We start from the raw sequence: 52,165 nt of genomic DNA on the forward strand, positions 1-52,165 counted from the left end.
TAATCGAAAAATTTTATTAGCTTGGTAACTAACTGATTATTAATTAATAATAGCTGTTTTGGCGAATTTTCTCCGGACAGCAATGATTTTACACCTCCAAATGAGTTTCAATTCCATAAGGTACGATTAAAAGGTAAAGGACGAGTTCAAGAATCTTTGGTACTTGCGTTTCAATTCCATAAGGTACGATTAAAAGATTTGAGAAAAGGTCAGAAATGCGCTGTAATTAAGTTTCAATTCCATAAGGTACGATTAAAAGATTAACATGAACTTCCGTATCAAAATTTCAGGAGGTTTCAATTCCATAAGGTACGATTAATTTGTAACCTCATTAATATCCAGTTTCAATTCCATAAGGTACGATTAAAAGAATATAACAATGATATTAATAAAAGTATGTTCTACGTTTCAATTCCATAAGGTACGATTAAAAGAGGGAGGAATTAAATCTCTTATGTCTGTGAAAGGGTTTCAATTCCATAAGGTACGATTAAAAGGTATATAACAATCCTGAAACAAAAGCAATTGCCTCAGTTTCAATTCCATAAGGTACGATTAAAAGTTTGCCTTATCTTGTCGATATCTTCCAAATCATAGTTTCAATTCCATAAGGTACGATTAAAAGTTCTGAAAACTTATATGAGTGACCTATTCAACAACGTTTCAATTCCATAAGGTACGATTAAAAGACCAGAATCAGCATAAATCTTCTGATATGTAAGTAAGTTTCAATTCCATAAGGTACGATTAAAAGAGAACTGAGAGCGGAACAACAGCAACCAACTTATGTTTCAATTCCATAAGGTACGATTAAAAGTGTTAATACCGATTCCATACATTGAATCAGACGTTGTTTCAATTCCATAAGGTACGATTAAAAGATGAGACTTCTCAAGGGCTTGAGGTATCTCATCAGTTTCAATTCCATAAGGTACGATTAAAAGGCAAACGTCTAAACCTTCAGGACCTCTTCTTTCAGGTTTCAATTCCATAAGGTACGATTAAAAGTATGCAACACCAGCAACATAATCAGTGTCAAAACTAGTTTCAATTCCATAAGGTACGATTAAAAGATCAATCATTCTTGATTATTTTTACAAACTATACCGGTTTCAATTCCATAAGGTACGATTAAAAGACCAAATAGTTTGCACGCGGAGAAGTAATAATTCTGTTTCAATTCCATAAGGTACGATTAAAAGCCAAAAGGGGTGGTGGGTTGTATCCGTTCCTTTTGGAGTTTCAATTCCATAAGGTACGATTAAAAGGCAGGAAGACAAGAAGGTGTCGCGATGGGAGAAAGTTTCAATTCCATAAGGTACGATTAAAAGCTGGACACACAGATAAACGGATATGCCTACCAACGTTTCAATTCCATAAGGTACGATTAAAAGTCTCTTTCCTTGCTCCTGATAGTATTCCAACAGTGTTTCAATTCCATAAGGTACGATTAAAAGCTGGCATATACCTTCGACTTCGACCCCGAAAAAGGTTTCAATTCCATAAGGTACGATTAAAAGATCACGCCTCGAGTCGACTACTGTCAGGGAAACCGAGTTTCAATTCCATAAGGTACGATTAAAAGACCAAGACTGGGTAGAAACAGTGTATACGAGCAAAGTTTCAATTCCATAAGGTACGATTAAAAGAGTATCGGTTTTGCATATTGTGTCCCGTGTAATAAGTTTCAATTCCATAAGGTACGATTAAAAGATATGAAAAAGTTTGCAGTTATTTATTCGGACCCTTGTTTCAATTCCATAAGGTACGATTAAAAGTTTGATAGCATAGATTCTTCATTTGACATAAGATAGTTTCAATTCCATAAGGTACGATTAAAAGTTCATCGTCGTGATGATCGTGGCCGACTTCGTCCTGTTTCAATTCCATAAGGTACGATTAAAAGAATTTAGAGAAACAGATTGATGAGCAGTGGAAGATGGTTTCAATTCCATAAGGTACGATTAAAAGTCAGTAAGTCCGTCAACTGTTACGGAAATTTTACTAAGTTTCAATTCCATAAGGTACGATTAAAAGTTTCTTGATAAGCTGCATTTCATCCTCAAACAACAAGTTTCAATTCCATAAGGTACGATTAAAAGTGCCGAATCTGTGCCACTTCATCAACTAACTTGCGTTTCAATTCCATAAGGTACGATTAAAAGCGGGCACGGGAGAAATGTATGCCAAACCGATTACGAGTTTCAATTCCATAAGGTACGATTAAAAGATTTGACAAGCCAAAAAGTCCTATCATGCCGTTGGATGTTTCAATTCCATAAGGTACGATTAAAAGAGTCGAAACAACAACCAAATCTTTCATCAATGTTGTTTCAATTCCATAAGGTACGATTAAAAGCGTCGGCAAACCAAGATAATCATACAATGAACAAGTCTGGTTTCAATTCCATAAGGTACGATTAAAAGCGGTAGTGAACAGCAGGATGCTCAGAATGAACACAGTTTCAATTCCATAAGGTACGATTAAAAGATAGCCTTTGCTGGGGATGTTAAGCGTACAACAAGTTTCAATTCCATAAGGTACGATTAAAAGTCGTAGTAGTAAGTACCTACAGGAATGTTCAGCATGTTTCAATTCCATAAGGTACGATTAAAAGCCGAACCCGCCGTTTCGGAATAAGGCAAGGAACATAGTTTCAATTCCATAAGGTACGATTAAAAGATGTAGCAAAATTTATTTTGATTATCATTAAGATGTTTCAATTCCATAAGGTACGATTAAAAGAAAAAGCGAATCAGACACAAGCAATGCGGAAATGCGTTTCAATTCCATAAGGTACGATTAAAAGAATAGAGAAAATCTTGAACGGCAGATTGATGAGCAAGTTTCAATTCCATAAGGTACGATTAAAAGCTTGTGTTAATGCCATTTCTTTTCCCTTTTAAAAAGTTTCAATTCCATAAGGTACGATTAAAAGCTCTCACTTATAACGATGTTCATAAGCCTCGTTGGTTTCAATTCCATAAGGTACGATTAAAAGCAAGACTGTTCTTCGTACGGCCTTGGTCGATGAGAAGTTTCAATTCCATAAGGTACGATTAAAAGATTTGACAAGCCAAAAAGTCCTATCATGCCGTTGGATGTTTCAATTCCATAAGGTACGATTAAAAGCCGATGTAAAGAAAAGCCCGTTATCACCTCAACTGTTTCAATTCCATAAGGTACGATTAAAAGTTTTTTTCAAACCATCTGCGATGTAACCTGCGTAGTTTCAATTCCATAAGGTACGATTAAAAGTATTTGTTGCTCCAAGTACAGCTGTTTACTTTAATAGTTTCAATTCCATAAGGTACGATTAAAAGACCATTACTGAGTGTTTGCATTTTATAGAGGATGCTGTTTCAATTCCATAAGGTACGATTAAAAGTCAGCAGAGTTCTGTTTATCTGACCACTTCTTAGATGTTTCAATTCCATAAGGTACGATTAAAAGTCTTTCCTCCGATAGAGGTAGCAAAACCGTATTCCTGTTTCAATTCCATAAGGTACGATTAAAAGGCGGCCTTCGTAAGGGAGCACACCGTCCTGACCTGGTTTCAATTCCATAAGGTACGATTAAAAGGAATGGAAACCTATTACTACCAGTTTGGAAAAGACGTTTCAATTCCATAAGGTACGATTAAAAGTGTGAGCATCATTGTATGTAAGGGTTAAAAACAAGTTTCAATTCCATAAGGTACGATTAAAAGTCTACTTAGAGCAATTCGCGACATGCCTAAATCAGTTTCAATTCCATAAGGTACGATTAAAAGCCCGAGGTCTCCGAGTGCCCGAGTGGGCATGATGGTGTTTCAATTCCATAAGGTACGATTAAAAGTATCAACATCTGTTGCTTATTATTCGTATCAGATGTTTCAATTCCATAAGGTACGATTAAAAGTTGAGTTGATGAACGAAGGCCAAGGAACAATATATCACGTTTCAATTCCATAAGGTACGATTAAAAGCAAAGCTGATTGATATCAGCTCCGCGTTTAAACAGTTTCAATTCCATAAGGTACGATTAAAAGTCTTCATTTTCATTTTTATTATATACTGAAAATAAAGTCATTATAAAATGCAAATATAGAAAAAAATTACAAGAAAAAATGTCGATGCCTAATTCTAAAAAAATCCCAAGGTATCGACATTTTCATAAGTATCTGTATTTCAATAAGTCAAAGAACTATTAGGCATATAAATTTCCTGAAAACAGAAACATAAGCCTCATCGACAAAATTTATTTAGAGAAAGACATCTATATTAGACCGTTCTTTTCCTACAATTCGCTTATCCATCGTATATTGGGAAGAACCACTAAATATAATTATACTATCTTCTTCTTTTTTCATAAAAGCATCACATAACATCAACAGTTCCTTTAAACGAACCTCCGATATTTCACCTTCAAAAACAGAATTCTGAATCCAGTTCAGATACCTTCGGCACAATTTCAACATTTTTCCTACCCTCCGCTCTCCAAAATCATACACTAAAATTACATACATATCACCAATACATCTTAAAAGGTTTATATTCTTCCATACCCAACAAATGTTTGGCCAATTTATAGCACTCCAATTTTACAAGATGCTTGTAACTGACTGAACGCTTTAAAGAGCGATGTTGAATGGTTTCCTGCAACCGATCCTCCAAAGCTTTTACAAATATCTTCTTTCCCATGGAATTAAGCAAACATTTGTTCAACTTCCAATCAAAATGTTTTCCCTGAATTTCCTTTCGGTTTAAAACCTTAAAAATCACTCGGTCTACGATAATGGGTTTGAAGATTTCCGCAATATCCAATGCCAAGGAGTAACGACGCTCACCAGGTGTATGCAAATAACTGATAGTAGGGTTCAGCTGGGTTTGATGAATGGCACGCAAGCAAAGCGTATAGCACACCATATTACCAAAGGAAATCAGTGCATTTACCTCATTCTGTGGAGGACGTTTGGTACGAGTACCCATTTCAAAGTCATTCAGTATCAAATTAAATGCCGTGTAGTAATATTGCCTTATCTGACCTTCCACTCCCATCAGTTCTTCCGTACTACCAGTCTGAGGTATTTGAGAAGAAAGTTTTTTCATCAGAGCTATTAATTCTTCCATATCCTTCCCTCTCCGATTATAATACTGAAGGTTCTTAATCATATTATAAGCCGCTCCTTCAATAAATTTCTGAGCGATACACATTCTTTTTTTGAGATTCTGATAATGGGCAGTCTGTGCCAACAGCATCCTACCGGAAAGCAAACAATCTCTCGGCATGAAGGAACCCGTGTAATTCTCATAATAATCAAAAAAGTGAACAGCAATGTCTTTCTGGCCTAGAAAATTAAACAACGAACTATTCGCACGCAATGAGCCAAACACATAAAACTCACTGATATCTTCCACTGGCAAATAACGGGGCTGAGAAGAAACAGGAGTATCTTCTCCCTCTTCCGTGCAAGGAGTAAACTTTAATGTGTTATCTTTTCTCTCTAAAATACCCGGATTAAACAAATAAAAAGTTTTCTTCATTCTTCCATCTCCTTACAATAACAAAATTCATAATAACTGCAATTACGACACCATGATTTTTGAACCAAAGGTGGACATTGCTCATCAGAAACAATAGTCTCGATATTTTCCTTCATTTCTTCTATCTCTCCGCGGTCGGAATCCGTTAGATTGACTGGTTGAGTTTTTCTTAAAACAGGATATTCAAGCAAACCAGTCACCCCTTCAATCCCATTCTTCTCAAACACATATAGGTAATACTTTACCTGCCATTCATGGGCCTTCTCTACCTTGTTTGATTTTTTGATTTCATGAATCACTTTATTCTTGGTGTCATAATAATCAACCTTTATTCCATCCAACTCAATCTCTTCATATTTCGCTGAACGCTGCGGATAAGAATCCTCATGAATCAGTTTACCCTCAAACACAAGGTCAGAGGTATGTTCAAAATTAATGCCATTTGCAAATAGCCAAAGCTTGCGTTTGCATACTTGATAATAATTAAAGTGTGTACCAGTAATTTGCATGTTTATTCATTATATTATCTCATAACAATCAGGCTTTCTTTCTATACAACCTTGTTTCTCATCATAGAATAATTCCTCTGCAATCCATACATCTATATCCTTTGATCGATTTTTTCTATTCAAATGATAAGGATATACAGAAACCAACAGTTCATTTGCTTCGATATAACGTTTCTGTTCCACCAAGCCACAATATTCTTCTTTCAGATTATAGCACAACACATCTACTTTCTGATTATTCTGATCCAATATTTCATCAGCCCAGTCTTCACATATCCCAGCAATCCACTTCTTTTCAAAATTAGAAACAGAATTCAATCCCTGTTCAAAATCCTTCCTTTGTTGTTCAGAATATCCATCTTTGTACACGTCATTGCAAGCCCTGATCAAATCATCCTCCGACAAGTTTTTACCATCCAACTCTAACATTACAATCCAGGTATCTCGCAATAACTGCTCATCATAAAAAGGAGTTTTACCTATTATTTCCTCAAAGAGATGTACATCGGCCATTTTCTTATGACCAGAAACATCCACCAGTTTTCCAGTGCGATTTACACGGCCTAAACGTTGGATCAGGGAATCTATAGGAGCATTTTCGATATAAGCAGTATCGTAGTCTATATCCAAACTTACTTCAACCGCTTGTGTGGCTACCAGTAGTTGAGGACGTTTGCTCCTATCTGCATGCGTCACAAAATGCTCTATCTCTCTCCTTGATTTTTGGTTGAATCCGCCATGCAACATCATCTTCTTTGAATCATCAAAATCTATTTCCTGATAAATCTGCTGACAAGTTTTTACATTATTGACCACAACCAGCACAGAAAGGCCACTTTCCAAATCAGCTTCAATCTGACCAATATACTGACCTATATTTTCTTGTGCATGACAAATCAAATGATGACGTTGTCTTCCCATCACACAGGCATCTGATGAAAATGTAGAATCCGGACGAACGATTCGGGAATAATCTCCCTCATAAATCTGTTCTACAATTTCCTTCAACAAAAAATTTGGGATAGTAGCAGACATAAACAAGAACTTGGCTCCAAAAATATTCCTGAAAATCTTAACCGTTCCCAACATTTTTCCGGTCAAAAAAGCATTGTACGCATGAAATTCATCAATGACAAACAGAGCATTCTGACATTCCAACATAGAGAACTCCCATCCTTTTCCATGACAAGGTACCCGTAATAGTTGGTGTAAAGTCATAATTTTTACCGGATAATAGACCTCACGCGACAGGGTATTCAAACTCCGGGCATTTTGTTCAAGTTCTATATAATCGGGAATTACATTCGAAGATTCCTCACACAATTCGTTATAGATAAAATTCAAAGATTTAGAATGTTGTATCATTACTTCCGAACGATTATATACATCGCACAGACGTTTCATCATCGCATTGATAGAGGCCGTATAAGGCAACAGATAAAACAAACGATTGCCTTCCAACTGATTGGCATATACCCAGCTTAAAGCAGCTTCCGTCTTGCCTGATCCTGTAGGTGCATGCAGAACTGCATCCCCTTTCCATTGTTGTAACTTCTCTTGGAAATGGCGAAACGGGAATTTAGTGGATTTGTCGTGTGGCTGGAAATCATTCAAAGATATCAACTGGTAATCGGGAATTTCTGCCCGACCTCCAGAGGCCAAATGATCTGCCGCTTGCAAGAAAGCTCTCAACAGAGAGAAATGCTGCCGGTCTTCCAAACAAGGCACTGCCTTTACTTGCTTACTTTTTCTGAACATATAACAGAAAGTCGACGGAATTTTTTCTAATACCTCTTGTCTGTAAACAAATTCTTCTGCAAATAAAGAGAGCCATGACTGTAAGGTTTCCAAGCACATGGTTCCTTCAGAGAATGGTAAATAAATTCCTTCATCCACTGAAATACTGATGTCATTCAAATCTTGCATTTCCAAAGACCTTTCACAAGAATTTGACTCTACGCTTTTATGATGTGTTCCAACAGCGAACAGCACTGCATCGTTTACCTCCAAAAAAGTTTTTGCAAACCAGACAGAGACCAATTCGTGACGGATACTGGCATATTTGTCACCATTCAACCTTTTCTGAAAGGTCGGATGCACCTTTCCCAAGTCATGCAGAATCGCAGCTGGCACAAAATTTTGTGTTAAGAAAGTTCTTTCAGTATCCGATAAAGACAGTGACTGAAGTAACTTCAGTCCTGTCTCTATTACCATACAAGTATGCTCATACAAAGTGATTCCATCACTTTTAGCTCTTACTTTCTTTATATCCTCTATATTCATATCGTAAACGTATGCATATAAAAATCTGTAAATTGCTCATCCAAAGTTCGATATAAGTTAGTACATTTCACATGTACCCCCTCACCATGAATAGCCACAAACATCATCGGATTTACAGGGATTCTTCCACTCCCAATATTCTCTCCTTCGGCATAAGACTCTGCAATCTGCACAAGCTGCCCGGGTATAATCTGATTTGCATCAAAAGGAATCATACAACCTTTCAAAGTTCCTTCCGATATAGGTATCACCTCTTTGACACATACTTTTTTAATTTGGAGCAAGTCTTGCGAACGCCCTAATGCCGGAGTTCCTATAGGAGACTCAAAATACTCCTTCCAGTCTATACGGTCAATCCAGACGGTTAAATCAGGATTCGTATGAAATTCACGCGTATATGCATCACTCCCTTTGTCATGGTTCTTTATTTTCTTCCCATCAAACTGCAACCTTCTTCGGGTTTCTATATCCAAAGAGACTGTATCATAAAGATACCGGAAACCGACCTTCACTTCATTGCAGGACACAAAGCGCCCTAGACAGCAACCTAGTATTCCTAAAATAGTAGAATAAGGAGGTACTGGCATACATAGGGCATTTCCGGAAAGAACAAACGGAAGACGAGGAGTAGCAGTCCAGCCTGCAAACTGTATTTCCAGTACTTTATCCATTACTTCAAATATTTATCTACAAACATTTCGACTATTTTGATAGGGCTATCCACTATAAAGGTATCCCCGTTCAACGCTTTTACTTCTGCTTCATTCTCCAAATATCCTGTTCGGATTCCAATGCAAACGGGAGTCTGAAGTTTGTCTTTATAATCTTCAGCTAATTCCTTCAACAAGTCCACATTTAACTTCGGACGCTCGCCGTCTCCTATATATAAGTTATTAAAGCAAGGATTTGCAGACGACATTCCCGCAAATACAATCACTTTAGGAGAGACATCGGCTCCAAATGCTGCCATCTTTGCGCCTCCACGGAGATGTACCAGCCCTCTCAGCAAACCTGCAGCACGTTCGTTTCTCAGTTGTTCCGCATTCTGAAGCGTATAGACTTGTACATTTTTCTGTGAAGAATCCTCCACGAGAAATTCTTTATACTTTTCTACCAGCTCTTTTGACAACTCCACACGAGACGGCGTATTCACGAAACAACCCAAACGGTAACATTCCAAATTAAAGAATCCTTCCAAATGGGTAGCATAAAAGCGAGTTGAATAAGGTAAAGGGGTTCCGTCTTTCGGAAAAACAAAAGCATTATCTATTGTTAAAGCACGCATCTTGGGGATTCCTTTCAAAATGGAAGTTTTGAAGGGAGACGTACGCTGAATGCTCTCCTCACCTTTAGAACCACTTTTCATATATCCAAACAAGTCATCCTCCGGATAAATAACAGGGTCTAATTCTGTGGCAATTTTTGAGGTAGAACCTTTCGTATTTGTATCAATGGCATGTAGTTCGCTGGGTTGCCAACCATTTTCTTCATTTGCGGTATTCCTAAGCCAACGACGCCATGCTTGTGCCGACACGTAAGGAACTTCTTCCTTGCGTCCATTCACTGTTTCCTTGAAAGTCTTTGGGATTACTGTATTCTGATCTTCTCCAGTTGCCAATCCGGCACCATTCAAAAAAGTAGCGGTTGCATCACACAACACATTTCCTGTAATGTTTTTAATTTGTTCTGACATAACTTTCTATTTTTAAGGTTACTAGTTATTTTCAATATTATTTGAAGAAATTTCATTCAGTTTGAGTCTGAAGGCAAACAAGAATGTCTTGAACGCATAATTACCCCAAGGATCATAAATCAAATCGTATTCATTCCATTCTTTGCCACTTTCATTCAGACGTTGCAAGATAGAATAAAACCATATCATCTGTAATCGTAAATCGCTACGAGGGATTGAACGTTTAATCTTATTACATAGCGTTACATATTTTGATTTATCCACCGCATCCTGAAATCTATACGATACATATTGACAAGTAAATTCATTGATACGGTCTAACCATTTCTTTATATCTGCATCCAACGGCTGAACAGGAAATTCTATGTCTTCTTCCTCTAAGGATAAATCTTCTCTATTTCCATTATACAATCTCAACAAAGCACAGACTCCGTATATGTTTTTCTTGCCATTCGTGGTATAAAATAAGGAATACAGACGATAAATTCCGTCTTTCCAAGCATTCTCTATCAATTGTTTATCAAATACAGAAGAATCTACATCATTAGCTTGCTCCCCATATCGAAATTCCGGGATACGATCTTTTTCCCTCGGATAATCAGAAGAACTTTCCATCAGATGAATCATCTTCGCACAAAACCGGAATGCCATCGTGTCCTTGACGTTCAGTGAAGGACAATCAGAAAGGGATACCCCTTTTTGATAGTAAAAATGCACCAATTTATAAATCTGAAAACAACGATATGAAATGGGCAAGGACTCAGGATCATCCAAGATCGCTATCTGACAACTCATTGACCAGTCTCCTTTTTCTGTTGCCCGCCATAGTATTCTGCTCAGCAACGATGTATAATCATTTTTTGCATCATAAGCATCAGTTTTGCCCAACACAGCGTCATCTTTTGCATCTTTATATTTCATTATCAGGCCAGAAATATACTGGGCCATTGCAGTCTTTTTCTCTTGATGAATGGCTTTCCAATAAGACTCGAAAAACCCCACACTAACCCCTTCATATTTTTTAGCCGGATAAAGGCCCGACCATTCCCTGTTATCAGACAAACATTCCAAAAAACTTGAACTTAATGCAGGAGTATTTAATATACGTGCCAGTTCTCCCTTATGACGCTTACGCAATAAAGCCAACCGCCTAAGTAATTCATTAGGTACCCTGTCTATAGAACAACTGGCACCTGCACCCGAATTCGAAAAACTCCACAAGTTCACATCTGCATATTCACAATCGGCCTTGCATTTTTCCATGACTTCCAAGGCTTCCAAAATATAATTCCCTTTTGTAGCCCCCTTCATGTTTTCAATCGGCTCATTCGTCATGACTACGTTTGCTACTTTTTCGACTAAACTATTTACTTTCTCTTCCACAAACTCCTCACAAAACTCCAAAGCCGTAGAATCAACAAGCAGAATACCTTTCTTATAAATGTAAGCACAAAAAGGCAGGAACTGCAACAATACCACGCAAATGGGATGTACATTATACGTCTCCCTCGCCATAGGTAGAGACTGTGCATCGGAACCTAATCCCCCCAATAAAGGAAACCAGCATCTGTTTAAAGTCAAATCCTTTTTCTTCGCTTCTTTCTCTGGAACTCCTAGATCAACCAATGTTTCCAGCATAAAATCAGAGAACGTTTTAGTATAATGTAATCCTGTCAAGTTACATTGTTTGTCGCCTTCTGCTTCAAAACCGTCCACAATCTTACACAACAGCATTTCATATATCTTCTCACCAAGTTTCTTATCGTTATACAATGGCCCATTTTTCGTAAAAAGCATCGTATAACTTTTGAAACGCAGATTCAGACTCATCAAAGAATAAGGGAGTTCATCGCACACTCTTTTCATCATGGTATTCAAAACATCTGTAGTAATGTCCCGCACATCATCCAATCCAGCCAATGCTTTAATTGTCATCAAAGCATTGTTGACCATCGGATTTCCTGTATAATGACTAATTATGTTCATAACTAAATTAAATAAGGTTTCAATATCAAGGTAATTAATTCCATATTATATCTTCATTCGAAATCGGTTTTATTTTCATAGTAGTTCTAATGTTATTTTTCCATTAGTATGTTTTGTTTGAAAGCTACTTGCAAATATAAGTTATTTTTCCAAAAACAAAGAAGAACTCCTTAAGAATTGGTTTCAAATATTTTATTTTTGCATTTAGAGGAATTGAAATTTAGTATGTTTGGTTTGTCAAACATTACAATCGCACCATACTCCCCAATAAACAGTTGGGGAGTTATTTTTCAACTTTCAAGAATCCAAATCCCATTGAAGAAAGACTTCCTGCCGATGATTCATAAAGAAATCTCATCAATTCCAAAGGGGCAGAAATCCTCATCCTACACATGAAGCCTCGTACCTTAGTTTCTTGTGGAGTATCAGCCTTTATCTTCACCAATACAGATTTGGGAGAACTTAAAACCTCTAGGCGACAGCCTTCTACATGAAAAGGACATTCAGTTCCATAAAACAAAGAATATTTTTCTATAAGCCCTTTAAAAAGAATATAAGAAGCAGCAGAATCTGTCGGAGATAAATAATCTACCTTCCTACCTTCATGGCGGAGCTTCAAACACATTGGAGACAAAGTCCGAAACGTCATCTCTTCCGTAAATTCTGGAGAAGGCATCACCTCCACATTACGCACAATAAACTGTACGGTTGACTTCCGATCACCAATTTCAAATATCTGATCCATAAACAACCCTTGAATAAAACTTTGGGTGCTTTTCTCTGGCAAAAAACTAATCTGCCACTCTACCGTATCCGACAAGATAAGTAGTCTCCCCTCTTCATGCAGTATCTTATATCTTTCTATATCAAAACGAGAATAAGAAAAGAACTTAAACGTTTTTCCATTTTCCATACGAAAACCATTTTCATGGAGCCAAGTAGCATAATCTTTATCCGCACATGCCAGAATTCTGTATATTGCAGACGACTGTTCATATTGATAATTTATAGGTAACCGGTTACCAAAAGCTCTTTTATTGACCTCTAATTGTAATTTAAATCGCATACCTTTCTTTCCTTGTTATAATATATGTATCTCTTTTATTATTTCATCCATATTTCCATCACACAAAGCCTGCAAGTTATCCTCTGTCATGAGTGATTCAGACAAAGCACGACGCACCATTCTGCAATAACGCTCTGCCCTATCTGGGAGAAGATATCCTCCCCATCCTTCTTCCAATTTGTTTTTCTTGACATACTCGTCAAAAATACGGTTATAATAAACCGCCGTGATTACATGCAAATCTTTCGCCCGATGTACAAGCGCCGCGACAGACATACCATAAGTGTTTTTTAAATCCACGAGCTCTTCCAAGGATAGGTATGAACGTTTTTTCCCAAAAGACTCATAAACTCTCTTAGCAGGAAACAATAAGGCAGAAGCAAAACGATGACAATATTTTTCTTTAGTACGTATATCCAAACGTTCCAAGAACTGAAAAAGTAGATGTCCTAATTCATGTAAAGCTGTAAAACGTTTCCGTTCTACAGTTACATTCCGATTATTCAACACGACAAAAGGAATCTGTCGATTCACCCATCCACTTAATCCGTCTATCCGTTCATCTATTTCCAGCTCTAACACTTTTATTCCTGCATTTTCCATTATACGGCAGACAGAAGAAATAGAATCTGTTCCCAACTCCCATTTTCTACGCAAAATTTCCGCCGCTACCTCCATGTCTTCAATGGAAGAATAGAGTTTCTGAGAGAAAGGAGATTTGAAAGAAGTCGAAACGCCTAGTTTACGTTCCAAATACACATAACGTTGTAGACACACATTCACTTCACTCTTAACAGCCTCCTCCTCTTTTGCCGACAATATTTCTCCACGACGAAAGTTCCAACCATCAATTTTCATAGGAAAACTCATTCTCAGACTGGCAGGAGATACTTGATAAATCTTCAACAATGCATCAAGTACCTGAACTGACGGACGCATTTTTCCTCTTTCATATTTAGACAAAGCCTGCTTAGACACCAATCGACCTAACTTCTGACAGACCTCATCTAAAGTCAACCCACGCATTTTACGCATATTTCTCAATTCTTCCGCTTGCATATCATCTTATCTTTACTTGATTCATAAGCCCAATCGGTTTACAAATATATATTTTTTTCAGTATCTTATCAACCAAAACCTTTTTCTTATATAGAAAGCTATACCTCAAAAAATCTTTAAGGAATCTTAGTAATAAACAGAAAAAATCATCGCATAAATACGAGAAAAGGCCATCTCAAATAGAATTGAGACAGCCTTTCTTCCTAATAAAAATCTAAAACTAATCAACAAGCGGGAATACAAACCCCTTTCCGTCATTATTATCAAATTTGGCACCAGGAGCCATCTTCAAATGCTTCTCATTGTTACTCCAGTCCCAAAGCATGCTTTCGTCTTCTGTAATTTCACCCGTTTCTATATTACGCTTCTTACCGTTCAACGGATAATACAGCAGCAAATTCTCATCATTTCCATCTACCATCTTCCACATGAACTGCTTCAACTGCTGTTGCGTACGAGCCGTTTTCCAGAAACGAACTTCTCTTACCAGTTCATTGGCACCGCCAATCCAGAAACCAACCAGCCCATAAGGACCCGTTCTAATCTCACGGTCGGCCACCAGTTCACCATTCACATACACATAGTTCTTCTTGCCATCGTACACAAATGCCAGCATATACCATGTATCAGGTTGAGCTGTAAACACATCAGCCGGCACATCAATCTGAGAGCTACCCGTCTTAATCTGAAGCTGGTCCGGACGAATGGTTACATCACCGAAACGAGGATAGATTTCATCAAGGGTACTTGAATTAGACACCAGTTTAGTTCCACAAATAGAACGGTTATTCGCATTGTAAAGATGACGATTTATCATCACCTCCATCGTCCATTGATCCACTTTGAAATCTGACGGGAACATATTTGTATCTTCACTTCCTGATCCGTTCATACGCAGACACTTCGTATTGATACGCTGTTCCAACACAATTATCGATTCGGCCTCACCCGACACGACAGGCACTGTACCGTTGTTCAGTTTCACAGGTAAAGCATAGCTTCCCTGCAAAGAAAACTTCACATCCTTCAATTTCACAGGCAAGAACTGCGAAGTCTGTTTTGCATCAAAGACAACTTCCTTGCCCACTTCATACATTTCAGAAGGAAGCATCAAATATTCTGTACCGTGTTTCTTGTTATAGGCTTCCAACTGTTCCTTATTACCAACTTCTACCGACACTGTCTGTGCATGATCTTCCTGTCGCACCAAGGATACAGTAATCGATTTCAAGTTCACTTCTTGTCCCTCTTCCACAAACACCTGTGCAGATTCGCCTCCCTTTATATAAGCCCCCTGCTCTGACTGAAACTCACTTGTCGGATCTTTATATAATTCATTCTGGCAAGAACAAACCAACATAGTTCCTGCTAAAACTCCGAGATATAATATTTTCTTCATAATTTTAAATTTAATCTAACTTTCCTGGATAAACTACATTTCCCAAATACAACGCCTCGCGCAACCACTTATAAGGAGGATTATTGGCAAAATCATATTCCATGTGGTAAGTTCCGATACCACCGATACGCTTCCCACTGGGAAGATCAAGAATGGCATAGTCAAAAATCTGACGTCCTTGAGGATAAGCATTGATTTCCGGACGAACACTCGTGTAACTTTTTACACCTCCAGTCCGCCATCCTTGCTCAAATTCAACGGTAATAATGGTTTTCCGCTCCCAATCTTCCAAATGATTCTGAGTTATTTTACGAATAACTCTTTGTGTAGAACTTTCCCAATAAGCCTGATAGATATAATGGTCAATATACTTAGACGCTTCTGTTGAAAGCAAATCCGGCTGTCCATCCATCACCAACATTCTTCCTGCAGGCCGCAAACGATCGGAAAGTGTCTTAATAAAAAGATACATATGAGTATTACCTGAATTCTCACTAATAGTAGAAGAATTTGCCATTGTACCACGATGACCATATCCTGGTTCATAGTCAATATCAAAACCATCCAGATTATATTTTTCAATCGTGTCGCAAATTGCATTAGCGTATGCTTTTACGCCTTCCATAAAATTGCCACCTCCTTTTTCTGTAACCCAATACTCAGTCGCACTTCGCCCCGGAGGAGTCATCTGGTCACCCAAATCCTGTACAATCCAACATAAAAGAGCTTTTCCACCTTTCACTTCCTGGAAAAATTTCAGGTCTTTCTTCTGCTCTTCCGACAGATTGCCTCGTGTACCCCACAATGAGACAAAATCCACACTATCAGGCAACATCTTCAGATAGTTCTGTGCATTGCTTCCTCTACCGGTCCAGTTACCAAACCAACCAAACCCTTTCACATGAGGCGTCTTACGATATTCTCTGAGTTTCGCAAAATAGTCACGCATGGTCGGTGTCAAATCAGCTTCTGTCTCCGCTTCCAGCAAAGGAATATATTTTTCCAAATCCTTCTGGTTTTCGAATACTTCTCTTTCAGGTATGTTCCAGTCAGAACAGCCCACAAACCCTGCCACTACCAGCAAGGCACCCATATATTTCATTATTCTTTTCATCACTTTATGTCTTTTGAATTTTAACAGATTCTTTTTTATTTTGGCTGTTTCGGTCTGCCGTCACGAACCCACCATAGTTTAGTGGCACCCTGGTCAGCACCTCCCAGCAAAGTCGGTACTTCCGACATATTAGGATTGGTACCGTATTCAGTCGGAGCAAAACGGAATCTCTCGGGCGTCACAGCATCTGCCTCCGCACCGATACTGACATACGCTTTGACATAAGCCGGTTTCAGCAGGTAAGGATAACCCGTACGACGATATTCTGTCCAAGCTTCTACGGCATTGGGATAAAGTGCCAAATATTTCTGAGTAATAATCTTCTGAAGTTTGACTTCATCCGGATCAGATTCATTCCATTTTGGAGACACATTGTTGGTCGAAAGTTTACAAGAATAAGATTGGTTATACATTAATGTATTCCGTTCGATATCCTTTGGCTTTTTGTCACTCTGCAAATAAGCGGCAGCTCCACTCACTCCATTTTCTTCAAATGACTTAGTGACACCTTCTTCATACAAGGCCTTCGCATCACCCGTTGCCAGTTGATAAAGTACGGCTTCCGCTTTCAGGAAAGACACTTCCGAAGCACGCATCCAGAACAAAGGTGAAGATGAGTCCACCTTCGGTTTCGCTGCCCCTGCCTTGGCAAAAGCGCTGAGAGCTTTGTCATTTGTAGGAGGAAGTGCCTGGAAGCCATATGAACCAGCCACAAAGTTAGCATTCAGGCGCTTGTCACCGTATCCTTCCATGTATGCCCAGATAGTGGCCCCCATACGACATTCTCCATAGTCCTCCACAATCGGAATCAAAGAGTTCATCAACGGCAGCTTGGCGGTATTCTGTATTTTTGCTTCCTGCACTACGGTCTCAATCACTCCTCCATTAGCCTGATCAAGCGCAAAAGTAATATATTCCTTTGCCAATGCCTGATCCTTAAAATGCACACGTACTGCCAGACGCAATATCAGCGAGTTAGCCAGACGGGTCCAGTTCTGTGCATTCCCATCATAAATCACATCGTATGACGAAAGTACTTTTGTCGTTGTACCAGCCAGGACCTGCGATGCTTCCTTCAATTCTGCCAACATGGCCTTATACACCGTTTCCTGTGAATCCAGTTTAGGAGCAATGTCACCGTTTCCGGCATTCGTATACACAATCGGCCCAAACACGTCAGTGGCACGAAGCCAGCCCATCACCTTTACCACATTGGCTACAGCCTGTACTTCTTTGTCTGCAGGATCCTGGGAATCTTTTGTATACTTATAAATATCATTCCATGCACGGAACAATTTTGAATAGAAGTTCTGGTAAGCATAGTTCATACGGGCATCCGTAAAGTTCCAGGTAGCTTCTGTATTGAAATTCCAGTTATTGTTCATACCCCAGTAACCGATGTAATTTCCAGCCGACATCACGTCTGTATTAGCCAAGTCATTACCCGGTCCTGTCGATTCTGTGGGTGAACCGATAGGAATCACAAGCTTCTGCATGTCCATAAACGGTGCACCATACAACAGACCACCCTGTTTCATTTCCTCTTCCGTAATACCATAGATATTCGTATTGATCTTCTCATAATCACAAGAAGCCAATGCCAATACAGATAATACAGGTATCAAATATTTTCTTATCTTCATATAATTTCTGTTTTTCATGATTGATTAGAATCCAAATTTAAGGCTCACTCCGTAAGTCCGCTGGCTAGGCAGCATGAAATAGTCGTATCCCTGTCCGAACGTACCTGTAGAAGCAGTCAGTTCCGGGTCGAAAGGAGCTTTGTTGTAAATCATCCAGAGATTGGTGCCATACACCGAAAGGCTCACGTTATGGAACGAGGTTCCCTTAAACCAGGAATTGGGGAAAGTATATCCCAGACTTGCTTCCTGAAGACGAACGTTTGTAGCAGAATATACATTGTAGGCATCCAAGTTGACCACTGATTCATAATAGTCCTTCGGACGTACTGCTACATTGCCCACCATCACTTTCCCGACATCGCGGGCATCTGCAGAAGCCTGCGATACACCAAACTGGTCAAGGATGGCTTGTGTCTTGGAAATTACAATACCTCCCAGACGGGCTGTCACAAGGAAGTTCAGGTTGAAACCTTTATACGTAAATCCATTTCTCCAGCCCAAGTTCCATTTCGCATTGACACTTCCCAGCTTATAAGGTTCGGTAGATTCAGTAGTAATATTTTGTCCTTCATTGTAGACGATGTAACCGTCCTGGTCACGTTTCAAACGTTCTTCTGCATAAATGGTACCAATTTCTCCACCTTCACGCAGACGGAAACGCCCTACCTTAATGTCACTCAAATCAATGGCTTCTCCGGTCACAGGATTCTTCACGTTAGAAGCCAGTTCAATAATTTTGTTACGGTTGGCTGTAGCTGTAAATGAGGTGCTGTAAGAAAAATCCCCAAAGGTCTGATCGTAACCCAAAGTCAACTCGATACCTTTGTTCTCCACATTACCTGCCTGTACAAACATATAGTCATACCCTGAACTTTCCGACAGTTTTGCTTCGAGCAACTGGTCGTAAGTGTTCGACTTATACAAGGTTACTCCTAAAGAAACCGTATTGTTCAACCATCTGGAGTCGATACCGATTTCATAAGAACGGGTTCTTTCAGGCTTCAGTTCCGGAAGCGGATAATACTTGAACGGCTTGATTACACCTCCTTCTACAGAATGGGTAATGGTACCCGGGGTCAATCCCGTATAAGGAATCGGTGAACCTACTTCCGTATAAGAAGCACGTACTTTAAAGAATCCCAATACCGGAGAGATAGACTGACGCAGATTTTCAGGCAACAGTTCTGTCACAATAGCCGACAATCCGACTGAAGGATAGAAAATCCAAGGAGATTTACTGTTCACTAACTGCGAAGGTTTATCCGTACGGCCTGTAAGTGTAAGATATACAGCCGATTTCCAAGAAAGTTCTGCAGAGCCGAACACACCGAAGTTCATCTTCCGGTTATCACCTCCTGTCTGAGACGGTACGCCAGTAGAAGGGTCTACGTTATCATACGCAAACTTGTTCGGAACAAGGAGCAACTGGCCGCCATACCCTCTTCCTTTCGTATCATATTCCTCAAAAGAAACACCCACATTGACATTTGCATAGAAGTCCTTGGCAAAAGGCTTGGAAAGGTTTGCCATGATATCGGCATATTTCTGACGGAAGGTCTCATTTGAATAATTGTAACGGCCCAACGGTCTGGCAAAGGTTCCGTGTGTAGAAGCATAGCGTTTATCTTCTCTTTCAGTATAGGTGTTATCCAAGCGGCCTCGTGCTGAAACATTCAGATAGTCGGTGATGTCATATTTCAATGAAGCATACAACATATAACGGTCTTTCACTTCCGGACGAATGTTACGGTAGGCTACCCAATAAGGATTCTGTACGGCCATACCGAAATCACCGGGCGCCCATGACTGCACATTGTATCCAAGCTCTGCATCATAACGTTCAAAATATTTTTCTTTCTCAAAATCTTCTCCGCGAGGATACAGATATGCTCCAAGAATCGGATTGAAATATGTACCGTAGGAAAGCATGTTGTTGTAATACTCACGTACATAGCTGGCAGAAACATCCATCGTCAACTTGTCATTAAACAGTTTGGTGGTATTTCTCACCATGGCATTGTAACGATGATATTTATTGTTCGGTACAATACCTTTTGCATTCACTGCCGACCCCGACACATACGTCTGATTTTTCTGATTTCCTACAGAAAGATTAAATGAGTTGGTAAAGGTAGTTCCCGTATTGAAGAAGTCTGCCGAATCATAAGAAGTAGGCACAGCCAGTTTCTCACCCCATGAAGCGGCTTCTCCACTCACGTTTCCATAAGTGTGCTGGAACTTCGGCAACACAAATGCCTTTGAGAACTCTGCGAAAGACGACACATTCACACTGACTTTACCCTCGGCACCTTTTTTTGTAGTAATCAAAATGACACCGTTGGCTGCACTGGCTCCATAAAGAGCTGCTGCAGAAGGACCTGTCAGCACAGAAAGACTTTCGATGTCTTCCGGGTTGAAGCTGGCAATACCCTCACCCGATGTACGTCCGGCTCCAAATCCTGTACCGTCGCCCGAGCGGTCTGCCTGATTACCCATCGGCACACCGTCTATCACATACAACACGTTGTTGTCTCCTTTGATAGACTTGTTACCACGCATCACTACGCGGGTACCTCCACCGACACCCGAAGCACTGCGCTGAATGCTCACACCAGCCACCTTTCCATTCAGGCTGTTTACAAAGTTGGCATCCTTTACCTTTGTCAGTGCATCGTTCTTCACTTCCTGTACATTGTAGCTCAAAGCTTTCTGAGAACGCTTGATACCCAAAGCCGTAACCACAACCTCATCCAGCAGTTCCGAATCTTCCTTCATCACCAGCACACCCAATGCTTCTTTCGAAGAAACCGTCAGACTTTTATAACCTACGTAGGAAATTTCCAAGATAGAACCTTCACTAACCGACAAAGAAAAGTTTCCGTCGATGTCGGTAATCGTACCGTTGCTAGTTCCTTTTTCCAGCACACTAACTCCTACCAACGGTTCTCCGTTGACGTCTACGACTGTTCCACTTACTGTGATTTTGTTTGCTTGTGCCGACACCTGTACCGAAGCCTCATTTGCTCCTCTCGGAAGGTTGGCGTAAGCTGCATTACCTCCTTGACATACCAGCAAAAGGAATAGCAGCTGAGTAGCTCTTTCTATTTTCATAGATGATTTAAGATTTTGTTGGACAATTATTTATATTTCACGGTTTTATGGTCCATAATTACTGTCAAACGCACAATCATTCCAAGACTGGAACGAAAGAACATCAGCCAACAATCAAGAACCGGTTAATAATCTAGTCTTTTTGTGTTGGAAAAGCGACAACATTCCCTGGGCAGACATTTATCTCAGTAAAAAAACTGCAATCTATGCCTGTCATTCCTGCGTCAAATTTTTTCCCTGATTTAAAAAGAACTCCTTCTCTATCTTCTCAAATAATTCGGACCTACAGGCATCCAGCCTGTCTCATGATTTTTTTCTTATAGTTTAACTTAGGTTTTTATCTGTTTGTGTGACAAAACAAGGTGTATCGTTTTATCTGCTGCAAATATATACAATTTTTATAAATTACAAGAGATTCTGTCGAAAAAAAATAATTATTTTGTTTTATTCTTCCTCAATAGCGGGGTTTACTTTTCTAATCCACCTTATTTTACTCCCTTCTTTTTATTAATAAAGCCGGTTTTACTGACTCACAAATAAAAAAGGTAGGATACAAAAAAAAAGAGAAAACCCACACTGAAACTCCGTATCCGATTTCCTCTTTTCTGTGATTCCGCTGCGATTCGAACGCAGGACCCACGCCTTAGAAGGGCGTTGCTCTATCCAGCTGAGCTACGGAACCATCCTTACTAATTGTGCTGCATTCAAGTGATTCCGCTGCGATTCGAACGCAGGACCCACGCCTTAGAAGGGCGTTGCTCTATCCAGCTGAGCTACGGAACCATCCTTAATTGCGGCGCAAAGGTATGCTTTTATTTTGAATTATACAAATTATTCGACGGATTTATGCGAACACACAAACGGTTTTTACGTTTTCCGCACGCAAATCATAGGTTTTCCAATACTGAACCATAGGTTTTCCAAACGGAAAACATACAGTTCTGTGCCGGGAGACATAAAAGGCTAGCAGGCATCTTCAGCATAGCACAGGTGAGATTTTCGGATATACGCGCCACGGTTCTTTCTTCACTAATCAGTCCTTTCCTGCTGTTTTTCCGCGAAAATTCCATAAGTTTATACAACAAATTCATTTTATTGTAAAACTTAATTCCACGAAAATATGCTTTAATCATTACAGTTTAACGTGAGTTCGATATAATTCAAAACATAGTAAGTTGCCCGTCTTTGACAAAACACAGGTCAATGGCGGGCTTCTTTTCAAAGAAACAGTATGCTGCTATGGCAGATAGAGAATTGGCAATGAAGTTATTGAAGGAACGGTGTCTGGAGTGTTCAATCTGTGCGATATTCTTCAACTCATCATTGACTGTTTCTATCAAAGCGCGTTTTCTCAGCAGGATTCTGTCCGCTACGCTCATCAGGGAATTTTTCATGTTGTTCTTCACTTTGGTTATCAGTTGTATGCCGCCCGTGAAAAGATTCTCAAATAGTGCCTGACCGATGTACCCTTTGTCCGCACAGAGCTTGCCCTTTTTCAAGAACCTGGTTTGTTTCAACGGCTCACGGTCATCCACATTTCCGGGAGTAAACATAAAGTTAAGGATTTCCCCTTTGTCATTGATAATCAAATGCAGTTTGAAGCCGAAGAACCATCCCATGGAGCATTTTCCACGTTCCGCAAGCCCCTCAAAGGTTTTATGGATCAATATGCGTTGTCTCCGGCATACACGCAGCGGTGTGGAATCCACAAAGCTGATACCGGTACAAGTGCCCAGCAAGACCTCCTTGATGAAGACGGTAAGTTGCAACAGGACTTCTTTCTCCAGTTCCACAAAACGGTTGTAGGACACACGGCTGGGGAAGAGGTGGGGCAGATGCTTGCAGACATATTCCTTGTAATAATGCTTGAAACATCGGAAACCTCCCGAGTGGAACAGGATCAGGATGACCATGATTTCCGCATCGCTCATCCGGTTCGGCTTGTTCCGATGTTTATGATTCTTGTCTTCAACCATGTATTTTTCCTGTACTTTGGCAAATTCTTTGCAAAAATCATCCGCCATACAATAAATCCCCGTAACTTTATCCTCTGAGAACATAGTGGTAATCGCTTAAATGTTATAACTTGACACTATAAATTTAATGCTTTTATTGCTATGTTCCTAATTATCAAACGAATAATTTTATTCCTTATATCGAACTCACGTAGTTTAAATATTATTCAAAACCAAAATGTGGATCTTTTATAATTTGCTCATTAATATAGGAATAAATTCTATTGGCATAAAACTCTCTTTCTTCTTCAATTCCCATAAATGTATGATGTAGATTTCTATCTAAATATTCACATGTAGTTTTGAAATCATAACCGTTACTCATGTTTTGTATTCTTCCTAATAACAATAATTCCAAATCTTCTTTTATAGATTCTGTCACACTATCATTAAAATAAAAAAGTAATTCATATATACAGAATGTATCGTCCATTAACTTCCACGAGGTTCTGATTTTTAAACTTTTAAGAACTATTTCTTTCTCTTTTATATTTGAAATAATTGGCTTAAAATCTACCTCGTTTGTGTATAACACACACTGCAAAAGAATATTTGCAAGATTAAAGACCTTTTCATTATTAGTATTATTTCTTAAATAGAATAAATTTCGATACAACCATAACGATGAAACTCCTTGTGCTCTGCGCACATGAGAAAAAGCGATATTGATTAAATAAAGCACAATGGTATTTCTTACCATTTGCCCCTCATCTCTCTGAGATAAAATAACTTGAGGCATACCAAAAATGTACTTATAGGCTTTTTCTATTAATTTAATTTCAACATCTTCTAAACTATGCGTATAAATCAAGCCCAATTGTCCTGCTATACGATTTCTATAAATCAATGAGTATAAATTGTTTATATATTCCTTGACAATTCTTTCGGACACTTCTTTGGAATAGGGAGTGTTATGAACAAACTTATACTTGTTAGGAAGAACAAAATGACATAAATCTTTATATTCATCATCCAAATTATCATACTGCTCATTGATACGTTGAATTATTTCATTGTCAATTCTAGAATCTTCCCAGGCCCAGTCTGCCGTATATCCAAATCTATTTTCTAATCTGAAGATTAACCCCATCAGAAGATATCTAGTCCCAATATGCTTTAATATATCGTCATATCTTTTGTTATATGGATAATCTTCTAAACTACAACACATATATTTTTCACTTACAGGCTTATTCGTAATAAGAAATGTTATTGACGCTTTGGATGTTCCCATAAAAGTCTTATTATTAATATATAATGCCACGGCTCCTACAATTTCGTCTGAAAAAGAATAAGAATGATACTCTACCAATGCTTCTGTAGCAACTTTAGAAAAAAATATATAATAGTACTCATATCGATCTTCCTTGTACACAGAGTAAAATCTTGTGGGGTTAACTAAAATAAGATTCCTATTATGAATACTATTTGTTGGATCACTAGCTTTAGTAATAATCCTATCGTTTTGAAAAAAGAAACCGTTGGTTTCTTTTCCCCATAACAATGGACTTGAACTTAATATGTTAAATGCACCAGTTGTATACACCAATGGAGCCACATATAAACGCATATTTTGTTTATAATTTACAAAACAATCATCAAATGAATTTATGTGATTGTTAATTGCAGCATCATGTTTGTCTACCATATATTTTATTTAATAGGTTAAATATTCATCATAATCACATTCTCTTGAATCCAAAATGGAATATACACCCTTGTGTACAATCCAAAATATAAATAATATTCTCGTTTATTTGCAACATTACTGTAATATATGAGCAATATGTTTCATAGAAAGCACAGTTAAACTACAAATTTACAAAGATTCCTTTGAATAACTATCAAGAAAAACTATATTATAATCAATAAACACTATTTCTCCAATTAGTTTGTATCAGGATTGATTTTTATCAGCAATAAACAATTACTTTGTGTTATTATACTTACTTCTGATGCAACAAGCGTAAAATGCAAATATTCACTTTTGTTGATTTATCAAACCTTTATCTAAATACTTCTCTTTATACTTTTCTATGTTACTCCCCAATGACATTTATACCCTGTTTTAGCCTAACTAATTATTTGTACCCTTTAATTTCTATACTTATGTTGGCGTTCTGTTTCTTCAAGGAAATATCCTTCACACAATAGAAAACATTCAGGAACTCTTGCAGGTGCTTAAAAACGACCTGATATTTTGAAAGTATGGTTTCGGCTTCCATGTCGACTTCTACCAGCTTTGGGCAATCCTCGCTATACCAATGGACACCTGCATCAGTCAGTATATGCAATGGTATTCCAGTCCAAGAAAAGCATTCTTTACTTCTTCAGCCATCAAAAATTGTCACTCTCCATAAATTTCTGATAATCCTATTGATGACTACACGCATCTTGTTAAGCAAGCGGTTCGTTTCAAGAGTGATAAAAATTTTTCACATAACACGACTACCTTTCATGTCCTACAATTGGGAGTCAACCGAAAATTTGTTGCTGAATTACGTTTTCGTTCCATTCATAGCTAATACGTCCCATAACCAACACTATACTTTCTTTCTTCACTATCAGTCTTTTCAGATAAAAAATATACTCTTCATAGTTCTATTTTTTAGGTTTCAAATTTAGTCCGTAAAGAATCCTTCGTAACTACACAGATCTTTGAGAAATACTACAAATCTCATTTATGCCATATTCTCTTGCGAGAGTTGTTAGTAGTTTAAAAAGTTAATATTTCTTATATTCTTTCAATTTTGCTATAGTCAATTTTGAGCATGGTCACGAGCTGGTAACACTACAATATCCTAATTTTGCTTTTTTTCATTGCTCTTTCATCTTTCATTCTTTCAAGCCAGCTGCCAACAACTGCATTACATTTTATATATCACTTTTTATTAGTAATTTTGTACATTAAAACCCTTAAAACCACATCACACATGGAACAGCATCCCCAGCTTTTAGTCTACAAGGCGTCTGCCGGTTCCGGCAAGACTTTCACGCTGGCCGTACATTATATAAGACAACTGATTGAAGACCCGTATGCGTACCGGAGAATTCTGGCGGTGACATTCACCAACAAGGCCACGGCAGAAATGAAGGAACGTATCTTGGAACAGCTGTATGGCATTGCTACAGCCGACGAGGGGTCGGACGGTTACCTGAAGGAAATACAGAAAACCTCGGCCAAGTCGGTCGGGGAAATCCGGGAGGCGGCACGCGAGGCCTTGCGGCACATGATTCATGACTACAGCCGTTTCCGCATCGAAACCATCGACTCGTTTTTCCAGTCGGTGATGCGCAACCTGGCACGGGAACTGGAGCTGGGGGCCAACCTGTCCATCGAACTGAACAATACGGAGGTGCTGAGCGATGCCGTGGATGCCATGATTGAAAAACTGGACCGCCGCTCGCCGGTGCTCTACTGGCTGCTGGAGTACATCGAGGAACGGATTGCGAACGACCGGCGCTGGGATGTGTCGAAGGATATCAAGAGTTTCGGACAAAACATCTTCGATGAGAACTATATCGAGAAAGGGGAAGGACTGCGCCGGAAACTGGCCGACCCGAAGTTCATCCCGGCGTATCGGGAGGAACTGAAAAACATCCGCGAAGAGGTGCTGGAGTTTATGAAGGGATTCAGTGACCAGTTTACGGGACTGCTCGAAATGCACGGGCTGACGCCGGCGGACTTGAAAAACGGTTCGCGGGGCATCGGCAGTTATTTCAACAAACTGGCCAACGGGAAACTGAGCAGCGACATCCGCAATGCGACCGTGGAGAAGTGTCTGGAAAGTGAAGAGAACTGGACCACGAAGACGTCTTCACACCGTGACGAAATCCGCTCGCTGGCGGCCTCGGAACTGATGCCGTTACTGGAGGAAGCGGAAAACCGGCGTCCACAGAACAGCTTGCTGCTCAACTCGTGCGACCTCTCGCTACGTTACCTGAACAACCTGCGGCTGCTGGCGCACATCGACGAGGAGGTGCGGTTGCAGAATCAGGCGCACAATCGCTTCCTGTTGTCGGACACCAATGCCCTGCTTCATAGCCTGATTCGGGAAGGCGACGCTTCGTTTGTCTACGAGAAAATCGGCACCACCATCGATACGGTGATGATTGACGAGTTTCAGGATACTTCGCGCATGCAGTGGGAGAATTTCCACCTGCTCTTGCAGGAGAGTCTGGCGCAAAAGGAAGGCAGCCTGATTGTGGGCGACATCAAGCAGAGCATCTACCGCTGGCGAAGCGGGGACTGGAAAATCCTCGCGGGACTGGGACACGACCGGAGTTTCCGCATCAAGGAATGTACGCTCGACACGAACTGGCGAAGCGAGGCGCGCATCATCCGTTTCAACAACGAGTTTTTCACGGCGGCCTGCCAGACGCTTAACCGACGGTATCAGGAGGAACAGGGAATGCCTTGCACGCAGCTGGAACAGGCGTACAGTGACGTGCGGCAACGTTGTGCCAAGAAAGACGAGAAAGGCTTCGTGAAGGTGACTTTCCTGCAGGATTCCAAGGAGCGGCCTTATACGGAGGCTACCTTGCAACAGCTGGCCGAGGAGGTGGAGCGGCTCACGGCAGAAGGCATCCGCCTAAACGAGATGGCCATTCTAGTACGAAAGAACCGGAGCATCCCCGACATTGCAGCCTATTTCGACGAGCACACCCCCTACCACATCGTATCGGACGAGGCTTTCCAGTTGAACGCTTCTCTGGCCGTAAACATGCTCATCGACGGACTGCGTTACCTGTCTTCGCCCGACGACCGCATTGCGCTGGCCCGTCTGGCAGTGGCCTATCAGCAGGAGGTGTTACGAAAGGACATCAGCCTCAACACGGTGCTGCTCGACGACCCCAAGAATTACTTGCCAGCAGCGTTCCAGTTGCAGGCAAACGAACTCCGCTTCATGCCGCTTTACGAGTTGCTGGAAAAGCTTTTCGTGCTGTTCGACATGGAGCGCATCGAGCAACAGGATGCATATCTCTATGCATTTTATGATGCGGTGACGGAATACATGCAGAACAACTCGTCGGAGCTGACGGCTTTCATCCGTTTCTGGGACGAGAAGCTGAACACGAAAACCATTCCTTCGGGCGAAATCGACGGCATCCGCATCCTGTCCATCCACAAATCGAAGGGTTTGGAATACCACACGGTGCTGCTGCCGTTTTGCGACTGGAAAATGGAGAACGAGACGAACAGCCACCTGATATGGTGCAGCGTAGCGGGCACGGGAAAGGAAACGGACATTCCGCCGTTCAACCGCTTGGACATCGTGCCGGTGAACTACTCGAGTGCCATGGCGGAATCGGTGTACCACGACGATTACCTGGAGGAAAAGTTGCAGCTGTGGGTGGACAACCTGAACCTGCTTTACGTGGCGTTTACACGTGCCTGCAAGAACCTGATTATTTTTGCCAAGGCGGGACAGAAAGGCACGGTATCGGAACTGTTGTACGACAGTCTGCCGCTGATGCAGGAGGTGGAACTGCCGCTTGCGCAGGAAGCACCAGAAGATGATGCGGTGGGCGAATACGGGGAGCTCTGCACGGCTCACGACGAGAAGAAGGCGGGTAAATCCAACCGGCTATCCTCGCCAAAAGAGGGAGTCCCCGTGAAGATGGAAAGCATTGAAACGCACATCGAGTTCAAGCAGTCGAACCGTTCGGCCGACTTTATCCAAGGGGATGAGGCAGACGACAGCCGCGGGCAGTACATCCGTCAGGGACAACTGCTGCACCAGGTGTTTGCCCACATCGAAAAGGCGGACGACCTATCGCCTGCTTTGGAACGGTTGAACTTCGAGGGTATCTTCGAATCGGAAAAACAGATGAAACAGGTGGAAACGCTGGCCCGACGGGCTTTGCAGCATCCGGCAGCCAAAGACTGGTTCAGCGGCACCTGGGAACTCTACAACGAATGTGCCATTGTGTACACCGACGAGGAGGGACAGATGCAGACGCGCCGCCCCGACCGCGTGATGCGGAAAGACGAACAGGTAGTCGTGGTGGACTTCAAGTTCGGAAAGAAGAACGAAAGTTACCGCGCACAGGTGCAGGACTACATGAACCTGCTCACGCAAATGGGCTACACCCACATCCGGGGATTCCTCTGGTATGTGTTTGCCAACGAGCTGGAGGAAGTGACGCTTCCGGCCTGAGTTTATTTTTATTTACCACTCTATTTCGACAATACAATATATGGAAACTTTTTTGAAGCAGGTGGCCGCTGATTTGTACCGGAAGCTGCACGGAGACTTTACCAAGGTGGCCGTGGTGTTCCCGAACAAACGTGCCAGCCTCTTTTTCAACGAATACCTGGCGCAGGAATCCGACCGTCCGGTCTGGTCGCCGGCCTACGTGAGCATCAGTGAGCTGTTCCGCCAGTCGTCGCAATGGGTTACGGGCGACTCCATCAAACTGGTGTGCGACCTCTACAAGGTGTTCCGGGAAGTGACGGGAAGCAAGGAAAGCCTCGATGATTTCTATTTCTGGGGCGAGATGCTCATCAGCGACTTCGATGATGCCGACAAGAATCTGGTGGACACGAAGGCCCTCTTCAGCAACCTGAAAGACTTGAACAAGCTGACGGCTGAATATGACTTCCTGGAGGAAGGACAGAAAGAGGCATTGAGCCAGTTTTTCCGCAACTTCTCCATCGAGCAGGTCACGGAACTGAAGCGGCGTTTCATCTCGCTGTGGGACGTACTGGGCGACATCTATACGCAATACAAGGAACGACTCCGCGAGCAAGGCATCGCCTACGAAGGAATGCTCTACCGCGAGGTGACGGAAATGATGGACGTACAGAAGTTCCCCTACGACACCTATGTGTTCGTGGGATTCAACGTGCTGAACAAGGTGGAACAAACTCTGTTCAGCAAGCTTCACGCAGCCGGGAAAGCCCTGTTCTACTGGGATTACGACACCTTCTACCTGGACAAGCATCCGCACGAGGCGGGCGAGTTCATCCGCCGTAACCTGAAGAATTTCCCGTCGGAACTGCCGCCGGCCCTGTTCGACCACCTGAATCACCCGAAAGAGATAACCTTCATCGAATCGCCTACGGAAAACGGGCAGGCGCGCTACCTGCCGCAATGGATTCGGGAAAACCTGACGGAGAACGAAAAAGAAACAGCGGTGGTGCTCTGCAACGAGGCCATGCTGCAGCCCGTATTACATTCACTACCGGAGAACGTGCGCCACATCAACATCACCATGGGTTTCCCGCTTTCGCAAACTCCGGCCTACAGTTTCGTGAAAACGCTGCTGGAACTGCACATCTCAGGCTATAATTCCCGCAGCGGACGCTACCAGTTTGCCGAGGTCATCAGTGTGCTGAAGCATCCGTACACACAACTGCTTTCGGAAGCGGCCACCCCGCTGGAAAAGGAACTGACGGAGAAGAACCGCTTCTATCCGCTGCCGTCGGAACTGGAACGGGATGAGGCCCTGTCACTGCTGTTCAAACCTTGCACCCACAACGAGGAACTGTGCAAACGGCTGGCCGACATCCTGAAGCAGGTGGCACAGCTGTACCGCAAGCAGGCGGCCTCCACCAGCGACGCCCTTGACCAGCTCTACCGAGAAGCCTTGTTCAAAAGCTTCACCATGGTCAACCGCTTCCATGCGTTGCTCGAAAGCAAGGATTTGGATGTGCAGCCTGCCACCTTCCACCGACTGCTTGTGCGGGTCATGTCGACTGCCAGCATTCCGTTCCACGGCGAGCCGGCCATCGGCATGCAAGTGATGGGGGTATTGGAAACCCGTAACCTGGATTTCTGCCACGTCATCCTGCTGTCGGTCAACGAAGGACAGTTGCCCAAGGCGGGCGGCGATTCTTCGTTCATCCCCTACAACCTGCGCAAGGCATTCGGTATGACCACCATCGACCACAAGATTGCCGTCTATGCCTATTACTTCTACCGTCTGCTGCAACGGGCGGAAAAAGCGACCTTGGTGTACAATACGGTGAGCGACGGCATGAACCGGGGCGAGATGTCGCGTTTCATGCTCCAGCTGCTGATTGAGTGGGGCTATCCGATACAACGGAAACAGCTGGAAGCCGAACAGTCGCCGGTCGTATCCTCTCCTATCTGCATCCCCAAATCAGCCGACATCCTAAAACGAATGCAGAGTGTGTTCGACGTGCGAGTAAATCAGAAAGCCATATTCTCCCCATCTGCCTTAAACTGCTACCTCGACTGTCCACTGAAATTTTATTATAAATACGTGGCAGGTCTTGTAGCGCCCGACGAGGTGAGTGCGGAAATCGATTCAGCCAAATTCGGAAGTATCTTCCACTATGCAGCCGAGCATATCTACAAGGATCTCACGGTGCATGGAAAAGTCATCAATAAAGAGGCTTTGGAAACCCTGCTCAAAGAGGAAGTAAAGCTGCAAAACTACGTGGACAACGGGTTCAAGGATTTGTTCTTCCACCTCCCAGCCGACGAACGTCCGGAATACAACGGTATCCAGCTCATCAACTCGGCCGTCATCCTGCGTTACGTCCAACAACTGCTGCGCAATGACCTGCGTCATGCTCCTTTCACCTTCGTGGGCTCCGAACAGCCCGTCATGGAGGACATCGAGATACAAACGCTCAAAGGGGTGATTCGTTCGCGCATGGGCGGCATCATCGACCGAATGGACAGCAAGGACAATGTGCTCCGCATCGTGGATTACAAGACAGGTGGAAAAGCCGATACTCCACCCAACGTGGAATCCTTGTTCACTCCGGGGCCCAAACGTTCCAACTATATATTCCAAACCTTCCTGTATGCAGCCATCGTATGCAAAAAACTGCGGGAACGGAATGACGATCGGAAAGTAGCTCCTTCCCTGCTTTATATTCACCGGGCTGCGGCAGAAGATTATTCACCGGTTATCCAACTCAAGGAATCATATAATAAAATTACTCCAATAGAAGACTTTTCCCTTCTGGAAAAAGAGTTCAGAGAGCGGCTGAAAACCCTTCTGGAAGAACTTTTCAATCCCGCACTGAACTTCAATCAAACAGAAGACGAAGACCAGTGTACCTATTGTGATTTTAAGGGAATGTGTAAAAGATAGGGCAAAAAAGAAAACAAATGTTAAATATAAATCTTTTCTAGAACAATTCTTCTGTTGAACATGTTATAAAGATGTTTTTCATAGTAATAGATAAGAACAGTAATGGTATTTGTGAAAATATCAGCTGTAGGACAAAAGCGTTTGTTCTTAAATTAAGAGAGACTGCATTCCCCGGCAGTCTCTCTTACTTTTTTATACAGTTTATTACTCCTGATAATCATAATACCACCAGTAGGTATCACCAAATTCCCGTCGCATACGGTTGCGTTCTTCCAGTGGAGAAGCCGCCTGCCGCTGCAACTGACGATATGCGTCAAAACGCTTTAACATCAGACTGTCGGATACAGAAACAGAGTCATTCCGTTGTGCATGATACAGTACAACCGCTTCGCGATAATAACGTGGCAAAGTATCCTCTGGCAAATAAAAATCCGGAACCGCCTGCATGAAGCGATCCAGTTGCTTTTCCAGCAACAAAGCCGAAAGATAATAATCCAAGGATGTATACTTTCCAGTACCCTTGTAGCAGATGTTCCGCAAAAACACCAGGCGGTCTTCTCCTGCATACGGACGAGCCCCCAGGAGGTAATAAATAGAATCGTTTGTATAACGCAACGTATGCAATGAATCCGCGTCAAAAAACAACCCGTCGGAGCGGTAATACTGAGGATAGGCAAACAGCTTGTCTCCCATCTGCCCCAGATGCGACAACGCCACCGCCCGAAAAACCGTCAGCGTACGACTGGCCTCCAACGAATGTTTTCCGACTTGCAGCACCTTGTCATATTCCTGGGCGCGCAGATAGTGTTCAGCCTCCAGCTCGTGGTGATAGCCTCGGTTGGTATTGCCTACACACACCGTCAGCACACACAAGCCCAACAGAATGGTCAGATTACTGTTGACCAGTCCCCAGATACTTCCTTCCTGATTCAGCTGCACCCGGAAGAGGCCGCGCAACCAATAGCCGAGACCGACAAACAGCAACACCAGCAAGGGCAGCAACCACGTCCACGGCGTATGATAGCTAGACATATAAACCCCGCGTCCGACATCGGTCAGTGCACAGAGCACCAAAAATGAAGGCACATACGCCAAAGCACGCACCTTTCCTTTCAGCCCCAGCAGGCTGTTCACCCCCCACCGCAGCAACAACAGGATGAGGGTAATGACGATGGCACTGGCCAGCGGAGCAAATACCGTCTTGCCGTGCGCCAGCGAAAAATGAAGTGCTTCCAGCACATCGCGCTGGAACACGTAGAGATAGACAAAGCTAAATAGAGAAAAAAGAAGACCGCATACAGCAATCATGATGCGTGCAGTCTTCTTATAAAGTACATTGATGTATTCAGTCATACAAAAAATTAATCTTTCACTCGTTTCAATACAACTGCAGAACGGGCAGGCACATACAGCTTCAGCCATTCCTTCTTATCCTTTGCATAAAGCGGGTCGGCACAAGTGAAGTGACGGAGGCTGTCGTCTGAGAAGCCGAAGCCACCAAACTGCTTGCTGTCCGTGTTCAGCACTACATCGTATGCCCCTCTTGGTACAAGGAATCCATAGTCTGTAAATGAACGAGTCGGGTTGAAATTGAACACAAATACCAAATCTTTCCGACGGAATGCCAAAATCTGGTCGCCATCGTTATGCCAAACCTCGATGACATCCGACTTCTGTATGTTCTTCACACTACGCATCAGCTTGACCATGCATTCATCAAAATCACCCAGATAATGATAGCACAATGTCGGATCGTCTACCAAATGCCACTGACGACGAGCATACTTGTACGACCATCCGTTGCCTTCGCGCGGGAAGTCAATCCATTCCGGATGCCCGAACTCATTTCCCATGAAGTTCAAGTAACCTCCGTTGATGGTAGAGGCGGTCAGCAGACGAATCATCTTGTGCAAGGCAATGCCTCGTTCCACTACGCCGTTTTCATCGCCAATCTTGAAGTGCCAGTACATGTCGGCATCAATCAAACGGAAGATGATGGTCTTGTCGCCCACCAACGCCTGGTCGTGACTCTCACAATAGGAAATCGTCTTTTCATCCTTACGACGATTGGTCACTTCCCAGAACAGACTTGAAGGTTTCCAGTCCTCATCCTTGCGTTCCTTGATAATCTTTATCCAGTAGTCCGGAATGTTCATCGCCATACGGTAGTCAAAACCATATCCCCCGTCCTCGAAAGGTGCCGCCAGTCCCGGCATGCCCGAAACTTCCTCGGCAATGGTGATGGCCTTCGGGTTCACCTCATGAATCAGACGGTTGGCCAGTGTCAGGTAACAGATGGCATTGTCATCCTGATGCCCGTTGAAATAGTCGCCGTAATTGCAGAAAGCCTCTCCCAGTCCGTGGCTGTAATACAACATTGAGGTAACTCCATCGAAACGGAATCCGTCGAAATGGAATTCCTCCAGCCAGTATTTGCAGTTGGACAGCAAGAAATGAACCACCTCGTTCTTTCCATAATCGAAGCAAAGCGAATCCCATGCCGGATGTTCCCGACGGTCGCCCGGATAGAAATATTGATAAGGATCACCGGCAAAGTTACCCAATCCTTCCACCTCGTTCTTTACGGCATGTGAATGTACGATATCCATGATGACGGCAATGTTCATCTGATGTGCCGTATCAATGAGCTGTTTCAATTCTTCCGGTGTACCGAAACGGGAAGAAGGTGCAAAGAAACTGGATACATGATATCCGAAACTGCCATAGTAAGGATGCTCCTGAATGGCCATAATCTGAATACAGTTGTATCCGTCTTTCGCGATACGCGGAAGCACGTTCTCACGGAACTCGTTGTACGTACCCACCTTTTCCGCATCTTGCGCCATACCGATATGACACTCGTAAATCATCAGAGGAGACACATTCGGCGTAAAGCTCTTCTTTTTGAACTTATACGGTTTCTCCGGATTCCATACCTGTGCACTGAAAATCTTGGTCTGCTCATCCTGCACCACGCGAGTAGCCCACGCCGGAATACGTTCACCGCATCCACCTTCCCAATACACTTTCAGTTTGTACAGGTCGCCATGCTTCAGGGCTTTTTCAGGAAGATTGATTTCCCAATTACCTGTCTTGCGCACCCGTTTCAAGCGGAAAGACGGTTTCTCCTGCCAACCATTGAAGTCACCTACCAGATAGATTTCCGTCGCATTAGGTGCCCATTCACGAAACGTCCATCCTTTTTCGGTACGATGCAAACCGAAATACATATGTCCGGTTGCAAAATCCGACAATGTCTTTTTGCCCACCAGTTCTTTTTCTTTCTCTATTGCATGCTGATGACGGCCATTAATCGCATTGGCATAAGGTTCCAGCCATGGATCATTCTTTATGATATTCAATACCTTGTCCATAGTATTAGTTATTAGAAATTATTTGACACGTACTTTTACAATCACTTTTCTCACTCCATCGGGAGTCACACCCGGCGCATGTGCGTCCTCCGGAAAGAAAATAGCAAACATCCCCGGCTTTACGGTCAGGTAATCAGTGGCCAGCCCTTCATAGAAGGTAATGTCCTTTTCTGCATTGTAAGCAGCCTCAGGCAAATCCGTGCGTGGCATATACCCCATGACTTCCACACCCGACAGCGGAATCTGGATGTCAATGAAATCATTGTGCGTTTCGAGGCGTGCTTCCGCTTTCGTCTTCGGACGAGCATCTGCAAAATTCACCATCAGTTCACCTTCTTTCAGTACCACTTTCCCCGCCTCATGTGCATGCAGGTCAGTTGCTTTCAGAAAAGCCACTGCCTCTGCAAACAGAGGATTCAGTGAAACATATTTTTCCAGGTTTTCCAATTTGTCAATTACCATATCTTTTCACGTTTAAGTAGTTAATAATTTTTATTCAAACTCATCTATCGTTTCATTCGTAAAATCAGCAAAGCGCTTCAGTTGCCGGAAGATATCTGTCATCCGGTCCAGAAAATCCGGACGGGTAAAAAACTCATCCTCCAGCGGGCAAGCCACCGTAAAATCCTTGCAACGGATATACTGCGGATAAGGGAAGTCTTTCGGGAATCCTTTCGGTACCGTTTTCAAATGCGTCTCTCCTATCACCGGGAAATATTGGTGGAAAGCCGGATCCTCTACAATGGTCCGGAACTCATCGATGCGGTCACACACCGACTGCCGTACTGCCCGCAACATATCGGCAGGCATGCACCAGCTTCCTCCGGCCAACATACAATTGCCCGGCTCCAGATGCAAATAATAGCCACAATGGTTGGATTTTTTCCCCCTTGCATTGATATAGCCCCCGATGTGGGTCTTGTAGGGAGACTTGTCCGAAGAGAAACGGACATCCCGATAGATACGATACGTGCAATCCTGCGGAAGCACATGCGCCACACTCTCATCGAACAAGGAGATACGGGCGATAACTATGCCCAGCAGTTCCTCAAAATCAGCCTGCACACTCAAATACTCCGCCTTATGTTCCTGAAACCACTCCCGGTTGTTGTTTGCCGCCAGCACTTTCAGGAAGTCCAATATATTCGATATATCCATCTCTTTTTCTTTTGAGTTACACAAACTTACAAAAAAAATCTTATCTGTCTCACAAAAAGGTGTTTTTTTGCACTACCTCAACAAATTCAGCATAAAATCGTGTACCTTTCCATTCGAAGCGATTACTTCCCGGCCCGAATAGAAAGAATCTCCCCCTGAAAAATCGGTTACCCTACCTCCTGCATTCTGAACGAGCAAGATACCGGCTGCCACATCCCACGGGCAAGTAAAAGCCTCTGCACGGGCCTCAAAACGACCGTCGGCCACGTAACACATTTCTGCAGCTGCCGCCCCTACCACTCGGATACCAGCCACATTACCGTAACAGCCTGCGAACAAGCGATTGAATACAGGCTTATAGGATTCAGCGTCATAGGGTAACCCGAGAGCCAGGAATGCATCGTCGGGCGAATCTACCCCCGACACCCGTATATGCCGGTCGTTGCAGAAAGAAGGCGCTCCTTTGTAAGTCCAGAAACACTCATCACGACAGATTTCATACACCACGCCCAGCAAGATTTCTTCGCGGTTGCGCAAAGCAATACTGATACAATAAGGCGCATGGTTATGAATGAAATTCGTCGTTCCATCCAGCGGATCTACCAGCCAGCAATATTCCTCGTCAGAGTGACTTCCGCTACCTTCTTCTGCAATAAAACCTGCCTCGGGAAGCAATTCCCGCAGGCAGGCCACTATTCTTCGTTCTGATTCTTTATCTACATACGATACATAATCGTGTGCGTGTTTCTTCTCAATCCGCTCCCGACTGAATTTCTTCCGCTCTTCACGGATAAAAGCTCCGGTTTTCACGGCCAGTTCACGCACTTTCAAAGTCAATTCGGATAAGTCCATGATTATTTTTTCTCCTCCAATAAACGTCCGTATCTGAATGTACCCTTACGGATCACATTCCCGTTTGTATCTGTCTCAATGAAAGGACCGTCCTTCTTGCCTTGCTTGAAGAATCCCTCAAAACGAACACCTTCTTTATCAATCAGCACTCCCTTTCCATCTTCTTTACCACGGACAAAGCCCCCTGTATAGACCGAACCATCGTTCATACGGAGCGTACCTTCTCCTTCGGCCATATTGTTTTTCCACTGTCCTTCATACTCATCTCCATTGGCCCATTTATACTTTCCGAAACCCGAACGCTGGTTTTTCGCCCATTGGCCATCGTACACGGCTCCATTAGCCCATGTAAAAATGCCCTGTCCTTCCTGCCAGCCATTCAAGAAATGACCTACATACTTGTCGCCATTCGGATAGGTATAAATACCTTTTCCCGTACGTTCACCGTTCACATAGTCCCCTTCATAACGCTCGCCGTTCTGAAAATAATAAATTCCTTTTCCATCCTGCACATCGTCTTTCCAGTCTCCTACATACTTGTCACCATTGGTATAATAAAAGGTTCCTTTTCCATGACGCATGCCGTCCTTCCATTCACCTTCATATTTCGACTTGTCCTCCCACACCATGGTTCCCTTTCCGTTCTTCAGGTCGTTTTTCCATTCACCCGTATAAACCGCGCCTCCTTTCCAGGTATAGGTGCCTTGTCCGTTACGTTTATCATGGTGCCAGGTTCCCGTATACAAATCTCCGTTATAGTAGGTCATGGTTCCCTCTCCTTCCTGAAAATCGGCATACCACATTCCTTCATAACGGTTATTATTCATAAAATAATATGTTCCTTTTCCGTGTTGCTGGTCTTCATACCATTGTCCCACGTATTTTTCACCGTCACTAAAGGTATAAGTACCCTCTCCCTGACGTTTTCCTTTTACATATTCCCCTTCGTACACATCGCCATTCTGAAACACGGTCTTTCCTTTTCCATTCGGACGACGCCCCTTCAACTCTCCGGTATATTCTGCTCCATCTTTAAACTTATAATATCCCAAAGAAAGCTGGGCCGAGGCCGAAACCGTGCCGAATGTCAGCAGGGTAAATAAAAATAGTGTATGTTTGTTCATTATTACGTATTGGTCTGTTTTTAAATGTCGCCCAAAAATAATCTTTTTACTTTTGACCAGGCCGACAGGTTTATACTTTTTTACCTGCCACCACCTCTATTAAGTTTTCTTTGCAGAAATATTGCTGTGCCAACGAAAGCAGTTCATCCGACGTCACCTCCCGGATAGCTGCCAGTGAAGCATCAAAAAAGTCAGGCTTCAATCCAGCAGTTTCAATGAAAATCCAGGCATCCGACAACGAAAAAGCACCTTCGTATGAACGGCACATATCCCCCAGCATGTAATTGCGTACCATTTCCAGTTCCGCTACAGGCACTTTTTCCTGCTGCAAACGGTCCATTTCATGATACACTTCCTTCACGACTGATTCAATGTATTCGTTGGCGGTTTCCGTACTTATCACCAACAAGCTAGTCCCCGGATAGGATACCAGCCCCGCTGCAATGCCATAAGTATATCCTTTCTCCTCACGAATATTCGACATCAGTCGGCTGCCGAAATAACCTCCGAACAACGTAACCAGCACTCGCAACTTCAAATAATCAGGATGTTTTCGGTCGAGTGAAAATCCCCCCATGCGCAGTGAACTTTGCAATGCATCTTCTTTTTCCACATAAACCCGCTTGCGGACATCTTTCGTAATCTCCCACGTGCGTTGCATCTTTTCAGCTCTACAATTTCCCCAAGCAGTTTCTCCCCAATGGCGTTCAATGCAACGAACCACTTCAGGTGTTACCTTACCCGACACGTACATCGAACAATTGCCTGAATGATAATTACGATGGTAAAAATCCTTCAAAGCCTCCACCTGAATTCGCTCATAGTCTTCCAATTCTGCATAACGTCCTAGCGGATGCAACGTCCCAAACAACGAACGATTCAACTGTTTGCGAGCCAACACATCCACCCGCTGGTTGTTCACCAAAAATTGCTGCCGGTTTATGTCACAGATAATCCGGAACTCTTTCTCCGGGAAAACGGCTTCTTTCACCATACTGGCTACAATTTCCATAGTCTGGTCAAGATACTTCGTCAAAGTATACAACGTGACAAAACCACAGTTTACAGAGGAAGAAAGCTCCAACCAAGCTCCATAATAGTCCAGCCGCTCGGCTATTTCTCCCGATGTCATCCGGACTGTTCCTTCACGCAACATACGATTGGCAAATACGGCCTGAAGCGGCTGCGACTGATCAAGTTGCCCGCTTCGGACCAGTAAATCAAAACGAATGACATCTTCATTTCCTGCCGAAAGTACATACAACGGCATTCCGTTGCGCATGCGATGCAATTCCGGCTGTAAAATAGAAAAATGCTCCAGCTGACGAATGGCCGGTGCCACACTACGGTCCAGCTGCATCATAATGCCTCCTGATGCTTGCGCAAGAACTCTTCAGCACGTGCCAAATCCTGCGGTGTATCAATACCAATCGTTTCCACCTCGCTGATACCCACCTTTATCGAGTAGCCGTTTTCCAACCAACGTAGTTGTTCCAGCGATTCGGCCAATTCCAATGAAGATTGTGGAAGTGAAGTAATTTCTTCCAACACTGAAGCACGATAAGCATACAGTCCGATATGCTTGTAGTAAGTGTGTCCGGAAAGCCATTCCTGTGTATCGCGGTTCCGCTGATAAGGAATAATAGAACGGCTAAAATAAAGTGCGTGCATGTCTTTATCGACGACCACCTTTGGAGAGTTGACATTTTCCAATGCCTCAAATCCATCAGCCGGCGTAAACGGCTTCACAAGCGTAGCAATCTGAGTAGACTCATCGTCAAAGCAAGCCTTTACAGCCTCCAGCTGTGATCGCTGAATAAAGGGTTCATCACCCTGAATATTCACTATCACGTCGTAACCGCTACCCACTTTACAATAAGCCTCATAACAACGGTCTGTCCCACTTTTATGGTTTACGGAAGTCATGACCACCTTACCACCAAATGCTTTTACAGCAGCCTCAATGCGTTCATCATCAGTAGCTACATAAGCCTCATCCAACACACCGACCACTTGTTCATATACTCTCTGTATCACCGGTTTGCCTCCCAATAAAGCCAATGGTTTGGCAGGGAAACGAGTAGATGCATATCTAGCAGGAATAATTCCTATAAATTTCATAGTTATTGTTTTTGGAGTTTATGCAGCAAATGTACGAAGATTTTCCGTAAATTGACAAAGCGATTTAAATAAAAAAGACACCTCATGACGTCCTCCCTGGAACACCTAATATTTTAAACAAAACGCCTTTACGTTTGACTCAAATACCCTTGCATTCCTTGAAATGCAGAGTTTTTTTGAGCCCAAACGTAAAGGCGCTCGTTTCATGGGACTAAAAACCCGAGTTCTTATTCCTTTTTATCTCCTTAAATACGACGGATAACCCAGTAGCCTCCCAGCACTTGCAGCAGCATGCCGGGAATGCCGATACGGAAATCCTGCAAGGCGGTGAACAGGCTGCCGGAGAGCATCCACTCGCCCAGCGTACCTGCCATCTGATAGAACAGCACCACGCCCAGCAGCAACGGCAGGGTGACTTTCCGGAAGCGGGCAGCCACCAGTCCGGCTCCCACAGCCAGCAGGACGGATTTCAGCAGGATGGCCGGCAATACGGCAGGCGCAGGCATACCGAACCACCACGAGTTAAGCAGCGGCGAGAGCACCGCCGTCAACAGTCCGGCCTTCCAGCCATATTTATATGCCCCTACCAGGGTGAAGAAATAAATGGGCAGCCAGGTCACTCCTCCCTGCGGCACCAGGTGAAAAAGCTGGGGCAGGACGATGTTTCCGGCCACAAACAGCAGGGCGGTGACGTAGGTCTTCACGCGACTGTAGCCCAATGTGTAAAGTTTTACGGTTGTTTCCATGTGTATGTTTCTTTTCTATTTTACAATTGTTTTTTCTTTTTCTGCGGCTTCCCGCATGCGATTCACAAAGCCCTCAATCACCGGATAAAGTCCCGTGGGATTGTCCGACACATCGCAGAGAGTCTCCAGCGGACAACGCCCCGTGCGGGTGCGGTTGATGATGCAGGGCACTTCTTCCACAAAGTCCACTTCCACACCCCCGTTCCGGAGCAGGCTCAGGGCCGGGGTACTGATGACACGGGTCCACACGCGGGCCACGCCTCCCAGCACCATCAGGGCGGCAGCTCCTTTTCCGATAACCTTGTCGGCCAGCCAGGCTCCCTTCAGGAAATCCCGGTCGGTACGGTATAAGTCATACAGGTCGGCTACTCCCCGGCGGGAAAAGGTTCGGGTTTCCTCCCCGTGGCGCACCACGCAGGAATACCCTCCCTCGTTCAGCAAGCGTATCAGTTCCTCCATATTACAGCGTCTCCTGTTTCAGTTTCTCCACATACGCATCAATGCGGTGCAGTTCCTTGGGGATGTCGATGGACTGCGGGCAATGCGGGCTGCACTGGTTGCAACCGATGCAATGGCTGGCCTGACGGAGTTTCGGCACGCTGCGGTCGTAGCCCACCAAGAAGGCCCGACGGGCTTGCACGTAGTTCTCGTCCATGAGGTCTTTCGGCATGTTGCCCTCGTTCACGCACTTGTTGTAGTGTACCAGGATGCCGGGGATGTCGATGCCGTAAGGACAAGGCATACAGTATTTGCAGTCGTTGCAGGGCACGGTGGGATATTGCAGCATCAGTTCCGCCGTGTCGAGCAGGAACTGGTTTTCCTCCTGGGTAAGCGGTACTAGCGGCGAATAGGTGCGGATGTTGTCTTGCAGGTGTTCCATGTAGGTCATGCCGCTGAGCACGGTCAGCACCTTGGCCGGCGTACCGGCAAAACGGAAAGCCCACGAAGCCACACTGCCTTCAGGGTTGCGTTCCTTCAGGCGGGTAAACACGTGTTCGGGGATATTCGACAAGCGTCCGCCCAGCAACGGTTCCATCACCACCACCGGAATGTTCCGGCTGCTCACCTGCTCATACAGGTAGTCGGCGTTGACATTATTGCCCGAGGCATGCAGCCAGTCGGAATAGTTCAACTGAATCTGAATGAAATCCCAGTGCACCTGGTCGTGCATGGCCAGCACCCGGTCGAATTCCTCCTTCGTACCGTGAAACGACCAGCCCAGATGACGGATACGTCCGGCCTCGCGCTCCTTGAGCAAAAAGTCAAGCAGGCCGTTGTCCAGGAAACGTCCCTGCAACCCCCGCTTGCCGGGAGCCCCCAGCATGTGAAGCAGGTAATAGTCGATGTAGTCCACCTGCAGTTTCTTCATCGAATTGTGATACATCTTCACCCCGAAATCATAATCGGAATTGGAGAAGTTCGACATCTTGGTGGCCACGAAGAACTTCTCGCGCGGATGCCGTTTCAAGGCAATACCTGTGGAAGTCTCCGACCAGCCCTGCACATAGACCGGGGCCGTATCGAAATAATTCACGCCATGCTCGATGGCATAGTCCACCAGCCGGTTCACCTCCTCCTGGTCGATGACGTTGCCGTCGCCTCCCGGAGCCGGAAGGGTGGGCCAGCGCATACAGCCGTAACCCAGCAGCGACACCTTGTCCTCGTTGGGAGGAAACTGGCGGTAGGTCATCTTGCCCACGGGCACCTCGCCTACCCCCTGGCTGGTTTCTTTCTTATCGGGTGCACAGCCGGAGAGCGCCGCCGTGGCTCCCACCGTACTGATGCCTACTATCTTCAGGAAATCTCTTCGATTCATCTGTTTTTTCTCGTCCATTCTCTTTGCATATATAAAAGGTAAGACAATTCAGTTAAAGCGTACGGTGACGTTCGTGGCCTTCCACGTAGATGGCACTCAACGGACGGGCCGGACACAGGTTCTCACAGGCTCCGCAACCGATACAACGGGCTTCGTTCACAGCCGGAATCTTCAGCGAGTCGGGGTTGGACGGGTCGGAAGGCACCATCGAAATGGCGTTCACCGGACAATGGCGGGCACAGTTGCCGCACTCCTGCTTGTCGGTGAGCGGGATGCACAAGTCTTTCACCCACACGGCATGGCCAATCTGGATGGAAGACTTCTCGGCCTTGTCGATTTTCAGGATGGCCCCTGCGGGACACACCTCGGAACAGCGTGTACACTCCGGACGGCAATAGCCGCGTTCGTACGACATGTAGGGTTGCATGAAGGAATCCAAGGAACTGGAGGGCCGCAGCACCTCGTTCGGACAAGCCGACACGCACAGCTGGCAAGCTGTACAGTGCGACTGCAGGTGACGGAGTCCCTGTGCTCCCGGTGGTACAATCGGCGTGTGGCGCACCGGCTCTTTCTTGTCGATGATGTCGGCCAGTCCGCCGTCCATCTTGATGGCTTCCGCCTTCTTGGCCACCTGTGCCTTCAGCACCGACCCTGCCAGCAACAAAGAGCCGGCCAGGAACTCCCGGCGTCCGGCAGTGGAATCCGGTTTTTCGGCCACCGGAGCCTCAGCCTTTTCCGCCTTCTTTCCATACGCGAAACGGTAACCGATGGCACCTTTATGACATTTGTCCAGACAGTCCATGCAAGCCACGCAACGGCTTCCGTCCACCGCGTGGTTCTTCACGTCGATGCAAGCCGCCTTGCAGTTGCGGGCACAAAGGGTACAGCCGTTGCATTTCTCCTTGTCGATGGCGATGCGGAACAAGGCAAAGCGGGAGAAGAATCCCAGCAAGGTACCCGCCGGACAGATGGTATTACAATAGGTACGGCCGTTGCGTGCCGCCAGCACGATGACCAGCACCAGCATCACCGCCGCCACAATCAATACAGGCAGACTCTTGAGCCAGACCTCCACCGAATAGAACGCATAGCTGTCCATGCGTTCGGCCAGCGAAGCCAGCAGGTTGTTGCCCCACATCCACAAGGGTTGCAGGAAACTGTGGGCTGCACGACCATACACCGCATACGGATCAAGCAAGGCCACCAAGGCATGCACACCCAGCAGCACGGCCAGCACATAGATGACCAGCACCCCGTAGCGCAGCCAACTCTTCGGCTTGGAATACGTGTACGGCATTTTCTTGCGGCCTCTGCCCAGACGGGCCACCACATCCTGAAACACGCCCAGCGGACAAATCACCGAACAATACACGCGTCCGGCTATCAGCGTGAGCAAAATCAAACACACGATTACTCCGGCATTCAAGGCAAAAAGTGCCGGAAGGAACTGAATCTTCGCCATCCATCCCAGCCATGCGTGCAGCACGCCCGTGAAGTCGACGAACAACAGCGTCACGAATACCAGGCACAACACTCCCAGCGTGCGCCTGATTTTTCTCAGCATATTCACAGTAAAAGCATTTTTAGTTAGTTACTCTCATCTTTTTTCTATCACATTTCCGTGATAATTCCTCACAAAAATAAAAGGAAATCCGTTTGCACGTATCATTCTGATTCGTTTTTTGATGAAAAAGCATAAATATAAGTTTATTTTGCGCGAATCAGATAACTTTTGGACTCCAAATCGGAAAAAGTGTCAGAAAGATTGGTTATCTGAATTACAAGTTCTAACTTTGTCTGACTATTTTGTAGCAAAAGACCAAAAAACACATCATGACATACGCATTTATTACGGCAGCCGAAGCCGCTGCCACGATTCATCATGGGGACACCGTCGGCATCGGCGGATTTTCATCAGTAGGTACACCAAAAGCTGTGCCAGAAGCACTGGCCGCCTACGCAGAAGCACAACATGCTCAAGGTAAAGAATTCAAGGTCGGCCTCATCACGGGAGGCGCCACAGGCAATCAGGTAGACAGTGCCCTGGTCAAAGCCCATGCCGTATCGTTCCGTACGCCCTTCCAGTCGAACAAGGACATGCGCACGGCCATCAACCAGCACGAAGTGCAATATTTCGACCTCCACCTCTCGCAAATCGGACAGGACGTGCGCTACGGTTTTCTAGGGAAAATCCATGTGGCCATCGTGGAAGCTTCCGACCTCACTGATGACGGGGAGATTATCCTGAGTACCTCAGTCGGTATCTCGCCCACCCTGCTCCAGCAAGCCGAACGGGTCATCATCGAACTAAATGAAGCGCATACGGGCAAGCTCACCGGCATGCACGACATCTATATACTGGACAACCCGCCCTACCGGACGGAGATTCCTCTCTACCACGTGAACGACCGGGCCGGACGCACCAGCGTGAAAATTGACCCGAAGAAGATTACGGGAGTGGTCCGCACGAATGCCCGCGACCACATCGCCGCCTTCACGCCGCAGAACGAAGCCACCCTGCAAATCGGGCACAACGTGGCCTCCTTCCTGCTGCGCGAATGGAAGAACGGCTCCATCCCCAAGGAGTTCCTGCCCCTGCAGTCGGGCGTGGGAAACATCGCCAACGCCGTATTGGGTGCCTTGGGCGACGACCCGAACCTCCCCGCCTTCTCCATGTTCACGGAAGTGATACAGAACTCGGTCATCGACCTGATGCTGAAAGACCGTATCCGGTTTGCCACCGGCAGCTCGCTCACCCTGTCGGAAGACCATCTGGACACGATGTACGACCACATCGGCACCTTCCGCGACCGCATCCTGCTGCGTCCGCAGGAAATCACCAACCACCCGGAGATGATCCGCCGCCTGGGCATCATCGCCATCAACACGGCCCTCGAAGCCGACATCTTCGGCAACGTGAACAGCACGCACGTATCGGGTAGCCAAATTATGAACGGCATCGGAGGCTCGGGCGATTTTGCCAGAAACGCCTTTTTGTCTATCTTTACCACCCCGTCGGTGGCCAAAGGCGGACTGATTTCGTCCATCGTGCCCCAAGTATCGCACGTGGACAGCACGGAACACGACGTGCGCATCCTCGTGACGGAACAGGGCGTGGCCGACCTGCGCGGGAAATCGCCCTCGCAACGTGCCCGCTGCATCATTGAAAACTGTGCACACCCCGACTACAAACAGCTGTTGTGGGATTACCTGAAACTTTCGGAAGGTCACTCCTGCCACACGCCGATGTCGCTGCGCCATGCCTTCCAGATGCACCTGGCCTATGCCGAGACGGGCGACATGCGAAACACCAAGTTTGACTAAAAAGAATGGAAAAATTTGACCTACACATCCTGGGATGCGGTTCGGCCCTGCCCACTACCCGCCATCAGGCCACCTCGCAGGTGCTCAACATCCGCGAGAAACTGTTCATGATTGACTGCGGCGAAGGCACACAGGTGCAGCTCCGCCGCGCCAAGCTGAAGTTCAGCCGGCTGAACCACATCTTCATCTCCCACCTCCACGGCGACCATTGCTTCGGGCTCATGGGACTGATTTCCACGTTCGGCATGCTGGAACGCACGGCCGACCTCCACATCCATGCCCATGCCGACCTGCAGCGTCTGCTGGAACCACAACTGGAGTTTTTCTGCAAGGGGATGCCCTATCAGGTGGTGTTCCACCCCTTTAACCCGGGCGAACGTGCCGTGATTTACGATGACCGCTCCGTCAGCGTGGAAACCATCCCCCTGCGCCATCGCCTGCCTACCTGCGGCTTCCTCTTCCGCGAGAAACCGATGCCCAACCATATCCGGCGCGACATGATTGATTTCTACGGCATCCCCATCTACATGATGAACCGCATCAAGAACGGCGAGGACTATGTGCTGGACGACGGGACGGTGGTTCCCAACGACCGGCTCACCACTCCTTCCGACCCGCCGCGGGCGTATGCCTACTGTTCGGACACGGTGTACCTGCCTCGTCTGGCAGAACAGGTGGCGGGCGTGGACCTGCTTTTTCATGAAGCCACCTTCACAGAAAGCGAGTCCGTCCGGGCCAAGCAGACCCTCCACTCCACCGCCGCACAGGCCGCCCGCATTGCCAGGGAAGCTGGAGTGAAACGCCTGCTCATCGGCCATTTCTCTGCGCGCTACGAAGACGAGAATACCTTGCTGGAAGAGGCCCGCGCCGTCTTCCCCGACACCCTGGCCGCCGACGAGGGGCTGAAAATCTCGCTCTGAGACGTTAAAGAAAACTAACCTCATTAAACCGATTCCCCGGGAGATTGTCTTACCAGACAATGACGAACCCGCACACGCCATGAACAATTATAACGAAAAAGAAACCATACTGATGCTTCAGGACCCGTCGATGCAACGAAAAGGCTTCGAACGGATAGTGAAGGCCTACAGCGAACAGCTGTACTGGCAGATACGGCGCATGGTGGTTTCACACGACAACGCCAACGACCTGTTGCAGAATACGTTCATCAAGGCATGGACCAACCTGGACTATTTCCGCGGCGACGCCAAGATTTCCACCTGGCTCTACCGCATCGCCCTCAATGAGTGTCTGAACTTCCTGAACAAGCAGCGGGCCGAAAACCGCCTGTCGCTCGACGATGCCGACGCGGCCCTGGCCAACAAACTGGAGAGTGACCCTTACTTCAACGGCGACGAAACGCAGAAGCTCTTCCAGAAGGCCATCCTGCAACTGCCCGAAAAGCAACGCATCATCTTCAACCTGAAATATTTCCAGGAAATGAAATACGAAGAGATGTCGGAGATTCTAGGCACCAGCGTAGGGGCGCTGAAGGCGTCCTATCACCATGCCGTGAAAAAAATAGAAGATTTTTTTCATCAACATGATTAAACCTTTTTTACAAATTCGAATCTAACTTCCAAAGGAGGCAAAAATATGAAAAAGGAAGAAACTGACTTACTGAAGAGATGTGGAACCGAGAATCCTTTCACGGTGCCGGAAGGTTACTTTGAACGCTTCACGGAACAGCTGATGGAGAAGCTTCCGGAACGTGAGGCGCAGCCTGCGCCCAAACTGACGCTGTGGACACGCGTCAAGCCGTGGGTCTACATGGCCGCCATGTTCTGCGGACTGATGCTCAGCGTACGGATGTTCGTGGGCGAAAAGCAGTCGCAGTCGCCTGCCGCCACCTCGGAAACGACGGATTTCACCGAAGTGCCCGACGAATACATCGACCCGATTGTCAACCAGACCATGATGGACGATTATACCCTATACCAGTATCTCACCGATGCAGATACGGAAATCTATAAATAAAGGAATGAGAATGAAAAAAACAATTTACACGCTCGTGCTCCTGCTGACGGTCTGCCTGACCGGCTTGCAGGCACAGAACGCCAAACTCAGCAAAGAAGAATTCCGCAACCGCCAGAAAGAATTTTTCACCCAGCAGGCGGGACTGAGCAACGAAGAGGCACAGAAATTCTTCCCGCTCTACTTCGAGTTGCAGGACAAGAAACAGGTGTACAACAAAGAGGCGTGGCAGAAACTTCGCCAGGGGAAAAATGCCAATACCACCGAGACGGAATACGGCAAGATTGTGGAAGACGTGATTCAGGTCCGCATCGCCACCGATGAGCTGGAGCTGGAATACGTGCGGAAGTACAAACAGTTCCTCCCAGCCAAGAAAATCTATCTGCTGCAAAAGGCTGAAATGCGCTTCCACCGGGAGCTGCTGAAGGGCTTCAAGCACGGCCAGAAAGGTCAGGAGAAGAGAAAATAAGGGTTCAGGCCGATTTTTTCGCCCCAAAAATTTGGAAAACAAAATTCTTTACGTACCTTTGCACCGCCTTCGAAAAACGAGGTACTCCTAAAAAGAGTTTTGGAGAGGTGGCAGAGTGGTCGATTGCGGCGGTCTTGAAAACCGTTGTACTGCGAGGTACCCGGGGTTCGAATCCCTGTCTCTCCGCTGAAACCTAAGACATTAGGTAGTCAAATTAAGACAACTCCCGTAAAATCAACGTTTTACGGGACTTTTTCTATTTATCCGGTGGACAACCGAAAGACATTCAAATGCCCACTTCAGACAAAGTTCCGTTACTAAATCGTTACTAAAAAATAACCTATAAAAATAGTAACGATTTTCGATGTAAGTCCTTGATTTGTCGCTCATTGACGTTCAAATGTCTGCTTGTAACCAAATTATTAATTATTCCTTTGCAGAGGGAAGTCATTACACCCACTGTAACGGAGCTAATTAAAAAAGAAAAGAATCAGGTAAACAAAAACAGAACAATTCGTACTTTTGCATGCGAAGAGTTTAAAGGTTACGCAACACACAGAAAATAATGTAGCTGATAATTAATTCGTAGCCTATTACTACTAACTTAATTGTGGATTAAAAAATAACAGCTAATATCGAACGAATAATGTGCATACATAAATTTCAAAATATCATCATTACGCTGATGATTGTTGCGCTATTAGCTTCCTGCAACAGAAATACTCCAATATTGGAGCAGATGGATATGGCAGAAAATCTTATGAATACCAAACCTGATTCTGCACTTACCATATTGGAGAACATTCCGGTCACAAATATTAAAGGTAAAGAGATAGCAGCCAGGTATGCACTACTTAAATCCATGGCATTGGATAAGAACTATATTGACACAACGACTTTCGATGTCCTTCAACCGGCCATTGATTATTATCTCAAAAAAGGTTCTCCTGACGAGAAACTTCGGACATATTATTATCAAGGAAGGATATATCAGAATCAGGGCGATGATGATTCAGCCATGCAATCTTTCTTGAATGGTCGTGATTTGAAACAAGTGGTAACTGATTCGTTACTACTGGCTCATACCTTGGTAGCACAAGGTACTTTGTATCTCAAACAGTATAAGATAAACGAGTTTGTTCAGAATAATATTGAAGCTGCAAGATTATATGGCGCTATAGGCAAAGGCATTTTTGAAATCAAGAGTTATACAAATGCGCTTGATGGCTATGTGATGTTGAATAACCAGTCCCCAGCAGACAGTCTTCTATCTATTTGCATACCGTTGGTGCAAAAGAATCCTGACGGAGAAGTATATCTTTTCACTTCTTTACTAACTTATACAATAAAATTCAGTTCTACTGATGAACTCAAATCCTTTTTAGATAAATATCAGGATTTGGAACTTTCCAAAGATGAAACTTTGAATTTCGCCCGAGGATATTCAAAAATTGGAGAGCAAGACAAAGCTCTAAATTTTCTATCAAGAATAAATCCTGGTACATCTGATTTAGATTCACTTAAATATGCCGTTATAAAAATTGAAATTTTGGAGAAACAAGGGAAGTATGAGCAAGCTCTCAATCTGTATAGAAATTACTCTGCTATGTTGGAGCGTTATCAAAGCAAATTGCTTTCACAGGATTTGCTGTTTTCTGATAAAAAACATCAGCTTGAAATTGAAAACATCCGGAACATTCAGAACAGGGACAGAATCATTTGGGCAGTGCTTTGTGGTATATTCGCATTGACCATACTTGTTGGCTGGTTGTATTATCAAGCATACCGCAGTAAAACCAAGCGCATTCTTGCTGAGAAAGAGAATGCGAACCTTAAGCTGGAACAAGATAACCTACGCAAAGAAAAAAAAAGGCGGAACTTGAACGTGACAAGAAAATTCTGGAAACAGAAAACCTTAAATTAGAAATTATTCGATTAGAAAGCGAACGTGATAATTTGAAGGAATTGCAAAGAGATCTATCAGAATTGGCGAAGCCAATCCAAGATGTCATCAAGATTAGACTTGACATGCTCAACGGCTTATTGGCGAAAGAGATAAGCAATAATGAGAGTTATGCAGAGCCATATAATAAGTGGATTGAGACCGTCCGTAATGATAAAAAGAAATTCATGGACTCAACCCGTCTTGCTTTTGCTGCATCGCATCCTAAATTTATGGAATATCTCGAACAACATGGATTATCCACTGATGAAATAAATTATCTGTGTTTGTATGCAATCGGGTTACGTGGTAAGGAAGTCGGAGAATATATCCAATTAAAACGTCACTACATTATAAGCCATGAAATCCGTAAGAAACTGGGCATAGACGAGCATGAGACCAATATTGGTCTTTATATCCGTCGGCAGTTGAAAATATTAGAAAATTAAGTTCAAAAGCAAACATGAAGAACAACAGTTGCGCCGTCTTTATCATAAGGACGGCGTTATTATTATGACTAAGGCAAAATATCCATTCTGACGTACTCCGTAAAACTTTATAGAGTATCATAAAACTTCTTATCCTTGCATATATTATAACATATTAAAAATCAACAAAATAAAAATTTGTGCGTAAAACTTTTGCCATTGGTTAAAAATATTATTAGCAATAAATTTGTACCTGCTAATAATCAACCTCAAATCCGCAACTACGCGCCTATATGATACAGAAGCGAAAATAATCTGCATCGTTAGTAAAAAGGGGGCACAGTGCATCGAATGTCAC

The 52,165-nt window shown here is 44.2% G+C and carries 36 protein-coding genes, 3 tRNA genes and 1 CRISPR repeat array; of the genes, 10 read left to right on the top strand and 29 right to left on the bottom strand.

Features of this window, described 5'->3' with window-relative positions:
* Positions 1–104: 104 nt before the first annotated feature.
* Positions 105–4,031: a CRISPR direct-repeat array (repeat unit 29 nt; unit sequence GTTTCAATTCCATAAGGTACGATTAAAAG).
* A gap of 213 nt (positions 4,032–4,244) precedes the next feature.
* The 17 genes from cas2 to OCV81_RS11635 all read right to left on the bottom strand — a co-directional run bounded on the left by cas2 (position 4,245) and on the right by OCV81_RS11635 (position 25,052).
* Positions 4,245–4,508 (bottom strand): CRISPR-associated endonuclease Cas2, encoded by a 264-nt coding sequence (cas2, locus tag OCV81_RS11555; RefSeq protein WP_148330134.1) that lies wholly within the window; start codon positions 4,506–4,508, stop codon positions 4,245–4,247.
* A 1-nt stretch (position 4,509) separates the two neighbouring features.
* Positions 4,510–5,526, bottom strand: a complete 1,017-nt coding sequence (cas1b, locus tag OCV81_RS11560; RefSeq protein WP_148330135.1) for a type I-B CRISPR-associated endonuclease Cas1b — start codon at positions 5,524–5,526, stop codon at positions 4,510–4,512.
* Positions 5,523–6,035 carry a CRISPR-associated protein Cas4 gene (gene cas4, locus OCV81_RS11565; RefSeq protein WP_148330136.1) on the bottom strand — a complete coding sequence of 171 codons (513 nt, stop codon included), beginning with the start codon at positions 6,033–6,035 and terminating at the stop codon, positions 5,523–5,525. Before cas4 ends, cas1b begins: the two co-directional genes overlap by 4 nt.
* Positions 6,036–6,044: 9 nt before the next feature.
* Entirely contained in the window at positions 6,045–8,318 is a 2,274-nt protein-coding gene (gene cas3 / locus OCV81_RS11570) for a CRISPR-associated helicase Cas3' (RefSeq protein ID WP_148330137.1), read from the bottom strand.
* On the bottom strand, positions 8,315–8,989 hold the full coding sequence (gene cas5 / locus OCV81_RS11575; protein ID WP_148330138.1) for a CRISPR-associated protein Cas5: 675 nt from the start codon (positions 8,987–8,989) through the stop codon (positions 8,315–8,317). The genes cas3 and cas5 overlap by 4 nt, the downstream gene beginning before the upstream one ends.
* Positions 8,989–10,011 carry a type I-B CRISPR-associated protein Cas7/Cst2/DevR gene (cas7i, locus tag OCV81_RS11580; protein ID WP_148330139.1) on the bottom strand — a complete coding sequence of 341 codons (1,023 nt, stop codon included), beginning with the start codon at positions 10,009–10,011 and terminating at the stop codon, positions 8,989–8,991. Before cas7i ends, cas5 begins: the two co-directional genes overlap by 1 nt.
* A gap of 21 nt (positions 10,012–10,032) precedes the next feature.
* On the bottom strand, positions 10,033–11,997 hold the full coding sequence (locus OCV81_RS11585; protein ID WP_148330140.1) for a hypothetical protein: 1,965 nt from the start codon (positions 11,995–11,997) through the stop codon (positions 10,033–10,035).
* Between the two features lie 283 nt (positions 11,998–12,280).
* The gene (gene cas6 / locus OCV81_RS11590; protein ID WP_148330141.1) at positions 12,281–13,063 is read right to left on the bottom strand and encodes a CRISPR-associated endoribonuclease Cas6; all 783 of its coding nucleotides are present in this window, start codon (positions 13,061–13,063) and stop codon (positions 12,281–12,283) included.
* A 15-nt stretch (positions 13,064–13,078) separates the two neighbouring features.
* Entirely contained in the window at positions 13,079–14,122 is a 1,044-nt protein-coding gene (locus OCV81_RS11595) for a helix-turn-helix domain-containing protein (RefSeq protein WP_148330142.1), read from the bottom strand.
* Positions 14,123–14,342: 220 nt separating this feature from the next.
* On the bottom strand, positions 14,343–15,521 hold the full coding sequence (locus tag OCV81_RS11600; RefSeq protein ID WP_148330143.1) for a BT_3987 domain-containing protein: 1,179 nt from the start codon (positions 15,519–15,521) through the stop codon (positions 14,343–14,345).
* Between the two features lie 10 nt (positions 15,522–15,531).
* Complete coding sequence (locus OCV81_RS11605; protein WP_262640337.1) at positions 15,532–16,635, bottom strand: endo-beta-N-acetylglucosaminidase family protein; 1,104 nt, start codon at positions 16,633–16,635, stop codon at positions 15,532–15,534.
* 35 nt (positions 16,636–16,670) lie between these two features.
* The gene (locus tag OCV81_RS11610) at positions 16,671–18,278 is read right to left on the bottom strand and encodes a SusD/RagB family nutrient-binding outer membrane lipoprotein (RefSeq protein WP_148330144.1); all 1,608 of its coding nucleotides are present in this window, start codon (positions 18,276–18,278) and stop codon (positions 16,671–16,673) included.
* Positions 18,279–18,302: 24 nt separating this feature from the next.
* Positions 18,303–21,389 carry a SusC/RagA family TonB-linked outer membrane protein gene (locus OCV81_RS11615; protein WP_148330145.1) on the bottom strand — a complete coding sequence of 1,029 codons (3,087 nt, stop codon included), beginning with the start codon at positions 21,387–21,389 and terminating at the stop codon, positions 18,303–18,305.
* 608 nt (positions 21,390–21,997) lie between these two features.
* A tRNA-Arg gene (locus OCV81_RS11620) sits at positions 21,998–22,071 on the bottom strand.
* Positions 22,072–22,098: 27 nt separating this feature from the next.
* Positions 22,099–22,172, bottom strand: a tRNA-Arg gene (locus tag OCV81_RS11625).
* Positions 22,173–22,549: 377 nt separating this feature from the next.
* On the bottom strand, positions 22,550–23,449 hold the full coding sequence (locus tag OCV81_RS11630) for an IS982 family transposase (protein WP_148330146.1): 900 nt from the start codon (positions 23,447–23,449) through the stop codon (positions 22,550–22,552).
* 118 nt (positions 23,450–23,567) lie between these two features.
* Entirely contained in the window at positions 23,568–25,052 is a 1,485-nt protein-coding gene (locus OCV81_RS11635) for a hypothetical protein (RefSeq protein ID WP_148330147.1), read from the bottom strand.
* Between the two features lie 1,285 nt (positions 25,053–26,337).
* On the opposite strand from OCV81_RS11635, the gene OCV81_RS11640 reads away from it, so the two are divergent.
* Complete coding sequence (locus OCV81_RS11640) at positions 26,338–29,565, top strand: UvrD-helicase domain-containing protein (protein WP_148330148.1); 3,228 nt, start codon at positions 26,338–26,340, stop codon at positions 29,563–29,565.
* 40 nt (positions 29,566–29,605) lie between these two features.
* On the top strand, positions 29,606–32,479 hold the full coding sequence (locus OCV81_RS11645; protein WP_148330149.1) for a PD-(D/E)XK nuclease family protein: 2,874 nt from the start codon (positions 29,606–29,608) through the stop codon (positions 32,477–32,479).
* Positions 32,480–32,683: 204 nt separating this feature from the next.
* Here the strand turns inward: OCV81_RS11645 and OCV81_RS11650 are convergent, their stop codons facing one another.
* From OCV81_RS11650 to OCV81_RS11705, 12 genes are all read right to left on the bottom strand, one after another.
* Entirely contained in the window at positions 32,684–33,832 is a 1,149-nt protein-coding gene (locus tag OCV81_RS11650; RefSeq protein WP_148330150.1) for a DUF6057 family protein, read from the bottom strand.
* Positions 33,833–33,840: 8 nt separating this feature from the next.
* Entirely contained in the window at positions 33,841–35,853 is a 2,013-nt protein-coding gene (locus tag OCV81_RS11655) for an alpha amylase C-terminal domain-containing protein (RefSeq protein WP_148330151.1), read from the bottom strand.
* Positions 35,854–35,871: 18 nt separating this feature from the next.
* Entirely contained in the window at positions 35,872–36,315 is a 444-nt protein-coding gene (locus OCV81_RS11660; protein ID WP_148330152.1) for a YhcH/YjgK/YiaL family protein, read from the bottom strand.
* 30 nt (positions 36,316–36,345) lie between these two features.
* Positions 36,346–37,011: a DUF2461 domain-containing protein gene (locus OCV81_RS11665; protein WP_148330153.1), complete on the bottom strand. Its 666-nt coding sequence runs from the start codon at positions 37,009–37,011 to the stop codon at positions 36,346–36,348.
* Between the two features lie 72 nt (positions 37,012–37,083).
* On the bottom strand, positions 37,084–37,866 hold the full coding sequence (locus tag OCV81_RS11670) for an inositol monophosphatase family protein (protein WP_148330154.1): 783 nt from the start codon (positions 37,864–37,866) through the stop codon (positions 37,084–37,086).
* Complete coding sequence (locus OCV81_RS11675; RefSeq protein WP_148330155.1) at positions 37,866–38,987, bottom strand: MORN repeat-containing protein; 1,122 nt, start codon at positions 38,985–38,987, stop codon at positions 37,866–37,868. The genes OCV81_RS11670 and OCV81_RS11675 overlap by 1 nt, the downstream gene beginning before the upstream one ends.
* Before the next feature lie 70 nt (positions 38,988–39,057).
* Entirely contained in the window at positions 39,058–40,350 is a 1,293-nt protein-coding gene (locus OCV81_RS11680) for a M16 family metallopeptidase (RefSeq protein WP_262640338.1), read from the bottom strand.
* Positions 40,347–41,108 (bottom strand): 3-deoxy-manno-octulosonate cytidylyltransferase, encoded by a 762-nt coding sequence (gene kdsB / locus OCV81_RS11685; protein ID WP_148330156.1) that lies wholly within the window; start codon positions 41,106–41,108, stop codon positions 40,347–40,349. Before kdsB ends, OCV81_RS11680 begins: the two co-directional genes overlap by 4 nt.
* Positions 41,109–41,353: 245 nt before the next feature.
* Positions 41,354–41,854 carry an ECF transporter S component gene (locus tag OCV81_RS11690; RefSeq protein WP_148330157.1) on the bottom strand — a complete coding sequence of 167 codons (501 nt, stop codon included), beginning with the start codon at positions 41,852–41,854 and terminating at the stop codon, positions 41,354–41,356.
* Positions 41,855–41,869: 15 nt separating this feature from the next.
* Positions 41,870–42,313, bottom strand: coding sequence for a DUF1893 domain-containing protein (locus tag OCV81_RS11695; protein WP_148330158.1), 444 nt, complete (start codon positions 42,311–42,313; stop codon positions 41,870–41,872).
* A gap of 1 nt (position 42,314) precedes the next feature.
* Positions 42,315–43,688, bottom strand: a complete 1,374-nt coding sequence (locus tag OCV81_RS11700; RefSeq protein ID WP_148330159.1) for an aldo/keto reductase — start codon at positions 43,686–43,688, stop codon at positions 42,315–42,317.
* Positions 43,689–43,722: 34 nt separating this feature from the next.
* A complete protein-coding gene (locus tag OCV81_RS11705; protein ID WP_148330169.1) occupies positions 43,723–45,234 on the bottom strand; it encodes a 4Fe-4S binding protein in 1,512 nt (503 codons plus the stop codon).
* A 269-nt stretch (positions 45,235–45,503) separates the two neighbouring features.
* On the opposite strand from OCV81_RS11705, the gene OCV81_RS11710 reads away from it, so the two are divergent.
* The 8 genes from OCV81_RS11710 to OCV81_RS11745 all read left to right on the top strand — a co-directional run bounded on the left by OCV81_RS11710 (position 45,504) and on the right by OCV81_RS11745 (position 51,828).
* Complete coding sequence (locus OCV81_RS11710; RefSeq protein ID WP_148330160.1) at positions 45,504–46,994, top strand: succinate CoA transferase; 1,491 nt, start codon at positions 45,504–45,506, stop codon at positions 46,992–46,994.
* A 5-nt stretch (positions 46,995–46,999) separates the two neighbouring features.
* Positions 47,000–47,914 carry a ribonuclease Z gene (locus OCV81_RS11715; RefSeq protein WP_148330161.1) on the top strand — a complete coding sequence of 305 codons (915 nt, stop codon included), beginning with the start codon at positions 47,000–47,002 and terminating at the stop codon, positions 47,912–47,914.
* 79 nt (positions 47,915–47,993) lie between these two features.
* Positions 47,994–48,545: an RNA polymerase sigma factor gene (locus OCV81_RS11720; RefSeq protein WP_148330162.1), complete on the top strand. Its 552-nt coding sequence runs from the start codon at positions 47,994–47,996 to the stop codon at positions 48,543–48,545.
* Positions 48,546–48,590: 45 nt separating this feature from the next.
* Complete coding sequence (locus OCV81_RS11725) at positions 48,591–48,971, top strand: hypothetical protein (RefSeq protein ID WP_148330163.1); 381 nt, start codon at positions 48,591–48,593, stop codon at positions 48,969–48,971.
* Between the two features lie 10 nt (positions 48,972–48,981).
* Complete coding sequence (locus tag OCV81_RS11730; RefSeq protein WP_262640339.1) at positions 48,982–49,437, top strand: hypothetical protein; 456 nt, start codon at positions 48,982–48,984, stop codon at positions 49,435–49,437.
* A gap of 101 nt (positions 49,438–49,538) precedes the next feature.
* A tRNA-Ser gene (locus tag OCV81_RS11735) sits at positions 49,539–49,623 on the top strand.
* 553 nt (positions 49,624–50,176) lie between these two features.
* Positions 50,177–51,361 (top strand): hypothetical protein, encoded by a 1,185-nt coding sequence (locus tag OCV81_RS11740; RefSeq protein WP_148330165.1) that lies wholly within the window; start codon positions 50,177–50,179, stop codon positions 51,359–51,361.
* Between the two features lie 32 nt (positions 51,362–51,393).
* A complete protein-coding gene (locus OCV81_RS11745; protein WP_148330166.1) occupies positions 51,394–51,828 on the top strand; it encodes a hypothetical protein in 435 nt (144 codons plus the stop codon).
* Positions 51,829–52,165: the final 337 nt, after the last annotated feature.

Origin of the sequence: Phocaeicola fibrisolvens (genome assembly GCF_025567125.1) — a bacterium.
GTDB lineage: Bacteria > Bacteroidota > Bacteroidia > Bacteroidales > Bacteroidaceae > Phocaeicola > Phocaeicola fibrisolvens.

Coding starts and splice junctions, on each gene's coding strand:
- cas2 (WP_148330134.1), bottom strand. CDS start 4,508: ATGTATGTAATTTTAGTGTATGATTTTGGAGAGCGGAGGGTAGGAAAA.
- cas1b (WP_148330135.1), bottom strand. CDS start 5,526: ATGAAGAAAACTTTTTATTTGTTTAATCCGGGTATTTTAGAGAGAAAA.
- cas4 (WP_148330136.1), bottom strand. CDS start 6,035: ATGCAAATTACTGGTACACACTTTAATTATTATCAAGTATGCAAACGC.
- cas3 (WP_148330137.1), bottom strand. CDS start 8,318: ATGAATATAGAGGATATAAAGAAAGTAAGAGCTAAAAGTGATGGAATC.
- cas5 (WP_148330138.1), bottom strand. CDS start 8,989: ATGGATAAAGTACTGGAAATACAGTTTGCAGGCTGGACTGCTACTCCT.
- cas7i (WP_148330139.1), bottom strand. CDS start 10,011: ATGTCAGAACAAATTAAAAACATTACAGGAAATGTGTTGTGTGATGCA.
- OCV81_RS11585 (WP_148330140.1), bottom strand. CDS start 11,997: ATGAACATAATTAGTCATTATACAGGAAATCCGATGGTCAACAATGCT.
- cas6 (WP_148330141.1), bottom strand. CDS start 13,063: ATGCGATTTAAATTACAATTAGAGGTCAATAAAAGAGCTTTTGGTAAC.
- OCV81_RS11595 (WP_148330142.1), bottom strand. CDS start 14,122: ATGCAAGCGGAAGAATTGAGAAATATGCGTAAAATGCGTGGGTTGACT.
- OCV81_RS11600 (WP_148330143.1), bottom strand. CDS start 15,521: ATGAAGAAAATATTATATCTCGGAGTTTTAGCAGGAACTATGTTGGTT.
- OCV81_RS11605 (WP_262640337.1), bottom strand. CDS start 16,635: ATGAAAAGAATAATGAAATATATGGGTGCCTTGCTGGTAGTGGCAGGG.
- OCV81_RS11610 (WP_148330144.1), bottom strand. CDS start 18,278: ATGAAGATAAGAAAATATTTGATACCTGTATTATCTGTATTGGCATTG.
- OCV81_RS11615 (WP_148330145.1), bottom strand. CDS start 21,389: ATGAAAATAGAAAGAGCTACTCAGCTGCTATTCCTTTTGCTGGTATGT.
- OCV81_RS11630 (WP_148330146.1), bottom strand. CDS start 23,449: ATGTTCTCAGAGGATAAAGTTACGGGGATTTATTGTATGGCGGATGAT.
- OCV81_RS11635 (WP_148330147.1), bottom strand. CDS start 25,052: ATGGTAGACAAACATGATGCTGCAATTAACAATCACATAAATTCATTT.
- OCV81_RS11640 (WP_148330148.1), top strand. CDS start 26,338: ATGGAACAGCATCCCCAGCTTTTAGTCTACAAGGCGTCTGCCGGTTCC.
- OCV81_RS11645 (WP_148330149.1), top strand. CDS start 29,606: ATGGAAACTTTTTTGAAGCAGGTGGCCGCTGATTTGTACCGGAAGCTG.
- OCV81_RS11650 (WP_148330150.1), bottom strand. CDS start 33,832: ATGACTGAATACATCAATGTACTTTATAAGAAGACTGCACGCATCATG.
- OCV81_RS11655 (WP_148330151.1), bottom strand. CDS start 35,853: ATGGACAAGGTATTGAATATCATAAAGAATGATCCATGGCTGGAACCT.
- OCV81_RS11660 (WP_148330152.1), bottom strand. CDS start 36,315: ATGGTAATTGACAAATTGGAAAACCTGGAAAAATATGTTTCACTGAAT.
- OCV81_RS11665 (WP_148330153.1), bottom strand. CDS start 37,011: ATGGATATATCGAATATATTGGACTTCCTGAAAGTGCTGGCGGCAAAC.
- OCV81_RS11675 (WP_148330155.1), bottom strand. CDS start 38,987: ATGAACAAACATACACTATTTTTATTTACCCTGCTGACATTCGGCACG.
- OCV81_RS11680 (WP_262640338.1), bottom strand. CDS start 40,350: ATGATGCAGCTGGACCGTAGTGTGGCACCGGCCATTCGTCAGCTGGAG.
- kdsB (WP_148330156.1), bottom strand. CDS start 41,108: ATGAAATTTATAGGAATTATTCCTGCTAGATATGCATCTACTCGTTTC.
- OCV81_RS11690 (WP_148330157.1), bottom strand. CDS start 41,854: ATGGAAACAACCGTAAAACTTTACACATTGGGCTACAGTCGCGTGAAG.
- OCV81_RS11695 (WP_148330158.1), bottom strand. CDS start 42,313: ATGGAGGAACTGATACGCTTGCTGAACGAGGGAGGGTATTCCTGCGTG.
- OCV81_RS11700 (WP_148330159.1), bottom strand. CDS start 43,688: ATGGACGAGAAAAAACAGATGAATCGAAGAGATTTCCTGAAGATAGTA.
- OCV81_RS11705 (WP_148330169.1), bottom strand. CDS start 45,234: ATGCTGAGAAAAATCAGGCGCACGCTGGGAGTGTTGTGCCTGGTATTC.
- OCV81_RS11710 (WP_148330160.1), top strand. CDS start 45,504: ATGACATACGCATTTATTACGGCAGCCGAAGCCGCTGCCACGATTCAT.
- OCV81_RS11715 (WP_148330161.1), top strand. CDS start 47,000: ATGGAAAAATTTGACCTACACATCCTGGGATGCGGTTCGGCCCTGCCC.
- OCV81_RS11720 (WP_148330162.1), top strand. CDS start 47,994: ATGAACAATTATAACGAAAAAGAAACCATACTGATGCTTCAGGACCCG.
- OCV81_RS11725 (WP_148330163.1), top strand. CDS start 48,591: ATGAAAAAGGAAGAAACTGACTTACTGAAGAGATGTGGAACCGAGAAT.
- OCV81_RS11730 (WP_262640339.1), top strand. CDS start 48,982: ATGAAAAAAACAATTTACACGCTCGTGCTCCTGCTGACGGTCTGCCTG.
- OCV81_RS11740 (WP_148330165.1), top strand. CDS start 50,177: ATGGATATGGCAGAAAATCTTATGAATACCAAACCTGATTCTGCACTT.